46 protein-coding genes, 1 tRNA gene and 1 pseudogene (2 of these 48 cut by a window edge) are annotated in these 57,671 nt (G+C 41.2%); 11 read left to right on the top strand and 37 right to left on the bottom strand.

Annotated elements, in window-relative coordinates:
- Positions 1-1,904: the 5' portion of a ribonucleoside triphosphate reductase gene (locus H589_RS0108490; RefSeq protein ID WP_027721632.1), read on the bottom strand. Its footprint begins 148 nt before the window's first position; the window shows 1,904 of its 2,052 coding nt (coding positions 1-1,904); its start codon is at positions 1,902-1,904; the stop codon falls past the left edge of the window.
- Positions 1,852-2,532, bottom strand: a complete 681-nt coding sequence (locus H589_RS0108485; protein ID WP_027721631.1) for an anaerobic ribonucleoside-triphosphate reductase activating protein — start codon at positions 2,530-2,532, stop codon at positions 1,852-1,854. Before H589_RS0108485 ends, H589_RS0108490 begins: the two co-directional genes overlap by 53 nt.
- A 532-nt stretch (positions 2,533-3,064) precedes the next feature.
- On the opposite strand from H589_RS0108485, the gene H589_RS0108480 reads away from it, so the two are divergent.
- Positions 3,065-3,589, top strand: a complete 525-nt coding sequence (locus H589_RS0108480; protein ID WP_245577078.1) for a hypothetical protein — start codon at positions 3,065-3,067, stop codon at positions 3,587-3,589.
- On the opposite strand, the gene H589_RS0108475 is transcribed toward H589_RS0108480, so the two are convergent.
- Positions 3,561-3,863, bottom strand: coding sequence for a zinc ribbon domain-containing protein (locus H589_RS0108475; RefSeq protein ID WP_027721629.1), 303 nt, complete (start codon positions 3,861-3,863; stop codon positions 3,561-3,563). The two genes, H589_RS0108480 and H589_RS0108475, sit on opposite strands and share 29 nt — an antisense overlap.
- 338 nt (positions 3,864-4,201) lie before the next feature.
- Here H589_RS0108475 and H589_RS0108470 point away from each other — a divergent pair, with 338 nt between their 5' ends.
- A complete protein-coding gene (locus H589_RS0108470; RefSeq protein ID WP_027721628.1) occupies positions 4,202-5,782 on the top strand; it encodes a hypothetical protein in 1,581 nt (526 codons plus the stop codon).
- A 90-nt stretch (positions 5,783-5,872) separates the two neighbouring features.
- Here H589_RS0108470 and purU read toward each other — a convergent pair whose 3' ends face one another.
- On the bottom strand, positions 5,873-6,742 hold the full coding sequence (gene purU / locus H589_RS0108465) for a formyltetrahydrofolate deformylase (RefSeq protein ID WP_027721627.1): 870 nt from the start codon (positions 6,740-6,742) through the stop codon (positions 5,873-5,875).
- A 247-nt stretch (positions 6,743-6,989) separates the two neighbouring features.
- Between purU and H589_RS0108460 the strand changes: the two genes are divergently transcribed.
- Positions 6,990-7,673 (top strand): trimeric intracellular cation channel family protein, encoded by a 684-nt coding sequence (locus H589_RS0108460; RefSeq protein WP_027721626.1) that lies wholly within the window; start codon positions 6,990-6,992, stop codon positions 7,671-7,673.
- A 121-nt stretch (positions 7,674-7,794) separates the two neighbouring features.
- On the opposite strand, the gene H589_RS0108455 is transcribed toward H589_RS0108460, so the two are convergent.
- The 8 genes from H589_RS0108455 to H589_RS0108420 form a co-directional block, all read right to left on the bottom strand.
- On the bottom strand, positions 7,795-8,529 hold the full coding sequence (locus H589_RS0108455) for an ABC transporter ATP-binding protein (RefSeq protein ID WP_027721625.1): 735 nt from the start codon (positions 8,527-8,529) through the stop codon (positions 7,795-7,797).
- Entirely contained in the window at positions 8,526-9,293 is a 768-nt protein-coding gene (locus H589_RS0108450; RefSeq protein WP_027721624.1) for an ABC transporter ATP-binding protein, read from the bottom strand. The genes H589_RS0108455 and H589_RS0108450 overlap by 4 nt, the downstream gene beginning before the upstream one ends.
- 27 nt (positions 9,294-9,320) lie before the next feature.
- A complete protein-coding gene (locus H589_RS0108445) occupies positions 9,321-10,397 on the bottom strand; it encodes a branched-chain amino acid ABC transporter permease (RefSeq protein ID WP_027721623.1) in 1,077 nt (358 codons plus the stop codon).
- A gap of 18 nt (positions 10,398-10,415) precedes the next feature.
- On the bottom strand, positions 10,416-11,324 hold the full coding sequence (locus H589_RS0108440) for a branched-chain amino acid ABC transporter permease (RefSeq protein ID WP_027721622.1): 909 nt from the start codon (positions 11,322-11,324) through the stop codon (positions 10,416-10,418).
- 155 nt (positions 11,325-11,479) lie between these two features.
- Entirely contained in the window at positions 11,480-12,661 is a 1,182-nt protein-coding gene (locus tag H589_RS0108435) for an ABC transporter substrate-binding protein (RefSeq protein ID WP_027721621.1), read from the bottom strand.
- 565 nt (positions 12,662-13,226) lie between these two features.
- A complete protein-coding gene (locus H589_RS0108430) occupies positions 13,227-15,296 on the bottom strand; it encodes a methyl-accepting chemotaxis protein (RefSeq protein ID WP_027721620.1) in 2,070 nt (689 codons plus the stop codon).
- Positions 15,297-15,428: 132 nt separating this feature from the next.
- Positions 15,429-15,743: a hypothetical protein gene (locus H589_RS0108425; RefSeq protein ID WP_027721619.1), complete on the bottom strand. Its 315-nt coding sequence runs from the start codon at positions 15,741-15,743 to the stop codon at positions 15,429-15,431.
- A 16-nt stretch (positions 15,744-15,759) separates the two neighbouring features.
- Positions 15,760-17,364: an aminotransferase class I/II-fold pyridoxal phosphate-dependent enzyme gene (locus tag H589_RS0108420; RefSeq protein ID WP_027721618.1), complete on the bottom strand. Its 1,605-nt coding sequence runs from the start codon at positions 17,362-17,364 to the stop codon at positions 15,760-15,762.
- A 327-nt stretch (positions 17,365-17,691) separates the two neighbouring features.
- Here H589_RS0108420 and H589_RS0108415 point away from each other — a divergent pair, with 327 nt between their 5' ends.
- On the top strand, positions 17,692-18,168 hold the full coding sequence (locus H589_RS0108415) for a ferritin-like domain-containing protein (RefSeq protein ID WP_027721617.1): 477 nt from the start codon (positions 17,692-17,694) through the stop codon (positions 18,166-18,168).
- Between the two features lie 80 nt (positions 18,169-18,248).
- Here H589_RS0108415 and H589_RS0108410 read toward each other — a convergent pair whose 3' ends face one another.
- The 4 genes from H589_RS0108410 to hslV all read right to left on the bottom strand — a co-directional run bounded on the left by H589_RS0108410 (position 18,249) and on the right by hslV (position 22,902).
- The gene (locus H589_RS0108410) at positions 18,249-19,835 is read right to left on the bottom strand and encodes a flagellar hook protein FlgE (protein ID WP_027721616.1); all 1,587 of its coding nucleotides are present in this window, start codon (positions 19,833-19,835) and stop codon (positions 18,249-18,251) included.
- A gap of 220 nt (positions 19,836-20,055) precedes the next feature.
- Positions 20,056-20,808, bottom strand: a complete 753-nt coding sequence (locus tag H589_RS19410) for a tetratricopeptide repeat protein (RefSeq protein WP_035075498.1) — start codon at positions 20,806-20,808, stop codon at positions 20,056-20,058.
- 159 nt (positions 20,809-20,967) lie between these two features.
- Positions 20,968-22,344: an ATP-dependent protease ATPase subunit HslU gene (gene hslU, locus H589_RS0108400; protein WP_027721615.1), complete on the bottom strand. Its 1,377-nt coding sequence runs from the start codon at positions 22,342-22,344 to the stop codon at positions 20,968-20,970.
- 18 nt (positions 22,345-22,362) lie between these two features.
- On the bottom strand, positions 22,363-22,902 hold the full coding sequence (hslV, locus tag H589_RS0108395) for an ATP-dependent protease subunit HslV (RefSeq protein WP_027721614.1): 540 nt from the start codon (positions 22,900-22,902) through the stop codon (positions 22,363-22,365).
- A 329-nt stretch (positions 22,903-23,231) separates the two neighbouring features.
- Here hslV and H589_RS0108390 point away from each other — a divergent pair, with 329 nt between their 5' ends.
- Positions 23,232-24,059: a hypothetical protein gene (locus H589_RS0108390; RefSeq protein WP_027721613.1), complete on the top strand. Its 828-nt coding sequence runs from the start codon at positions 23,232-23,234 to the stop codon at positions 24,057-24,059.
- 87 nt (positions 24,060-24,146) lie between these two features.
- Here the strand turns inward: H589_RS0108390 and H589_RS0108385 are convergent, their stop codons facing one another.
- The 18 genes and pseudogenes from H589_RS0108385 to H589_RS0108300 all read right to left on the bottom strand — a co-directional run bounded on the left by H589_RS0108385 (position 24,147) and on the right by H589_RS0108300 (position 45,402).
- Positions 24,147-25,961 carry a chloride channel protein gene (locus tag H589_RS0108385; protein ID WP_027721612.1) on the bottom strand — a complete coding sequence of 605 codons (1,815 nt, stop codon included), beginning with the start codon at positions 25,959-25,961 and terminating at the stop codon, positions 24,147-24,149.
- Positions 25,961-26,944 carry a bifunctional riboflavin kinase/FAD synthetase gene (locus H589_RS0108380; RefSeq protein ID WP_027721611.1) on the bottom strand — a complete coding sequence of 328 codons (984 nt, stop codon included), beginning with the start codon at positions 26,942-26,944 and terminating at the stop codon, positions 25,961-25,963. The genes H589_RS0108385 and H589_RS0108380 overlap by 1 nt, the downstream gene beginning before the upstream one ends.
- Before the next feature lie 180 nt (positions 26,945-27,124).
- The gene (locus tag H589_RS0108375; protein ID WP_027721610.1) at positions 27,125-28,576 is read right to left on the bottom strand and encodes a beta-barrel assembly-enhancing protease; all 1,452 of its coding nucleotides are present in this window, start codon (positions 28,574-28,576) and stop codon (positions 27,125-27,127) included.
- A gap of 218 nt (positions 28,577-28,794) precedes the next feature.
- Complete coding sequence (rho, locus tag H589_RS0108370) at positions 28,795-30,069, bottom strand: transcription termination factor Rho (RefSeq protein ID WP_027721609.1); 1,275 nt, start codon at positions 30,067-30,069, stop codon at positions 28,795-28,797.
- 338 nt (positions 30,070-30,407) lie between these two features.
- Positions 30,408-30,923, bottom strand: coding sequence for a CarD family transcriptional regulator (locus tag H589_RS0108365; RefSeq protein ID WP_027721608.1), 516 nt, complete (start codon positions 30,921-30,923; stop codon positions 30,408-30,410).
- Positions 30,924-31,143: 220 nt separating this feature from the next.
- Positions 31,144-31,761, bottom strand: coding sequence for an aminoacyl-tRNA hydrolase (pth, locus tag H589_RS0108360; protein WP_027721607.1), 618 nt, complete (start codon positions 31,759-31,761; stop codon positions 31,144-31,146).
- Between the two features lie 104 nt (positions 31,762-31,865).
- Complete coding sequence (locus H589_RS0108355) at positions 31,866-32,459, bottom strand: 50S ribosomal protein L25 (protein WP_027721606.1); 594 nt, start codon at positions 32,457-32,459, stop codon at positions 31,866-31,868.
- 68 nt (positions 32,460-32,527) lie between these two features.
- The gene (locus tag H589_RS0108350) at positions 32,528-33,469 is read right to left on the bottom strand and encodes a ribose-phosphate diphosphokinase (RefSeq protein ID WP_027721605.1); all 942 of its coding nucleotides are present in this window, start codon (positions 33,467-33,469) and stop codon (positions 32,528-32,530) included.
- Between the two features lie 40 nt (positions 33,470-33,509).
- Positions 33,510-33,584, bottom strand: a tRNA-Gln gene (locus tag H589_RS0108345).
- Between the two features lie 31 nt (positions 33,585-33,615).
- Complete coding sequence (gene ispE, locus H589_RS0108340) at positions 33,616-34,491, bottom strand: 4-(cytidine 5'-diphospho)-2-C-methyl-D-erythritol kinase (RefSeq protein ID WP_027721604.1); 876 nt, start codon at positions 34,489-34,491, stop codon at positions 33,616-33,618.
- A gap of 181 nt (positions 34,492-34,672) precedes the next feature.
- Entirely contained in the window at positions 34,673-36,127 is a 1,455-nt protein-coding gene (locus tag H589_RS0108335) for a Do family serine endopeptidase (protein ID WP_027721603.1), read from the bottom strand.
- Positions 36,128-36,371: 244 nt separating this feature from the next.
- Positions 36,372-37,430 (bottom strand): magnesium/cobalt transporter CorA, encoded by a 1,059-nt coding sequence (gene corA, locus H589_RS0108325; RefSeq protein ID WP_027721602.1) that lies wholly within the window; start codon positions 37,428-37,430, stop codon positions 36,372-36,374.
- A 19-nt stretch (positions 37,431-37,449) separates the two neighbouring features.
- Positions 37,450-38,475, bottom strand: coding sequence for a TIGR00341 family protein (locus H589_RS0108320; RefSeq protein ID WP_027721601.1), 1,026 nt, complete (start codon positions 38,473-38,475; stop codon positions 37,450-37,452).
- A gap of 36 nt (positions 38,476-38,511) precedes the next feature.
- Complete coding sequence (locus H589_RS21190) at positions 38,512-38,886, bottom strand: mechanosensitive ion channel domain-containing protein (protein WP_051249675.1); 375 nt, start codon at positions 38,884-38,886, stop codon at positions 38,512-38,514.
- A 9-nt stretch (positions 38,887-38,895) separates the two neighbouring features.
- A pseudogene (locus tag H589_RS21240) lies at positions 38,896-39,170 on the bottom strand (mechanosensitive ion channel domain-containing protein); the annotation flags it as partial.
- A 2,026-nt stretch (positions 39,171-41,196) separates the two neighbouring features.
- Complete coding sequence (nhaB, locus tag H589_RS0108310) at positions 41,197-42,819, bottom strand: sodium/proton antiporter NhaB (protein ID WP_027721600.1); 1,623 nt, start codon at positions 42,817-42,819, stop codon at positions 41,197-41,199.
- A gap of 128 nt (positions 42,820-42,947) precedes the next feature.
- Positions 42,948-44,747 carry an SLC13 family permease gene (locus H589_RS0108305; protein ID WP_027721599.1) on the bottom strand — a complete coding sequence of 600 codons (1,800 nt, stop codon included), beginning with the start codon at positions 44,745-44,747 and terminating at the stop codon, positions 42,948-42,950.
- Positions 44,748-44,790: 43 nt separating this feature from the next.
- Positions 44,791-45,402 (bottom strand): hypothetical protein, encoded by a 612-nt coding sequence (locus H589_RS0108300; RefSeq protein WP_027721598.1) that lies wholly within the window; start codon positions 45,400-45,402, stop codon positions 44,791-44,793.
- A gap of 502 nt (positions 45,403-45,904) precedes the next feature.
- On the opposite strand from H589_RS0108300, the gene H589_RS0108295 reads away from it, so the two are divergent.
- Positions 45,905-47,956 carry a S16 family serine protease gene (locus tag H589_RS0108295; RefSeq protein WP_084146918.1) on the top strand — a complete coding sequence of 684 codons (2,052 nt, stop codon included), beginning with the start codon at positions 45,905-45,907 and terminating at the stop codon, positions 47,954-47,956.
- On the opposite strand, the gene H589_RS0108290 is transcribed toward H589_RS0108295, so the two are convergent.
- Both H589_RS0108290 and H589_RS0108285 read right to left on the bottom strand, forming a co-directional pair.
- Complete coding sequence (locus tag H589_RS0108290; protein WP_027721596.1) at positions 47,949-49,298, bottom strand: sigma-54-dependent transcriptional regulator; 1,350 nt, start codon at positions 49,296-49,298, stop codon at positions 47,949-47,951. The genes H589_RS0108295 and H589_RS0108290 overlap by 8 nt on opposite strands.
- Entirely contained in the window at positions 49,295-50,710 is a 1,416-nt protein-coding gene (locus H589_RS0108285) for a sensor histidine kinase (RefSeq protein WP_027721595.1), read from the bottom strand. The genes H589_RS0108290 and H589_RS0108285 overlap by 4 nt, the downstream gene beginning before the upstream one ends.
- A gap of 274 nt (positions 50,711-50,984) precedes the next feature.
- Here H589_RS0108285 and H589_RS0108280 point away from each other — a divergent pair, with 274 nt between their 5' ends.
- The 3 genes from H589_RS0108280 (at position 50,985) to H589_RS0108270 (ending at position 53,098) form a co-directional block, all read left to right on the top strand.
- Positions 50,985-51,677, top strand: coding sequence for a Crp/Fnr family transcriptional regulator (locus tag H589_RS0108280; RefSeq protein ID WP_027721594.1), 693 nt, complete (start codon positions 50,985-50,987; stop codon positions 51,675-51,677).
- 247 nt (positions 51,678-51,924) lie between these two features.
- On the top strand, positions 51,925-52,242 hold the full coding sequence (locus H589_RS0108275) for a DUF190 domain-containing protein (protein WP_027721593.1): 318 nt from the start codon (positions 51,925-51,927) through the stop codon (positions 52,240-52,242).
- A gap of 142 nt (positions 52,243-52,384) precedes the next feature.
- Positions 52,385-53,098: a DUF554 domain-containing protein gene (locus H589_RS0108270; protein WP_211225337.1), complete on the top strand. Its 714-nt coding sequence runs from the start codon at positions 52,385-52,387 to the stop codon at positions 53,096-53,098.
- A 346-nt stretch (positions 53,099-53,444) separates the two neighbouring features.
- Here H589_RS0108270 and H589_RS0108265 read toward each other — a convergent pair whose 3' ends face one another.
- Positions 53,445-53,966, bottom strand: a complete 522-nt coding sequence (locus H589_RS0108265) for a type 1 glutamine amidotransferase domain-containing protein (RefSeq protein ID WP_156891689.1) — start codon at positions 53,964-53,966, stop codon at positions 53,445-53,447.
- A gap of 380 nt (positions 53,967-54,346) precedes the next feature.
- Between H589_RS0108265 and H589_RS0108260 the strand changes: the two genes are divergently transcribed.
- Together H589_RS0108260 and speA are read left to right on the top strand one after the other, a co-directional pair.
- Positions 54,347-56,155, top strand: coding sequence for an SLC13 family permease (locus tag H589_RS0108260; protein ID WP_035075490.1), 1,809 nt, complete (start codon positions 54,347-54,349; stop codon positions 56,153-56,155).
- A 219-nt stretch (positions 56,156-56,374) separates the two neighbouring features.
- A protein-coding gene (gene speA, locus H589_RS0108255) for a biosynthetic arginine decarboxylase (protein ID WP_027721589.1) crosses the window boundary here: on the top strand, positions 56,375-57,671 show its 5' portion. It continues 617 nt past the right edge of the window; the window shows 1,297 of its 1,914 coding nt (coding positions 1-1,297); the start codon lies at positions 56,375-56,377; its stop codon lies beyond the right edge, outside the window.

Here is a 57,671-nt window from a genome sequence, read left to right as displayed (position 1 = left end):
TGGATATACCCATGCTCTTTGCAGATGGAAAAGGTCGGAGTAATCGAAAGGTAGGGGATCTTAGTGTTCTTAAACGCTTTGATTATAAAGCTTTTAAGGGCATCAAGGTCTGATATGGACTCACCCAGGAAGGTATGGAAAACCGATCCTCCCGTATATAAAGGCTGCAGTTTATTCTGATGCGAAAGTGCAAGCAGTACATCATTAGATACGCCGACCGGCAGAGTGGTTGAGTTTGTATAATAAGGTGTTTCATTGCCTGAGGTTTTGATATCAGCGTATAAGGATTTATCAATTTTGGCTAGCCGGTAACTGGTTCCTTCAGCTGGCGTAGCTTCAAGATTATACAGGTTTCCTGTTTCTTCTTGAAAACGGGAAGTCAGGTCTCTAAGGTGATTAAGGACTCTGGTCATAAGTCTGACACCTGATGGTGTTTCAATCCCTTTACCAAGAAGATTCAGACATGCTTCATGTCCGCCAAGTATACCGATTGTAGAGAAATGGCCTTTATAGCCATTTTTAAGATAACGGCGTGACCATGGAAACATTCCGTTATCAAGATTCGTTTGAATTAGTTTACGCTTGAATTCAAGAGAGTCTTTAGCCTGTTCTGCATACTCTTCGATGAGATCAAGGAAATCTTCCTCTCCTTGCGCAAGGTAAGCAAGTTTAGGGAGATTAAGTGTAACAACTCCTATTGATCCGGTAAGATCTCCAGCTCCGAAAAGCCCACCGACTTTTTTGCGCAGTTCACGAAGATCCATTTGCAGACGGCAGCACATTGATCGGACGTCTTCAGGATTTAAGTCAGAACTTATAAAGTTTTGAAAGTAAGGGACTCCGTACTTGGCAGTAAGTTCAAGCAGGGTATGCCCGATTTGAGAGTCCCATGGAAATTCTTCGGTCACATTATAGGTTGGAATTGGGAATGAAAAGATTCTGTTCTGATAGTCACCTTTAAGCATGACATCCAAGAAGGAGCGGTTAATCATTTCCATTTCTTCAAGATAATCACCATAAGTGGAATCCTGAAGTTCTCCGCCGATAATAATAGCCTCTTTAGCTATGTGTTTGGGGGGAACCAGATCAAATGAAAGGTTGGTGAATGGACTCTGACCTCCCCATCTGGATGTGGTATTCAGGTTGAACACAAATTTTTGCATAGCTTGACGGACTTCGTCATAGGTAAGTCCGTCATGGCGTATAAACGGGGCAAGATATGTATCAACATTATTGAAAGCCTGAGCCCCTGCCCATTCATTTTGAAGTGTGCCTAGAAAGTTTACCATCTGTCCAAGTGCAGCATCAAAATGTCTGGCAGGTCCGGCACACGAACGACCATCTAAGTTAAAACCTTCAAGGAGTAAATCACGCAGTGACCACCCTGCGCAGTATCCTGCAAGTCCGTAGGAAAGATCATGAACATGAAAATAGCCGTGCTCATGGGACTGACGTATTTCTTCAGGGTATTTTTCAAGTGCGTAGCGAGCCTGAACCGTGCCGGACAGATGAAGCATCAGTCCTTGAAAAGAATGAGTCATGTTGGCATTTTCAGCAACACGCCAGTCACTTTTCTCAAGGTAATCATCAATAGTTTCCTTGATATCCAGATAAGTGTCTTTGTGGTTTCTTAGTCTGCGTCGGCTGTCACGGTATAGAATAAATTTTTTGGCTACGCTGTGCAGGCGTGAATCCATAAGGACTTCTTCAACCATATTTTGAACATGTTCCTGTTCAGGGATGGAAATACCTTCGAGCTTTTTTTCAACTTGTCTGGCCATTCGTCTAGCCATAAGGGGGTCTTTGATTCCACTTGCATTAAGTGCTTTGAAAATAGCCTGTGAAATTCGTTCAGTCGACCATGTCTCCAACCGGCCGTCTCGCTTCATTATCTGAGTGGGCATGATTTCTCCTTGGAGGAATGTATTTCTGAATAGTCAGATCAAATCCATCCGGAAGGTAGCTTCTGGCAATTTCTACATCTTCGTCTGTCAAGATAGGAACTTTAGTCAGTCGAAAGTAGAAGGCCTTGGGGTTAGCTTCAGCCAGGGCAAAGACCTTTTCGAGGTTTATTTGCGCTGTTTCAGCAGTGACAGCCTGCCCTGTGAGAGCAGGGTATTTTTTGTACGGTCCTTTAACGTCAATGGCGAATACGTTCACCAATTCCTGCTGGAGAATGTCTTCAAGAACTTCAGGCAACATTCCGTTACTGTCCATTTTAATTGGCAGTTTTGAAACTTGCTTTATTTCGTAAAGAATTTCTCCAAGGCCCGGCACTGTTGTTGGCTCTCCACCTGTGATAGTGACCCCGTCAAGCCAATGTGCTCTATTCCTCAGGAAAATTATCATGTCATTTCTGGATAAAACCGAAAGTCTCTCCATGTTCCACGCCATATCGAAGTTATGGCAGGTGGGGCAATTCAAATTGCATCCACCAAGAAAGAATACACAGCTGGTTTTACCCGGCCAGTCGCAGAGGCTCAGCGGCTCTAAACCGCGAAGGTGGTTCCATCCAGAAGTTTTGTCAGTCATACTTATATTTTGATTTTCGATCAGTTTTTTAAATTGGGAAATGTGGCAGTGCCATCATGCTTTGGGCAGACCAGATACGACAAGGCCTGAAGCGATTACGGAGTTGATATTAACTTAGCATATATGTTTTGTACAGGGTGTTAGGTGTAAATTTGTTCTAACATGTCTGAAAAATATAGATATAAGTAGTTATAGGAATATATTGTGATTCTTAAAAAGTTTTCCACAAGTTCATAACGTTGAAATAGATCGTAAAAACAGAACTTTTTCTAAATAAAGTTTAGAAAATAAAATTATTTTTGTGAATTTGAATGAGTTTTATACAAGGGAAAAAATGGATGAAAGGACGCAGTGTTGCGATAAACGGATACTCTAGCTATCATGACAAAGATTAGTTAGGGAAGTTTTTTGTCATATGATACTGAATTAAAATGGGATCACTACACTTGCCTGTAACTCGGTGCTGGAGTAACCTCTATGATCATTAAAAATGACAAAATATCTTTGATCAATGATTCTATAGCGGGGTTTTATGCGAAGATTAACTTTTATTGTTTTGGTTTTTGTCTGTACATTTGCTACCTCTGCGTATGCCAGAAGTATGGAAGAGGAGCGGTTTATGTGTCTGGCCCTTAATGCTCTTGCCCGTACTCAGTGTAAAACACCATTAGATTATAGTTATATAGGTAAACAGCGTGCCGATATCTATATTTTTAATAGTTTTTATGGTGCAAAATATACTGATTTTTATTGTAAGATTGGGCAGGGTGAAATTCAGATAATGTCTAAAAATAAATTATTTCGGCGTAGTGTACCATATTACATTGATGATAAAGAATGTGGAGTGATAGAATATTTTCCTGCCTCGTGTACAAACAAGCATGTTATCCGCTGTTGTTTCCCTAAATCTGAGAAAGAGTTGAAAGCCGATAAGGAAGCAGAATTTTGGGAAAGACCTATCCCTGATTTATTGAAGGAAGATCAGAAAGAGGCATTAGAGAAGCTGCATGAATCTCAAAACAAAACAGTTAAATCTTCCGAAACCATGCAAGAATAGCAACCAGAGGAGTTATAGCGTATAAGGGCCAGTATATTTTATTGTATGTAAAAAAAATGACAGCCCCTAGTAGAAAAATAGCGTAAACCCACGCTTCGCCGTGTTTGGCATACATGCTTGTTCTTTCCAGAGAGATGCGAAAAAGATCCTCACTTCCACCAGAGGTGGATATGTTCTGATCTCGTGTTTTTCCCGATTGGAGTTTGTGACCACAGCCGAGGCATGTTTTGGCTGCATCATTATTCTTCTTTCCGCATTTATTGCATGTGATCATTGTTTAGATGTCCGTAAATATTCTATTTGTTTTTATTTGATAAAAATTCTGTTATAAACTTTGCGCCAATAAAATAGTATGTATGTGTTTCAATAGCAAAAAGAATACCATTGTGTAGTGGGTACTTATTTACTATATTTCCGTTAACTATGTATCCTTGCTATAGAATTTGTTTTAGTTCGGAAAGCTATCTTTAATGCTATCGCTTTTTTAATCAGGGTGACATTATTTCTTTATCTTTGTATGATTGAATGTTCAGAAACGGTAAACTTCTTGACTATTGTGATTGAATTGAGACATTTTCAAGTAAATTATTTGAAATTACTGATGGAGTCTTCATGAGTGAAGCGTTGAATGAAAACGCACAGGTTCCTGATAAAGGAAACCGTATAGATTTTTACCTGAGTATTCTTGCCAGGCTTAAAGAACGCAACACTTTGCGCGAAGTACTAGAGCGTGAAGTGTTTCTGGAATTTATCAAGTATAATAATAGCAGAATTAATGAGTTTCCTCTGCTTGAAAAACAGCAGAGCGGGATTATAGCTTTATTATGCCATAGAGCTAATGACCTTCCTGCTCATGAGTTTATTAAAAAGATTCTTGGTGAATTTATTTTAATGCTTGGCCGATATAGCAAGTTAAAGGATGGCAAAGATCAGGACATGAAGGATAACATCATGTCCCGGATTATAAATTCAGAAACTCTGCTTATCAAGACTGTACAGGGTGTTGTATATGCTTCTTGTCTGATCTCAGATAATTTTGAAGAGGTGGCACTACGTCATTTCGGAGAGCCTGCTCTTAAAAAATATAATTCTCTTTTGGAGCAGTACGAGCTGGATCGTAATTTCTGGCAGGCATTAATTGAACAGTTTATTACAAGTGAGGTTAAATCTTCACTGAGCGATATTATTTCAAACGATGCATACACGTTGACCAGAGATAAAAGTTATCTGATTTTAAGATTTCCATTCGACGAGGTAACGGGGAGCTTTTCATCAGATCTTCCAGCTATTGATAAAACCAGAATTCAGACTTCTTTTGAGCAAGTCGGCGCTGATGAAGAATCAGAAGCCACTCTGAAGCTTATAAACAAAACAATTCTGGACGGTGGAGTTTTTATTCGCAGCGAAGGCATGACAAATGAGAATATTGAGCGGATAGCCCGTATTGTCTGTATTGATCCCGCTACCAGTATATTCTGCGATGAATATAATAAAGTTATGGAGGTCATGCGTGAGACTTCTTACGAGACTGATGCTGCCGAAAATGAGGCGGAACTAGCAAGAAAACTTCAGTTCTTACAGGATCAGATCGGTGCATGTGCTATAGGAGTCAGCTTAACTCTTGATATTGTAGTCAGAGATTTTATGCTTGGACTTAAAAACTATACTCCACGTGACGAGAAGATTCTTTCAATATATATCAGGCAGTTCGGGGTAGATTCGCTAGATAAGCTGTTTTTCTATTTGACTGAGGTTAAATTTTCTAACCTGCTTAAGGAAAAGATGCGCGGCGAAGAAAGTAAACTTTTATTACGTGTTCTAAAACGTCGGCGTGCTCCAATAAGTGTCGTGAAAGAGCTTAATAAAATAGGTCTGACACGTATCAGAATGGCACGGTTTTGGACTAAAGATTCAAATAATAAAGATTGGTTGATTTTTAAGCATAATACAGGAAAAGAGTTGATAAAAGAAGTTCAGCTCATGTCTTTAGAGAAAGAGTTAGCTACAGCAATCCTTAAATTATTTGAAAAGGGTGACTTTAAGGTTGAATTTCTTGTTTTTATCAGTTTGCAGGCTGTGTCTAAAGCCACAAAGGATATCCGTGGTAAACTAAATGAGTTGCTTATGCGTTTTGGCATTGGAGAGCAGACTGATGAGCAAATGGCCCAAAAGCTGCAAGCGGAAAGTCGATAGTTGCCATAATTTATACAAAATTAAAAAACTCTCTCTGCAAATTTGCAGAGAGAGTTTTTTAGTATTCTCTATAATGATTAAGAATATTTTTTAAACAAATACTACTGTTTTGTTGCCGTCAACAAGGACGCGTTCAGTAAGATGCCACTTAACAGCGCGGCTGAGAACCTGGCGTTCAATATCACGGCCTAAAATCTTGAGTTCCTCAATATCATGGCGATGAGATACACGGATAACATCCTGTTCGATAATTGGACCTTGATCCAGCTCTTCGGTAACATAATGGGCAGTAGCACCGATAAGTTTTACGCCTCTTTCTCCTGCTCTGCGGTATGGATCTGCTCCAACAAAAGCCGGCAGAAAAGAGTGGTGGATATTAATAATTTTATTGGGATATGCGTTAATGAGTTTGGGGGTAAGAATCTGCATATACCGAGCAAGAATAACAAGATCCGTATCATTGCCCATTAGATTAATGATTTTCTCTTCTGATTCTTCTTTTTTATTTTTATCTACAGGAACGTGGTGAAATTTTACGCCAAATGATTCTACTGCTTCACGTAGGTCTGGATGGTTGCTGATAACCATTGTGATATCTGTGAAGAGTTCATCCCGTTTTGCTCTCCATAATAAATCCATCAGTGCATGATCGAATTTTGAAACCAGTATAGCAGTTCTTTTTCTGATCCACGCTGGATTAAGCGACCAGTCCATTACAAATTTTGCTGCAACCGTATTAGCAAATTCTTGCTTAAAATCATCAATTGTTTCTTCAATGCCGTTTAGATGAAATTTCATCCTAAGAAAAAAGCGCCCTCCTACAGGGTCACTTGAGTGCTGATCAGAATGAATGATGTTGGCTTTTTTAGAAAATAGGAAACCTGAAACTGCTGCTACAATTCCGGGTTGATCTTTACAGGTAACAGTCAGGTACGCTGTAGATTGTCGTGATGATGTCATATTTTAACTCGATATAGTAAAATTAATTTTGAAAAAGGAAAACTAATTAACAGTTCATACATGGACAGGCAAGCATGATTATTGTTTAAAAATTAAAGCTGTTTATAAAATAATAAACCTTTTTTTAGGTAATAGTAAAAAATACTCTTTACTTTGTTAATATGAGAATTTAGTGGGTGCTTTTTTAAATAATTAATAAAAAAATCTTTGTGAAAATAAATAAACTAATCAGAGAGAGGTAAGTATATTGTTTGTAGTTAACGGTGAAGTTGTGCAAAACGCAATACATGCTTTTATGTATTTTGGTGATATAGTTTTTGCAGTGAGTGGAGCGCTTGTTGCCGGAAAGCAGCGTATGGATATTGTAGGGTATGTTCTGGTTGGTAGTATTACCGGGCTTGGAGGAGGGTCATTGCGAGATGTATTGCTTGATCGCCCTGTATGGTGGACACGTCAGCCCGTGGAGCTTTACTTATGCATTGTGGCAGCTCTATTAACGTATTTTTGGAGATTTAAAATAAATGACCGGTATAAGGCCACGGCATGGTTTGATGCTCTTGGCCTGAGTGCTTTTACAATAACCGGAAGTACTGTTGCTTTTCAATCTCTGGTACCATGGCCTATTGCCGTGTTCATGGGCGTGATGACTGCAACTGGAGGAGGGGTTATTCGAGATGTCCTTACTGACACCCGACCGATGATTCTTTGCGGTGAACTTTATGCCGTAGCAGCGTTAGCCGGAGCTCTGGTAAATATATGTTTTTTAAAAATGCTTATACTGCCAGAATTTGCAATGGCGTCCGGGTTTATCACCACTCTAATGCTGCGCGGGGCAGCTATTGTATATGATATTCGCTTAGGCCCTCCAGGAGAATTTGTGCGGGTCGGCAGAGGCAGACATCTTCATTTAGAAAGCAAAGACAACGTGTGATAGCACTCCGGCCATATGAAAAATTAAAGTACAGAAAAGGTGGATTCGGTTTTTACCAAATCCACCTTTTTTATATTTTAAAGTAATAAGTTAAGTGCGCTTCATCTAATAAAATAAATGCTTATCCACCAAGGTAAGCCTTTTTCACTTCTGGATTCTCCAATAGTTCAGCGGAGGTGCCTTTTGCAACAATCTCCCCTGTATCGAGCACGTAACCGCGGTGTGCGAACTTAAGAGCAAGATTTGCATTCTGCTCAATCAGCAAGATGGATAGACCTTCCTTGTTCAGCTGTTTAAGGGTGCGGAACATGTCATACATAAGCAGTGGGGCAAGTCCCATAGAAGGCTCATCAAGCATAATGAAATTACACTTGGACATGATTGCACGTCCTACTGCCAGCATCTGCTGCTCGCCGCCGGACAGGGATTCACTGCGCTGTTTTTTGCGTTCAGCAAGGCGTGGAAAAAGGGTGAAAACCCGCTCATAGTCGCCGTTAATGTCATTAACAGAGTCCTTACGGGCATAAGTTGCAATTTTAAGGTTTTCTTCCACAGTAAGGTTGCCGAAAATATGGCGTCCTTCAGGTACTAGCGCAAGATGAAGGTCGGAAATGACCTTGTGCGGAGCCATGTCGAGAATGGAATTACCTTTCCAGGTAATATCACCTTCGATAACTTTCGGTGCTTCCGGCGGTGGTAGTCTGCTTATTGATAATAACGTAGTGGTTTTTCCTGCACCGTTTGCACCGATGAGGGTAACAATTTCACCTTCGTTAACGTGAAACGAGATGCCGTGAAGCGCCTCGATATTACCATATTTAACACGGAGATCTTTGACTTCAAGTAAGGTATTCAAATTGAATCATCTCCCAAGTAAGCTTTGATAACAGTCTCACTGGACTGAATATCTTCAGGTGTTCCTTCGGCAATTGTTGCACCGAAATCAATGCATTTAATCCACGAACATAGACTCATGACAACCTTCATCTGGTGTTCAATCATCAGAATTGTGATGTCAAATTCATCGTGAATCCACTTAATCAGTTTAATGAGTCCTTCAACATCTGCTGAGTTAAGCCCGGCTGCAGGCTCATCAAGAAGCAGCAGGTGGGGTTGAATGGACATCGCGCGAGCTATTTCAACGCGCCGCTGCAAACCGTAAGGCAGGTTTGTGGGCAGTTCTTCTGCATATTGCTTGAGGTCCATGAATTCGAGGAGCTCTGTTGAAATACGCTCGATTTCTTTTTCCCTAAGGTAGTAGTTTTTAGAACGCATGATGGCGTCAAAAAAACCATATCCCATACGGTAATGCTGCGCGATTCGGATATTATCCATAACGGTCATATCATGCCAGAGACGGATGTTCTGGAAAGTTCGCGCAACTCCTAGTGCTGTAACCTGATGCGGTTTGAGCCCTTTTGTGGGAGTACCGTTTAAAGTAATGGCCCCCTCAGAAGGCTGATAAAAGCCTGAAATGAGGTTGAAGATGGTCGTTTTACCTGCTCCGTTAGGGCCGATAAGTCCGGTAAGAGATCCTTCTTCAAGCTCGATATTAAAATCGGATACGGCTTGCAGCCCTCCGAATCTTTGCGTGAGTTTGTCTATATGTAGTAGTGACATTTTTTCTCCTTATCTCGCGGATTTAATCTACTTGAATTTGTAGAATTTTTTCAGCCGCGGGAACAGGTCGGGCAATTCTTTGTTACCCATGATTCCTTCGGGCCTGAATTGCATCAGCAAAATCAGGGTCAGCGGGATAAGTACCCATTTCCATACCTGACTCAGGTGGTAAGTCGCCGGGAGGATGTTCGCCAGATGCAGTCCTGTGTCGATTGCAGGGATAATAAATCTGAGCAGTTCGAGCATAACGGTAAAGAAAATAGCTGAGAGGATAGAACCTCCGAGTGATCCCATTCCGCCAAGGTAAACCATAACAAGACATTCAGTGGATTTCATTATGTTGAATGACTGCGGATTAACATATCCCAGAACATGAGCAAAAAGAGCGCCTGCTACTCCTGCAAGTCCGGATGAAAGCATGAATGCTGCCATTTTCATTTTGTTAGTATTAACGCTCATGATTTCTGCTGCAACCTCATCCTGACAAATAGACATAATGCCTTTACCGTATGTTGAGGAGACAAAGCGACGGATCATCCAGATACTCATAAATGTTCCGAGTACAACCCAGATCATCATCCAGGGAATATCAGCTACGTCGGTCATGGCATTAACCACACGCTTCATTCCCATAAAGCCTCTTGGACCGCCTACCATATCCATGTTCTCAATTGCAGATATTACCATGTAGTTGGCTGCAATTGTGATAATGGCAAGGTAGTCACCCCTAGTTTTAAATGAGGGTATGGCTACAATGAGGCCTGTTACAGCCGCAACCAGTCCTGAGAAAATAACAATAATAGGAAATCCCAGCGGTGCCAGTTCCGGGGGCAGAAGTGGTGCTCCGAATATTTTATCTTGAGCGAAGAAGAGCACGCTGAGCACTGATGAAACGTAAGCTCCGACGCACATGAACCCTGCATGACCGCAGGAGAATTCACCCATGTAGCCATTAACCACGTTCAGGCTGGCAGACAATATGATATTGATACCGATGAACATAATCACCGACTGAATATATAAGTCTAAAGCTCCGAACTGGGACATAGCTATGACAATACCTGCCATGGCCCAAATTCCAATGTTGAAACTGTACTTTTGCATTATGTTGATTCCGATACCTTAAATCTTTGTTGTCTTGGCAACACCGAATATTCCCGTCGGCTTAATCCAGAGAATCATCAGCAGAATTGAAAATGCGAAAAGGTCTCTGTATGTGGATGGGAATACTGCAACAACGCCGACTTCGATGAAGCCGAGCAGAAAACCGCCCAGAAAAGCGCCGCGAATATCACCTATACCACCGACTACCGCTGCAATAAATGCTTTCCACCCGATGAGTGCCCCCATGTAAGGTTCAAGAACCGGATAAGACATGGCGAAAAGTAGGCCTGCAAGTCCGGCCATACCTGAACCGAGTACAAAGGTGAAAACAATTACGCTGTCAATGGGAATGCCCATGAGCGGAATGGCGAATTTGTCATATGAAATCCCACGCATTGCCATACCTATTCTAGTACGGGTGACAATGAACTCAAGAAGTAGGAAAACCGCGATAGCTGCAAAAATAACAATAATTTTCAGGTTGGTAACTGAAACATTGCCCCATGTGTAGATTACTTTATCTAGTAGTTCGGGAAATTTTTTACGGCTTGCTCCCAGCAGGGCAAGGTTTCCGTTTTCAAGAATCAGACCGCACATAAGAGCAGTAATAACAACGTAGAGTCTATGGGCTCCTTTTCGTCTAAGAGGACGGTAGGCAATTCTTTCAAGTGTTACCCCGACTCCGGCTGTTAGTATCATGGTGAGCGGAACAGTCAGAGCAAGCACCATCCAGGGTGCAAAGTCAAAAAGTCCAAGGAGAAAAGTCGCAACAAAAAAAGCGATGTATGCCCCGACCATAAAAATATCGCCATGAGCGAAGTTGATCAGGAGCAGTACTCCGTAAACAAGTGTGTAACCGAGTGCAATGAGAGCGTAAAAGCTACCCCATTGCAGCGCGTTAAGCAGGTTCTGGATGAGGATATCCACTTTTGGTCATTCCTCTACTTCTTTAAAACCCATCATAGGGTTTGTATTAAAATAAAAAGCCTTTCAGACCTACTCCGAACGGCAGCATCTATTGGGAATTTAATAAATCAGACGACGGAGTTGTAAAAAACCGCCGCCTGAATATTATTCAATAACTAGGGGCAGACTGATTCTGCGAAAACAAAGTTGCCGTTGTCATCAATACGTACAACAACAGCACATTTGATGGGGTCACCCTGGCTGTCAAATTTCATGGAGCCGGTGATTCCTGCGAATTCTTTGATAGAACTCAGCGCATCACGGATAGCTTTGCGTTCGTCTTTAACATTTGGATTATATGATCCTGCATCCTGAATAGCCTGAAGTACAAGGCGGGCAGCATCCCATGTGAGGGCTGCAACATCGTCAGGAGTTTCGCCGTATTTTGCTTCGTAACGGTCGATGAATTCCTTTGTTGCGCCTTTCGCGCCTGCAGCAGCATAGTGTGTGGAGAAAAACTGTCCTTTGCAGTCATCGCCGCAAAGTTTCATCAGCTCAGCGGAACCCCATGCATCAGAACCCATGAATGGTCCTGTCCAACCGAGGTCGCGGGCCTGTTTAACAATAAGTGCAACCTGATTGTAGTTGTCAGGTACAAAAATGAAATCAGGTTTGGAATTGATGATTTTTGTGAGCTGTGCTGAGAAATCCTGATCTTTGGTTCCATGTGATTCGAAAGCAACAACGGATTCTCCGCCGTTTTTCTTTTCAAATACATCTTTGAATATTTCAGCAAGACCTTTTGAGTAGTCGTTGGAAACATCAAAAAGAACTGCAGCCTTGGTAGCTTTAAACTGCTTTGTTGCGAAGTTCACGGCAACAGGTCCCTGGAATGGGTCTAGGAAAGCTGCACGGAAAACCCAAGGGCGGTTTTTGGTGGTGTCTGGGTTGGTAGACCATGGGGATACCATAGGAGTGCGGTTGTCGTTACAGGTTCCACCTGCAGGAACAGCCTGTTTTGAAGAGTTGGGGCCTATAATAGCGACAACTCCGTTCTGTTCAATAAGTTTCAGCGCAACGTTAACTGCAGATTCTGCTTTTGATTCATTATCTTCGTAAAAAAACTGGAGAGGAATCTTTTTGCCGCCAACTTCAAGACCGCCCTGTGCGTTGATATCTGCCAGAAGCATTTCAGCTGCATTTTTAGAAGCTTCACCCACTTTTGGGATATCGCCAGTAAGTGGGATGTTGAATCCGATTTTGATTTTCTCTTCTTCTTTTGAGCAGCCGGCTATCATGGCAATAGCAAAACTCATAACCATGAGAACCATAAGTGACTTGATAATAACCTTCTTCATTCTTTACCTCCTGAAATGTTCATTAAGAAATTCCGATTTCGTCATTGTTTGATGAAAATTATATCAAAAAACAAAAATAAAAAAGACATTTTTGCAAAAATACTCAAAAAACAATAAATTATCTATAATTTTAAGTGTTTATATATTGAGATTGTTTTTAATCCTAACTGATTGATTTATTTAAGGAATAACTCAAAAAATGGTAGTTTTTATAATAAAGTTAATTAAATAAGGGTGTTATGTGTGTGAAAAGAAGATTTAAACGTCAATTCATCACGTTGAGATGTAAAATATAGTTGTTTGATTGGTTTTAAATTGTAAAAATTGTAAATTTAAGCAGAATTTTTCGTTTTTATTTAAAAAGAAGAGTGTGATTTCGTAAAACGGCATGGATAGATTAAGAAATTGCTGTTTTTGTGGGGAGGAGAGTTTTAAAAGTTTATAAAAAAGGCCAGTTTTGCCCTGAAAAATAGGCAAAACTGGCTGATTTTTACAGGCCATAGTGCGAGTTTAAATTTTAAATTAACACAACTTGTTAAGTTAAATTATATAGTTAAGTGCGGGGTTATGATAATTTGAATCGTTCCATCATGTCTTTAAGTGAATGTGCTTGTTGGTCAAGGTCTTTAACCGCTTCTTCCAATTGTCTAGAGCTTTCGAGGTTCTGTTCTCCTGCCTGTTTAATCGAGCCTAGTGCAACTGCAACCTGATCCATTCCTGCAAGTTGTTCCTGGCTGGAGGCTGCAATTTGAGCAGATGATTGGGCTGACTGATTAATTACAGTGCTGAGGTTAAGGATAACATCACCAGTCTGGGAAGACAGGTTTGCCCCTGTCTCTACGGCTTTTCCGCCTTCTTCGGTAATCATAACCGCAGAACTTGTGGCTTTTTGAATGTCAGCTAGGATTGATTGGATCTGTGACACTGAGTGCTTTGATTGATCAGAAAGATTACGGATTTCCCTGGCTACAACTGTAAAACCACGTCCTTCCTCCCCTGCTTTAGAAGCCTCGATGGAGGCATTTACAGCCAGAATATTAGACTGATCAGCAATATCGTTTACAACAAATATGATGTCGCCGATATGCTGTGACTGCTCAGACAACTTTACAATAGACTGAGCAATAGTATCCATCTGCATACGGATATTTTTCATACCTGAAGCAGCCTCTTCAGCTGCATGCTTACCCTGCTGAGAGGTAGCCACAGCCTTACGGGCAACTTCAGCTACTTGACGTGATTTCTCATTTGAAAGATGTGCAGTCTGTTTTACTTCTTCAACAGTAGCATTAGTTTCAGCTACAGCACTAGCAGTTTCAGCAGCGCTGGCAGTAAGCTCTGCGGATGCTGCTGAAATTTGGGAAAGAGATGATGAAAGGGTTCGCACTGTTTCTTGAATTTTCTGGCTATCACTTTTCAGGTTTTCAACCATAATAGCTAAAGCTTTACCAATAGTGTCATTTTCAGATCTTGGCAGGATCGTAACTGTAAGATCTGAATCAGCCACTCGTTCCATTGCTTCTGCCATTTCGTTAAGTGAGCCTGTCATTCGGTTAAAGGCTCTGGCAAGGGCCCCTAATTCATCCTTACGGTCAGTTTCAGATATAGTCTGACTCATGTCACCTTCAGCAATACGGTAAGCAGCTTCGACAACTTTACGTAAAGGCAGGGTGATATCGCGCCCGATTATGAAAACAGCTCCAAGCCCGAGTATAACAACGCATAGACCTATAATATAAACATTCATGATAGCCAGATCATTATTTTTCTGTAAAGAAGGACCTAAAATGCTCTGGTCAGCTATAACGGATTGTTTTGCTTTTTCAATAATTTCTGCTATTTTAGGGCCTAAAACGTCTAATTCTGTATTGATAAGTCTGTCGCGTTCTTCAGTCGCTGTTATAAGTTCATGTACTTCTTTAACATAAATATCATATGATTTTGTAATTGCTTTAAGATGCCTAGAGTTTTGCTTATTAAGAATTGCTGAAAGATTATTCAAGACAATTTTCAGATGTTGCATCTCATCTAAAGATTTCCGTGAATGAGATTTTAGGCTTACTTCAAGGTACTTAGCAGTATATAATCTGCCGAGTATAAGGTTTCGCACACCTTTGGCACACCAGTATAAGGCTTCACTGTTATTTTTAGTTTTGCCTAAATTGTCGATAATCTTTTCAAAAGTTTGCTCCATGGCTATGCCTGCAGGAACCAAAAAATCGGTAGTTATTTTATCTCTTTTCACCTGAGATTTGGCAACCTCAACAAAGCTCTTGTCATAATTTTCAAGAAGATTTTTAACCTCAAGCAGCAGTTCTTTTCTTGTGTCAGATGTCAGAATTTTTTCAGCTGAAGCAATAAGTGGATAAAGTTTCTTCACGTTATCCGAATATTTTAATCGGTACTTATTGTCTCCTGTAATAATGTAGTCTTTGACATCTGTAGTGCCTTCAAGAACTTTAGCCTGTATATCACCGAGCAAGTTGGAGTCTTTTGCATATTCCCTGTAGCCGGTAAATCCTTTGGATGAGTCTTTTAACGCTTTCAGCGATTGCAGACCAACAGCGCCGAAAAGGATAAAAACTATTAGAAAGCTGCAGAATATTTTTTGCCCGACAGTAAACCGTTTAAGCATGATCAAAGGTTCCTTTTAATAAAATATGTTAGCTGTTACCAAGTAGTGGTAGAGCCCGTACCGTAAATAAAATAGTCAGTAATTATTTCCAAGCTCATACGTCAGAGCTTATGCTCTTGCAACTTTTAGAGTCTATTTATAGCTGGCGTCACAGAACTCATTACATTTGTCTTCAATGGCTTCAAATAGCTTGTTGCAGCTACCAAGATCCCTTTGTTCCCATGAATTAGCTTTGACCTGTTCACAACTTTGGCGGCAATCTTTAACTGACTTATAGGGATGCAGCATGATTTCAGAGTATTTAGCACAGATTGTGTTTTGTGAGTCACATAGATCATTAGTTGTATATGAGCGACAATAAGCTGTTACGTCCTGCATTGATGTCTGGTTGCCTGCACATCCAGCAAGGGTGAATAATATTGCCATGATAAAGATATTTTTTATCATATTAATAGTCTCCTGTTTATAAAACATTTCTCATCGCAGCTAGAAACATTCTGTTTTGTGAGTTGTTTCCAATTGAAACTGTAAGCAGATCAGGAAGACCGTACTCGTCTAGCTTTTTCAATTTAAAACCGTATTCAAGCATCTTATTATAAAGATCTTCAGCAGGTATGGCAGCATTGAACATTACAAAACTGCTTTGGCTGGGGTAAACTGTGCAGCCAAGCTCTTTCAGTCCGTTTTGCACCCGCTCACGTCCACGGATAATCAGGGCAATTGTCGAGTAGTAAAATTCGTTGTGATTAAGAGCGGCCAGACCTGCACTCAGATTAAGCGGATTGATCGGAATAGGCAGTCTTGATTCTTCAAACTGTATAGCACGTTCAGGATTCATAATTGCATATCCCAGGCGCACGCCGTGCAGGCCGAATGACCATGAAAAACTTCTTAAAATAACAAGATTAGGGGCCTTTTCAATAAAGTTGAGCATAGAGTAATCATCTTCCGGCCATGCAAATTCAACAGAACGTTCGTCAACAATTAGTAAAGTCCGGTCAGGAAGCAGGTTAGCCATTGTAGCTAATTCTTCAGCGGGTAGACCGTAACCTGATGGTATATCGGGGTTCGTGATAAGTACTGCAGCAGTGTTTTCGTTAGCGGTTGTAACCATCTGATCAAGAGGAGGTGAGAAATTTCTGCCCCGCTGCAAACGCATAAGTTCGACTCCGCATAGCGCAGCCACTCTGCTGTAATCAGGCATTCCGTGTTCATAACTTAAAATATGGTCAATACCGGGAATAACAGATAATCGCAGAGTTAAATCGAGAAGTTCAATAGCACTGTTGGCTACAATAATTGATTGTTCCGGAACATCATAACGTTTGGCTAATCCGAATTTAAGACTGTCTGAGTTATTGTTTTCAAATGCAAAGCAATTTTCTGCCATACTAATGATTGTGTTGGAAACAGCCTTTGAAACACCGAGCGGATTTGAATTACTGGCAAGATCAATTTCTTTTGTTATTCCATAATTTTTACGGAACTTAGTTGCTGAAATACTGCGGACAACTGGTTTTGCAACAGGCTCAAGGTTTGTTTCCTCCTCAAATGTTGCAGATGGTGATGTTTCAACAACAGGGTCAGGAGTAACTTCCGGTTTATGCTCTGGGGCTCGAATGACCTGTCTTTGGGGTGCAGGTCTCTTTTTCTCTTGTTCCAATTCTTCTAGCACAATCTCTGTTTTAGCAAGTTCTTCAAGAGGAAGAGTAACGATGCGAATATCATAATCTTCACTGAGGGTTGCATTACTTACCATTTCATTCAATTTATCAAATGAATCAATAATAATGTTTAATAGATCCGGGCTCAGTTCAACCTCGTTTTTATATACTTTATCCAGTACCTGCCCTATGGCACTTGAAACAGAACTTATTTTGCGCAACTCCAAAAGGGCAGCACTTTCTTTAAGCGAAGTAAGTATCCCGTATACTTGAAGGACGGATACAGCTGATGGAGATTTACTTTTTTCAAGTTGCATCAATGCATTTTCAATCTGGTTTAATTTGTCCAGTGATTGTTCCACGAAATGTTGTAAAGCAATGTCTTCTTGTACTTCTGTTGTCATTTTTCCCCCTGCTTAGTTGCTTGAAAATATATTATCAGTTTTGGTTCTTATTTGATATGACTTTAAAAAGGCTGATCGGAATTGAAAAGCACTTTTTTCTTTTTGCATTTTTTCATGCAATAAATCCATTATCTTTTTATACATTGAATTAGAAAAATTCGAAAGACAACTTTTATGATAATTTAGTCGATTCCAGTTGCGCTTTTGCCTTCTGTGTTTAATATTATCGTTAATGACCATCTGTTTGCAGAGATTCGTCTGATTTTATTTCATTAAAGCAGGCAAAATGATCACGATAAATAGATTTAAAATCCATGAGGAGTTGAAATGGTAACTTTTTTTAGTGCTAACGAAGTTGTTGAATTGGCCATGCGAATTGAGCAGAAAGGTCAAGCCTTTTATCTGCTGGCAGCTGATGAAGCAAAAGATCCTGCCGCTAAGGAATTTTTTGATTTTTTTGCTGAGGAAGAGTCAAAACACGAAATGTTTTTCCGTGGTATGCGTGACCGTCTCGGAAATATAGAAGTTCCTCCGGGAAGCGACTACGAAGAATATACCCAGTATGTTATGGCGCTGGTTGATTCTCATGACGTATTTAATTTTGACTACACTAAAGCTTTCAAGGATGCTGATTTCTCTTTTGAAGATGCAGTGCGAGCGGCAATGCGCTTTGAAAAGGACACGATACTTCTTTTCACTGAGTTGAAAAGAATGGTTCCTGAATCAGAGCAGAAGTTTGTGGAAGAGTGTATTGACGAAGAGCGCGGCCATTTGCGTTTGCTGGCCCAGAAGATAAGAGATTAGTTTTATACTGGATTGATTCTGGCTGTCGCCAATCAAAGACCCCCATCAGATGTTCTGATGGGGGTTAATTTTTATGAGTCTTATCTCTTAACACCAAGGGCTATGTTTATTAGTTGATCAGATGTTGTTATGGTTTTCGAGTTGGCCTGATATCCACGCTGGCTCAAAATCATATGGGCAAATTCTTCCGCCAGATCAACGTTAGAGCTTTCAAGGTTGCTCCCGGCTACTGATCCCAGCCCTTCTTTACGAGCCACGCCCTCAATAGCATCTCCGGATCCCTCTGTGGCAGTAAAATAGTTTGAACCTTCTCTTCGGAGACCGAATTCATTTTTGAAATTGTACATGTTGACCTGGTATAGCTCTGTGCTGAGTCCGTTGGAGAAGTGCGCTATCATGATACCGTCAGAGTTAAAATCAACGTTTTGCAAATATCCTTCCCCAAATCCATTCTGAGACTGACTTATAGTTGATGATGATCCATAGTAGGCAGTTGTAGCCATTGCATCTATTTTTCCGTTAGTCATACCCGGAAGGTTGGAAGCATTACTTCCAACACTGGCTGCAGTTACACCTGATTGGTTCCACGAATCTGAAGATGAAGATATTCCCATATTAAGTGAAACTGTCTGGGAACTGGTGCTTCCGTCAGCTCCTTTAAATGATAAATCAAAATTTGGGATGCCGTTGCTGTTAATATTTGCTAGACTCCAGTTACTCAGGGACTTTGCGTCAGCGCCATCCTGCAAAGTATATGCACTCTGGTTCAAAAGGGTTCCGTCTCCTGTAAAAGTCAAAGTTCCGGTCATGAGCAGTCCTGCTGATGATGTGCCGCCTAGAGCACTGGCATCACTTCCCGGAGGAACAGTCACAATATATTCCCAGTGCATCTTATCTGAAGAATCACCGTCATTGGTTACTTTATCGAAATATACAACCAGATCTTGCTTGTTACCGTTTTTGTCGTAAACCTGAAGTGCTGAGTTATATTCATATTTGTCTGCTGCAAGTGGTGGGTCATTTGTCCCGTTCCATTCTTCAAGCAAAGAGAAAAATGGATTGGTTTCGGATTCACTGTTATCAGTAGCATTAGAATCTAAGTTAGTACGCATTGAGACTTCAGTAGTTGCTTTCGGGTCGGATTTCACAGTCATGATTTCGTTACCGTTGGCATCAAGCTCGGGTTTCATGGGAAGTACTATATTTTGTGAAGTCGTTCCTATGACGCCGTTTTCATCTATTTTATAGCCTTGCAAAATATTAGAATGATTATCGACAAGCTGCCCGTTTTTATCAAAGTGGAAGCTTCCAGCACGTGTATAAAAACTTTCATTTTTAGCAGGATTTGCCACACGGAAAAATCCCTGCCCACCGATAGCAAGGTCCGTACTGTTATTGGTTCTTTCAAATGAACCTTCTGCAAAATTTATTCGGGTAGTCGAAACTCTGGTTCCCATTCCAATCTGCCCAACTGTATTGGAGCCTCCGCCTGCTACAACACCTGAAATTGAACCGGAAAGGCTTTGGCTGGCAAGAGTTTCAAGGAAAGTATCGCCGCTCTTGTAGGCAGTCGTATTTACGTTGGCGAGGTTTGCGCCAATCTGCTGCATAAGTATCCCATGTGATTTGAGACCTGTTGCACCTGTATACATTGAGCTGAAAGCCATGAGAAAACTCCTTGATAGGTTCGGGACTGAATTTGTTGATCTTCCGAATCCTGTTAAACCATAGAAAGCCGGAATATAAATCCGGTCACTTTGTTATAAGCAAAGGCCGTGCCTAAAGTTTAGGTTAAGTAATATCAAGGCGTTGTGTGGATATATAAAGAAAATGTAAGGAAAAAAAGTCCATTTATACTGGAAGAGATTAAGAAGGGACTACGTAAGGTTATGTTTTGAGCATTTTATGAAGATGACGGATTAATTTATTTGCCGCAGTCGATTCAGGATTCAAAAGCAGGCATTTTTCAAGATATTGTAATGACTCCGTTTTCTTCCCTTTTTCATATAAACTGCGGGCAATATTGAAATAAATATTCTCGTCATCGTCAGTCAGGCCGATAGCTCTGGTATAAAATTCAACAGCTTCATCAAACATGGCATTTTTGCGTAGAGAGATGCCAAACTCATTGAAAAGATGCTTATGTTCCTTCTCAAATGCTGCATCTAAATTTACGAGCCGTTTAAATATGTCTGCAGCTTTTTCATCATCGCAGCGGTCAAGGTAACAAAGACCTATGCCGAAATTAGCCCGGATATTATCTTCATCAATGTTAAGGGCTTTGTCATATTCCATTTCAGCGGTAAAAGTATTTCCAGACTGACGCTGGCGGTCTCCCTTAGCGAGAGCTTTGTTAAGTTCTTTTATGGCAGGAAAAACTGTTGAAGTGTAGAGTTCCAGCTCTGGTGTGAAGGATTCTAGTAATTCTTCCTTACTGATGTACTGTTCTTCACCGCTTGGAACACTTTTATCATTTAAGGGACGTATAGCAATTTCGCCACTATCTTTTTCTTCTACATAGTAAATGAATGTCTGAACAATCTTACGCTTAGTTGTTCCCGTACCTATTTCTTGTACAGCTTTTGTTGAAAAAGCTCCCCTGATTTTAGGTGGATTAGTTATTGTGCTCATTTTATTCATACTATTTCCGGTAATCTGATAATACAACTGTCCTCAATTGGCTATACATTCAGAAGTAGCATATTTTGTAGTATCCTACAATTTTAAAAAGATAATAAGAAACGGGAACCTTGCGATAAGATTCCCGTTTTATTGTGTTTTATATTATGTGACTAATTGTTACAAAATATAACGAGATAAATCTCTGTCTTCAATAACATCTACTAGCTGTTTCTGAACATATTCTCTATCAATTATGATGTTATCTCCAGGTCTATCAGGTGCTTCAAAAGAAAGATCAGACAGTATCCTCTCCATGATTGTATAGAGTCTTCTCGCCCCGATATTTTCAGTCTCTTCATTGATTTTCTGAGCGTTTCCGGCAATTTCTTCCAAAGCTTCCTTGCTGAAATCAATGGTAACTTTTTCAGTTTCAAGGAGGGCTTTGTACTGAACAGTCAGAGCATTCTGAGGTTCGGTGAGGATTCTGTAGAACTCATCTTTGCCGAGTGCAGAAAGTTCAACTCGCAGAGGGAAGCGACCCTGAAGCTCTGGAATAAGATCCGAAGGTTTGGCATAGTGGAATGCTCCGGCTGAAATAAACAGAATATGGTCAGTCTTAACCATGCCGTACTTTGTATTAACAACACACCCTTCCACTATGGGGAGCAGATCTCGTTGAACTCCTTCACGAGAAACATCTGCAGAACTGCTGCCTGCTTCATGTTTACCTGCTATTTTATCTATTTCATCAATGAACAGAATTCCAGTCTGCTCAACGCGTTCACGGGCCAGCTCGGCTACATTGTCCATGTCGATCAGTTTATCTGATTCCTGCTGGATCAAAATTTCATATGCTTCTCGAACATTAACTTTGCGGGTCTTTTTTTTGCTTGGAAACATTTTACCAATCATGTCGTTGACCTGCATGCCCATATCTTCCATGCCCGGCATGGACATAATTTCAACTCCGGTTCCGCCCTGAATGGTTACTTCTATCTCCACTTCACGGTCATCAAGTTTACCGGAACGCCACATCTGGCGGAACTTTTCACGGGTTGAAGAGTTGTCAATTGCAGGTTTTTCTTCCTGCTGCGGTTCTTCATTATTAAAAAATCCCATTCCTGATTGTGCAGGCTTAGATGATGGAAGCAAAATGTCGAGCAGGTGTTCTTCAGCATTTTTTTCCGCTTTGACTTTGACCTTTTCCATTTCTTCTTTGCGGACAAGGTTTATGCCTATTTCCATCAGGTCGCGGATCATGGATTCAACGTCACGCCCAACGTAGCCTACTTCTGTAAATTTAGTTGCTTCAACTTTAAAGAAAGGGCAGCCGGAAAGCTTAGCCAGTCTACGGGCGATTTCTGTTTTACCGACCCCGGTCGGGCCCATCATTATGATATTTTTAGGTGCTATTTCATCACGCAATTCTGCAGGGAGCTGCTGTCTGCGCCAGCGGTTACGCATGGCAATTGCGACCATACGTTTTGCATCAGCCTGACCGATGACGAATTTATCCAATTCAGATACGATTTCTCTAGGTGTAAGATTACTCATTGTGCGGCCTTTGCAAGATTATTTTTCTAGTGTTTTAAGAACAACGTTGCCGTTGGTGTAGACGCAGATTTCGCCAGCTATTTCCATAGCTTTCTTAGCAATTTCTGCGGCGGGCATGTCAGTATTACGCAGGAGCGCACGGGCAGCAGAAAGAGCATAAGCTCCTCCTGAACCGATTGCAGCAACTCCATCATCTGGTTCAATTACGTCGCCATTGCCGCTGATGATCAGAATATGTTCACCATCTGCAACCATAATCATGGCTTCGAGCTTACGTAGGTATTTATCCGTGCGCCAGTCAGTAGCCATTTCTACGGCTGAGCGAACAAGGTTGCCTGCATATGTCTGAAGTTTTTTTTCGAATCTTTCAAAAAGAGTGAAAGCATCGGCCGTTGCCCCTGCAAATCCGGCCATGACTTTATCATTATAAAGAGTTCTGACTTTGACAGCAGAGTGCTTCATGACAATAGCCTGCCCCATAGTAACCTGTCCGTCACCTATCATGGCAGTTCCTTTGTCGTCTCTGACTGCCAGAATGGTAGTACCTCTGAGTTCCATTTTTATCTCCTGATTCATCTATTTATCTTCGGTTCATAATGAAGACGTATATTCAGTAAGTTTCTTAAAAAAAGATTCTACGTGCTTATTTTTCATGAAATGAATCTGCACAAAATTTTGATTACAAAAGGATAAGACCTGTGGAAAGGATGGCAAGAGGGGGAAGGATATTTCCATATGATATAATGAAGTTTATTTAATCCTTGGGGGCCTAAACTTAAAATATTTTTTCTTTTTCAACCTAAAGAAATGTTAAGTTTATCCGATTATAATAAGTGTGCTTTGTTTTTAATAGGTCAATAATATAATCGTTTTTGAGAGGTCGTTTTATGCTTATCGACGGTATCTCAGGTTTCAAACTAAATGTTGCTTCACCCGCGAATGAAGAAAATGAAACCCAAAAAGAAGGTCAAGCTGATTCAGAAAATGAAAATAAAGCTGTTGTTATTCATCTTAGTAGTAAAGATGAATATGTTGCGGCTTTGCGAAATATGCTAAAGCCAGCTGAAGAAAAATTACCAAGTTCTTCGCACAATATGTTAGAAGGGAGTTTTGTTAATGATACTCCTGAACCATCCAGATATATCACAGGATTGATGACTGGTTATAAAGTGCAAAATGAATTAATGGATAAATTTCAAGGTGTTGTCTCCAAGTACAAACTTGAACTTGATCTTCTGGGAGAAGATCCTACTTTAGTGGGTTTGAAAGCTGAGCATGAGGCTGAACAGAAGGCAAAGGATTATACTCTGGAAGAGGGTGAAGAATCTCTTGAAGAGACACGTAAAGAAGAAAAGCAGAAAGAAGAGGAAGAGGCACAATCTAAAATTGAAGAGAAATTGATGCCGGATGGCTATGTTGACATTTCAAATCCAGATCCTTCCAAGCTGTCAGAAGATATAGAGGATAAAGCTGAAGAAGTTATATCCGTAAAAACAAATGAAATTGAATCTGTTTTAGGCGAAGAAATAAAAGAGAAAGATCCTATAACTGGTAGTGATGAAGTTTCTCGTGCTGCAGCTGTAGGTGCTGTTAGCAAGAGTGAAAATGTTAATACTGAAATTAGTCAAAATCATGAGCCATTGCCACCTGATCTAGCCTCTTCATCTGGAAATAAAAAAACTCCTCCGGGAACATATGTAGATGAGATTGTTTAGAATCCAGGAAGTGATTATAAAAAAACTCCTCCTGCAGGAATACTGCAGAAGGAGTTTTTGATATTAGTATGACTTTGAGAATAAGTCTTATATTGTATCTTCTCTAAGTTCTTTAATAGCTTTTGCATAAGCTCGGAATACGTTTTCTCTGTTGATTATCCCGATAATATGGTTGGGGTCTTCTTCAGTAACAACCGGAATTTGTCCATAGTCTGTATCAACGAATTTGAGCAGAGCTGTATAGAGATCATCATCTTCCATCAGAGTAGCAGGTTTGGTTGCCAGATCTTTGGTAAGAATGAGATCGAAAAGGTCAGGATTGAAGAGATGGTTACGCACATTCTGAATAGTCAGAATACCTGTGATGACACCTTCATCATTTTTGACCGGAAAGTATAGTTCGTTTGTATTGGCAATAATATCTGTAAGTGCCTTTAGAGTGGTCCCCTCTTCAAGAGTTGTCACCCTGCCTGGTTTGTAATGAGTATTTACATGTAATCCTTCAAGGATATTAATTGTTTTATCCTCAATGTGCGCAGGCGAATCAAACTTACTTTCAACCTGATGTTCATACAGAGAGAAGCTGCGGCCAAGTACAATACATAGTGCAGATGCGAGCATCAGCGGTGCAAGCAGTCCATAACCTTGTGTAAGTTCGCAAACCATGATCAGCGGACCTATAGGGGCTTTAGCCACTCCTGCAAAGAAAGCAGCCATGCCTACAAGTACGTATCCACCGGGCTGCGTTACGATATCCGGATAATATTTTCCGGCAACCTGACCAACAATACCTCCGGTCATACCTCCCACGAAAAGCGCAGGGGCAAACATACCACCGGACATACCAGATCCGATAGTCATGGAAGTCGCGATGCTTTTTCCTACGACGATGACAAGCATCATCATTAGTGGAATTTCTCCCATGATTGCCATTTCCAGCCAGCCGTATCCACCGGAAAGTACTTGCGGGAAAAACATACCCATGACTCCCATGAGGAGTCCACCAAGTCCGGTAGCCCACATGAGACCAAGGCGGTCTTTAATCTGGAAAAATACAGAATATTTTATGAACCTGAAGGTGCGGATATACATCCAGCCTGCAAGTGTACACGCTAGGGCAAGTATTGTGTAGAAAATCAGTTCCTTCGGGTCATGAAAAACAAACCGGGGAATACCAAATATAGGTTCGGTTCCATAGAAAAGAGTGAATAAAGAATATGATACGACAGAAGATATTACTGATGGCAGGATTGCTTCTGATTCAAAGTCTTCCCGATAGATAACTTCAATAGCTGTCAGTGCGCCTCCAAGCGGAGCTCTAAAAATTGCTCCCAGCCCTCCTGCTGCACCGGCCAGCAAAAGAATTCTGCGTTCTTTAGCTGACATTTTGAGTTTCTGGGCAATCCATGAGCCAATACCGGCACCCATTTGAGTGATCGGACCCTCACGGCCAGCGCTACCACCTGTAGCAATAGTGAATATGGAAGTAATCCCTTTAATGAATGGGACGATGGGGCGCATAAGCCCGCCACCCTGATGAAAACATTTAATAGTAGCATCAGTTCCGTCAGTCCCGCCGCCGATAGTTTCAGGGATATATTTATTAACCAGCCAGCCCGTAGTAAGACCAACAATCGTGGTACAAATAGGAATAGTCCATGTGCGAAGAATTCCGGGTACACCGTGAAAAAGTTCTTCCCCTTCAGGAGCAGGCAGGGCAAGTCCTGCTAGTTGATTTAGAAATATAAACTTTCCGTATTCAACCGCTGCAAAAAAAACTACTGCCAAAATGCCGGAGACAATGCCTATCAGAATTCCAAGAAGAAGCCATCTGAAGGCGCTTATATTACGATATGTGCGGGCAAGTTCTGTCCACATCTTTAATTTTAAGAGAGGACTCATTAACAGGCTCCAGTTTCTGACTCGGTTAAGTGTAGACCCGGCCGCACTTGAGATTCAGGGTATGATAGAATAGATTTGGCAAGTTCAATATCGATAGCTATACGTTCCTTTAATTCGTCAAGTCCGTTGAATTTGCGTTCGGAGCGGATTCTCTGAATAAAATGGACTCTAATATTCTTGCCGTATATATTCTCAGAAAAATCGAAAATATGTGCTTCTACAGAAAGAGCATCATTACCGAATGTCGGATTCTTGCCGATGTTCGCAACCCCGGGGCGAACATCACCGTCAACTTCAACCCTGATTGCGTAGACTCCCTTTTTAGGGAAAAGCTCATCTTCTAGTTTGATGTTGGCTGTAGGAAATCCGAGTAGCCTTCCGCCGCGATTCATACCATGTACGACTTCTCCGCGTACCTGATAGAAACGTCCCAGTAACGGGCGAACATCCCAAACATTGCCTTCTGTCACGAGGTCGCGGATGCGTGACGAGCTGACCACTGCATCATCTATAATGACAGGTTCAAGACGCTCAATACCATAACCGTATTTGCCGCCAAGCTTTGCCAGAATTTCATAGTTGCCGCTTCTTGCTTTACCTAATGCATAGTCGTAGCCAACGACCATTTCTTTCATCCCGAAAGGATCAATGAGAAATTCTTTAATAAATTCCTCAGGTGACAGTGCAGCAATTTCCTTTGTAAAATTCAGAGCAAGAATAATATCAGGATTATGTTGCGCAATCAGTTCCAGCTTCTGGGAAGTCAAGGTAATGAAAGGAGGGGTTTTACTGTTTACAAGGACCCTTAGCGGGTGTGGATCGAAGGTTACAACAACGCTGGCAAGGCCGAGTTCTTTTGCTTTTTGGCAGGTGCTGCAAATCAGCTTCTGGTGTCCTTTATGGACTCCATCGAAGTTTCCTATAGTAACACAAGCCCCGTTATGAGGCTTTATAATTTTGTCAATTGCTTTTGCGATGATCATTTTCGCTTCACTTTATTTAGCGCAAGTTAGTAGAAACGAAAGCAGTTACATTAAATGGCAGTATCATTCAAGCGCTTCTCGTTCACAAAAAATAAAATCATAATATTTTATATATAATTAAAACAGTTATTTATAAAGCAGTCTAGTGTATGTGGTTAATTGCCGATAAACAACTTTTCATTATTTTTGTTTTTTCTCTTCAGGAGGTTTGGGGGTTATGGTCTCTTGAAGTTTACTTAGTTCAGTTCTTTGTGTGGCTGTTTTGGCTAAACCTTCAGCTTTTTTGAGATGAAACTTGGCTTGTTTGCCATTATGTCCGTAAAGAGCTGCGTATGCGAGTTGAACATGTGCTTCAAAGTAATTTCCGGATTCGCCAAGCATACGTCCAAGATGATAATGGATTTCCTGATCCTCAGGCACCATTTCAGCTACACGACGCATAGTCAGAATGGCCTGTTTATAGTCCTTCCGTGCTGCTTCAACTCTGGCAATAAAAAACAAAGTCATAGCGTCCTTTGAATCACGGATGTATGCTTCATGTAGTAATGGGCTGGCTTTATCCATTTTGCCTATAGTAAAGTAAAAGCGTCCTTCTTCGCGCAGAATTAAAGTCTCACCGGGACATTCGTTATGTGCTTTAGTAAATGCAACTTCTGCTTCCTGATATTTTTTCATTCTGGAAAGAATTATTCCCTGCCCAAGATGATCAAGGCACGTACGTTTTTCGACAGGAATATTGTTGTAATGTGCAAGTGCAATTTTGGGGTCAGTCATTCGCGCCCTGATGAGTGTTTGAATTTTGAAAAAATCTGCATCATCATTTTGGCGTTTGAAATATTCTGGCGGCATTCTGAGAAAGCGTTCTTTAAGGTAATCAATACGTGTATCCAGCCCCGGGTGAGTGGACAGATAGGTAGGGATATTAACGTTGCTGACATACCACTGACGCTGCTTCATGGTTTTAAAACTGTTGACCATGCCTTCTGGATTAAATCCGGCAGAAATCATGTAATTCATACCCAGATGGTCAGCCTCACGCTCATTAGACTGGGTATATGAAAGATATGCGCTCTGTCCGCCTGCCATGGACCCGACGGCAAGAGCCTGCCCTATATTTGCCGAATTGCTTCCACCTGACATTCCGATGAGCATACCTGCTAAGGTTCCAAGGACGCTTGCCATATTTACAAGTTTCATTTTTTCCATTCGCCGTGCAACGTGTCGTAACGATACGTGTGCAAGTTCATGGCCGATAACCGCGGCAAGCTCAGATTCATGTTTCATATTTAGAATCAGGCCAGTATAAATATAAATATATCCGCCAGGAACTGCAAACGCATTCATCGCATTATTTTGTATAACGGAAGCGGTAATTGGAAACGGTTGAGGAGGCATCTGGCTGGCAATACGTGCGACAAGATGTTTGATATAGTCAGTAACCTGCGGATCAAGAACAATAGGTAGTTTGCTGTGAACCATTTTATCAAATTCTTTACCTAGTTTGATCTCGTCGCGCACCGTAAATTCCCCGAAAATTGATGAAGCTGTTGCTTGCGGGGTAATCGAAAAAAATAAAAAAAACAGCATAATAATTGCTGTCAGATGCGTATAAGTTTTGTGTGTGAGATGCATTTTTTATCCCGTTTAAGAAGATGCTTATTGCCTAACTTGGCAGCGATGCTTCTAAAAAAATATAAAGCAAGAATTTAAAAACTATTATCTGTTAGTAAAAATACTAAGTTTTAGAAGGCGAGTTGTAAAGCCTACTATTTCAGGACGGGACATACCATAAGAAAAGGCCCCATGATTATTCATGAGGCCTTAATATCAAAATGACTTTGTAGGGTGGACTATTTGCCCATCATTTCAAAGAATAAGTCGTTGTTTTTTGTCCCTTTCATCTTATCGAGTAGGAATTCCATTGAATCAATAGAGTTCATTGGGGCAAGAAGTTTTCTGAGAATCCAGACTTTATTCAAGACATCAGAATCAAGTAGGAGTTCTTCTTTACGGGTACCGGAGCGGTTAATATCGATGGCAGGGAATACGCGTTTTTCAGAAAGTTTGCGATCAAGGTAGAGGTCCATATTACCAGTACCTTTGAATTCTTCAAAAATAACCTCATCCATGCGTGAGCCAGTATCAATAAGAGCAGTAGCAATTATTGTCAGACTGCCGCCTTCTTCAATATTACGCGCAGCACCGAAGAAACGTTTTGGACGCTGCATTGCATTAGCATCCAGACCACCGGACAGTACTCGTCCTGAAGATGGGGTCACCGCATTATATGCACGGCCTAGGCGGGTGATAGAGTCCAGCAGAATAACAACATCACGTTTACGCTCAACCAGACGTTTTGCCTTTTCAAGAACCATTTCAGTTACCTGAACATGACGCTGTGGTGGTTCATCAAAAGTGGAGCTGACAACCTCTGCTTTTACAGTTCGGGCCATGTCAGTTACTTCTTCCGGCCGTTCATCGATGAGCAGAACTATGAGATCTACGTCAGGGTGATTGGCATTGATGGAATTGGCAATATTTTGGAGCATCATAGTCTTCCCTGTGCGGGGTGGGGCAACAAGCAAAGCACGCTGTCCGCGCCCGATTGGGGAAAGAATATCTATTACTCTGGAGCTGAAATTCTTAGGGCCGTTTTCCATTTTGAAACGACTGTCAGGATAGATAGGAGTCAGGTTGTCGAAAAGAACTAAGTTGCGGGAATGCTCCGGTGGCTCCATGCCTATTTCGTTAACACGCAGAAGTGCGAAATATCTTTCGCCCTCTTTAGGTGGGCGAATCTGACCAGAAATAATGTCACCTTTTCTCAGACCGAATCTTCTGATCTGCGAAGGAGAAACATATATATCGTCAGGGCCGGGCATATAACTGTACGTAGGAGAGCGGAGAAAACCGAATCCGTCAGGAAGAACTTCAAGAACGCCTTCTCCATAAATTTGCCCGTTCTGCAACGCGCAACCTTGAAGCAGTGCGAAAATAAGTTCCTGCTTCCGCATTCCACTTGGGTTTTCAACTTTGAACTTAGCTGCCAGTTCCATGAGATCTGACATGTTTTTCAGTTTAAGTTCTGTCAGATTCAGGTTGTTTGTCTTTTTATCTTGGCCCATACTTATATAACCAGAGTTAAAAGTTTAAAAAAGTATAATATCGCTAATATAAAACAGTAGTCATGCTGGTCATAATAAAGACTGCACATAACAGTTTGCTTTAGCGTAGATTAGATGAATAAAATTGTATTGGATTTACCCTTTATCAGGAGTGGGGCTGCACCTTTGGTGCTGATGCTACAAATTAAAATTTGTTCTCACCCTGCCCGTTTGCAGTCATTTTTATGTGCTTTGCTTTATTTCAACTTTAGGTGTTGAGTAAAGAGAGCTAGTGCGACTGCAACTTATAGGGCATTAACTGAAAGAATCATTTATGACAAGACGTTTGAGTCAGTTTTTTATGATTCTTCTTCAGGTTTTTCAAGAACATCACTGAACAGTTCATTGATCATTTCTTTAATTTCTTCTTGATCAAGGTCCAGTGCAAATGAAAGTTCCATTGATACCAGTCCCATAGCTTGTTCAAGAAGCCTACGTTCTCCAAAAGACAGCTCTTTATCTTTACCAATCAGAAACAGCTCTTTTAAGACATACGCTACGTCCTGAAGATCTCCACTTTTAAGCTTTTCTGAATACTCGCGGTAACGTCTATTCCAGTTCTGACCAGTATAGCCTGTGAAGTCTGATCTATCTTTGAGGCATTCAAAAATTGTGAGCCCTGCTTCTTTGTCACAAACAGCCCGAAGTCCAACGTTATGCGCATTCATGACTGGGACCATGAGTGTAACATTGTTACTTAAAATACGGACTATATAGAATTCAGCAACAGATCCGCCGATTTCTTGACTTTCAATACGTTCTACTTTGCCTACACCCTGAGAAGGGTATACAACAAGCTGTTCTAACTCAAACACTCGTGGCTCCTTGGATTTAAAAAAGAAATGGTTCAGGAAAAGGCTTTTCAGCATCCCGGTTAAATTATTCCTTTACAATGTGGCGCTATTGTGGACATCGGGATTAATTTGATCTAGGCAGTAGATTCCTTTTCATTTCTCTTGAACTCCCGCTTTTTGTAAAATTTATTATAGGGGAGTTGTTGCGAAAAGATACTGTAACTCAATTGTAAAAAATAGTCTATGGCTCGCTTTTAACTGCGTCAGGTATAAAGCTGTTCATGAATTGAGTAGCTGGTCCTTGACCTCTTCTGAAATATAGGTTCAGCCCTTTAATTGCCGCAATAGACATTTCTGCTGCAATATTTAAATCAGTGGAATCGAACTCTTCGAGTACGTAGTCTTTCACCTGTGATGAAAATTCGGGTCTACCTATACCAATTCTGATTCTGTAAAAATCAGCTGAATTCATTTTATCCTGAATAGATTCAAGTCCTCTATGACCGTTGTTACCGCCGCCTTTCTTAAATTTCATTCTTCCAGTAGGCAAATCCAGTTCATCATGGATAACAACTACATTCTGAATTGGAATTGAATATCTACCACATATACTTGAAACGGCTTTGCCGCTCAGATTCATATAGGTAAGAGGCTTGGTTACGAGTACATTGATTCCGGATATACAAATGCTGAAAAGCTCATAGTCACCGGATATTTCTATTTTTTTAAAACGCATGCTTTTACGGGAAATAGCCATTTCTGCCAAAGCATCAACCGTCATGAACCCTATATTATGCCTGGTCTTGACGTACTCGGGGCCTGGGTTGCCCAGTCCTGTAATAAGTGCTTTGTATTCCATAGATGAGCCCTGCCCCAAAAGCGTATAGAAAATTGTTAACCTGTTTAAAAAACAAGAAAAGCCCCGGAATTTCCGGGGCCTTACAAATATTATGAATCAGTAGGCTAATTTTCGCCTTCTGCTTCCTCTTCTTCTGTTGAGCTGCCGCGACCTGCTGCACAACGAACGAGTGCAAAGTTGCTGTCTGCCATAACAGATGCACCTTCACCGAGGTCAATTTCGTTTACGAATACAGTGTCGCCAACATTCATTTCAGCAATGTCAACTACGATTGCAGCCGGGATGGTTTCTGCTGTACATGCGACGGTGAGAACATTGCGATAAATCGCCATACGTCCACCGAGTTTAACACCTGGAGCAGTTCCTGCAGTGGTAACGGGTACATCAATTTTGAGAGGCTTACCTGCTACAACACCAAGAAAATCGATGTGGTTAGGACGAGGACGAACAGGGTCCATCTGTACTTTCCAGATCAGGGAGTCATAGGTTTTACCATCTACTTCGAGACTGAAAAGGCGTGTAGTTCCAACAGAACGGTACATCTTAACAAATTCAATTTCGTTTACAGCAAGAATCAGGTTTTCGCCGGTCTGTGAATAGAAAACAGCGGGAACCTTTCCTTCGTTACGAAGCTGACGGTTAGCAGACTTACCAGTTTTGGTACGCAGTTCAGCTTTAAAAGTTACTTTTTCAGACATTTTAATCTCCTTATGGTTAACCTGCTACCGCTCACTTAAGACCGGCAGAGGGTGGGAATAGGCGTATTTTATACGAAGAGAACGCTTACAGATGATTCTGTGTGTACATTGTGTATGCACTTGGCAAGTATGCCTGCCACAGATTTAACTTTAATCTTGCTGCATTTTGCAAGTTTCTCTTCAGAGACAGGCAGAGTATTAGTAACAATCACCTCGGAAAAAGGTGCTGCTTGCAGCCTGTCGAGAGCTGGTCCGGAAAGAACAGGGTGTGTAGCGCAGGCAATAACATTCTTAGCACCATGTTCCATGAGAACTCTAGCTGCCTGACACATTGTTCCGGCTGTATCAATCATGTCATCCATAACGATACAGGTTTTATCTTTAACTTCACCGATAACATGCATGGCTCTGGCCTGGTTTGGGGCATCACGGCGTTTATCCACAATGGCCAATCCTGCATGAAGGCGTTTCGCGTAAGCTCTGGCACGTTCAGTTCCACCTGCGTCAGGAGAAACCATGACCATGTCTTCGTAACGGGTGCGCAGTTCATCTAATAAAACCGGTGCAGCATAAATATTATCTACGGGAAGATTAAAAAATCCCTGAATCTGGCCAGCGTGAAGGTCAATAGTTACCAGACGCTGCATACCTGCTACAGTAAGACAGTCGGCGCAAAGCTTTGCACTGATAGGAGCACGGGGGGATACTTTACGGTCCTGACGGGCATAGCCATAATAAGGAACAACAGCTGTTACACGACGGGCGCTTGCTCTTTTGAGGGCGTCCAGCATGAGACACAGCTCCATAAAATGAAAATTTACGGGATCGCAGGTTGACTGGACTATAAATACGTCACAGCCGCGGACATTGTCCTGAATCTCAATGCGGATTTCGCCATCACTGAATTTTTCGCGCAGACATGGAGTAAGCTTGCTGCCGAGATGGTCACAGATTGCTTCTGAAAGCGCCAGATTTGACGAGCCGCTGATAATCTTGAGTTCACCGTTCATGTCGGTCTCCAACTTGACCTCTCGGTACGAGAAATGAATTTGGCAGGGATGGCAGGATTCGAACCTGCGAATGCGTGGACCAAAACCACGTGCCTTGCCGCTTGGCGACATCCCTGCACTGATTATGTAGAAAAAATGCAATAATATTAAAAAGTGTGAATAACAGAGTCGACTTTAGTTGATTTCAAGTCGGTTGCAACTTTTTCAGCTTCATTTCTGTCTCTGAAAAAAGATATTACACTCGCGCCGCTTCCGCTCATGACAGCTCCGCAGGCTCCGTTTTTCAGCAGATATTCCTTCGTTTCCCTAATTTTAGAAAACTCAGGCAGGACAACTTTTTCAAAGTCATTGAATAAAGTAACCCTCGTTTGGGAGGCCGTCTTGTTATTACCACTGGCATAAGTTGTCAAGTGAAAGGAGTCTTTTTTTTCAAAATTTTGGGAATTGTCCCGGTTGCTCCACTCTTTATATGCCCATGCAGTATTAACATGCACGTCCGGGCACGCTAATAAGGCTGTTAGGCCCAAAAGGTCAACCTCACAAGGCGATAAAATTTCACCAATCCCTTTAGCCCATGCCGGACCGTCAAGAAGAAAGAAAGGAACGTCGGCCCCAAGCCCTGCTGCGAGAGCGGTAAGCTTATCGTGTTCCATACCGGGGCTGTCAGGATGAGTGTCAAGATAACGCAGCATTGCCGCAGCATCTGAACTACCTCCACCGAGACCTGCACCTGTAGGAGTGCGTTTTATGAGTTTTATATGTAACCCGGGTCTAAAGCCTGTAGCGGCAGCATATTTATCCCATGCTTTGTAAATCAGATTATCTTCGGCCGGCAAGTCAAAATCTTCACAATGGATAGTGCATCCCTCAGTCTTTTCTGAAACTTCAAGAGTATCAGCTAAAGCCGGGAAGGGATGAAAGAGAGTATCCAGTTCATGATAGCCGTCTTCTCTTTTCCTCACAATTTTAAGGTAGAGATTAACTTTTGCCGGAGCAGTAAGGATAGTCGTACTGTTGTTCATGACGAGCTTATTAACCTAAAGGTAAGCAGTAAGGAAGAGGTTAATTTATGATTTTTTATTAAAATAAAGTGAATAGGTGATTAGAATTAATTTTAAACTTACTCCAAAAGATTAAAAAAGCCTGTTCTGACCATGGTCAGAACAGGCTTAACTTATCAGATAGTGATCATTCTGATGTAGATTATTTATTTTTCAGTTCGATTGTCCGGAATATATTTTTTCCCTGACGTTTTAAAAGAAGCATTATCAGGCCGCGTTTTTTTCCTTCAGAGTTGATGATGTTTTTAAGTGATTTACTTGAGTCAACTTTATGCTGGTTGGCTTCAAGAATAACATCACCGACTGCGATAGCAGCGTCTTCAGCAGGAGAATCTGGCGTAACTTCTATGACCATGAGTCCTTCTGGTTTATCAAGTCCCAGAGAGTTCGCTTCAGCTTCACGGTTAACCTTGCGGACAACAAGTCCTAGATCATCGAGGTTTTCGTTTGCGGCTTTGGGCGATGCCTCTTCAGCCTGAGCTACAACAGTTTTGCCGTTGCGGTCGCCGAGGATGATATAGAGTTGTTTACTTTTTCCCTGACGCCATACATTAACGCTTATTCTTTTGCCTGGAGGCAAAGCTGCGATGGTTCGCAACAGATCATTGGTATCGTCAATTTTTTCACCGTTGACTTTAAGGATAACATCGCCAACTTTCATACCGCCTTTAGCAGCAGGGTCCTTGGGATTCACTGAATTGACCAGAGCACCTGTCTTTTCTTTGAGGCCCAGAGCCTTGGCTGTTTTGGCATCAGCATCCTGAATGGTTACGCCGAGCCAGCCGCGACTAACTTTGTGATCAGTTTTTAGCTGGTCAATGACGCTTTTGGCCATGTTGCTGGGAATGGCAAAGCCTATTCCCTGACCGCTTGCAATAATAGCTGTGTTAATACCTATTACTCGGCCATCAAGGTCTATGAGCGGGCCGCCGCTGTTGCCGGGATTGATACTGGCATCAGTCTGGATAAAGTTGTCAAAAGGTCCGGCACCGATGATACGGCCTTTTGCACTGATAATGCCTTTGGTAACAGTATGTCCCAGACCAAAGGGATTGCCGATTGCAAGAACCCAAGCACCTACTTCGGCTTTCGCAGAGTTTGCGAATTCTAGGTAGGGCAGTTTCTTTCCTGTATCAATTTTTAAGAGAGCCAGATCAGTTTCTTTGTCACGGCCGATTATCTTTGCAGGGTAGTCTTTGCCATCATTTTGCAGTTTGACTGTGATTTCATCTGCAGAAGCAACAACATGGTTATTGGTTACAACATAACCGTCTTCAGAAATTATGAAACCTGAGCCCAGAGATCCTGTTTTTCGTTTCTGTTTAGGATGATTATTGTTACCACGGCCATTCCCGTTAAACTGTTTGAAAAATTCTTCAAAGGGATTTACGCCCCCCCGACCGTTTCCATGAAACTTGAAAAAGTCTTCCATGGGGTTTCCCACTTCGACCATTTTCACAGTATTAATGTTAACAACCGCAGGACCGCATTTTTTCGCCAGTTCAACAAAGGATGGAAGTCCATTTGCATTCGCATACGCGGGCAATACTAGTAAGGTAACAAGTGTCAGTAATCCTAAATAACGTTTTAATTTCATGTATCCTCCTCAATGCGTCGCTTGGAAAACGGGATAAGCGACAATAGGAAGAGTATAGTATTCTTTTCTAAAATGTAAATAGGGTAGGGAGTATTGTCATGGAGTTGTTAATTCCAATGTCAGTAATTTTGCCTAAAAAGATCTTTTACAGGCGTTTATTAAAAATTGGAGATAGCTTAAGGAAATACTTTAGCTTAGAAATATGGTTCTGTGGGCAGGTATATCCAAAAACATTTTATCCCTTTTAAATCCATTTCTTTCTTTTAAAATATGCCAGCATAGCAAATGCAATCAGCAGCATTAATCCGAGAAGGATGTAGTAGCTGTATTTATAGTGCAGCTCTGGTATGACATCGAAATTCATGCCGTATATTCCGGCAAGAAAGGTTAGCGGAATAAAAATTGTTGCAAAGACAGTTAAAAATTTCATTGTTTCGTTCAAACGGCTGTTGATAGACATATTGTATGTACTAAACAAATCACTGAGAATTTCCTTATAGATTTCTAAAGAATCTAATGCCTGTTCAAGCATACTTACTAAATCTTTTAAGTATGGAGCAGTGTTGTCAGATATAAATTCCGAGTCCATCTTGTTTGTTTTGGATATTATTTCACGGGCCGGTCTGATTGATTTTCGTATATACGCTATTTCACGGCGGTAAAAATTAATTTCTTCCAACTGTTCCGGTATTGGATTTTCCAAAACTTCTTCTTCTATTTCTTCTATCCGTTCGCCTATTCCTTCGATTACTTTCAAATAGTTTTCCAACAGACAGTCAATAAGTGTATAAAAAAGGTAGTCTGGTCCATTTTGCCTGAATTTATTTTTTGGCTTGGAAAGACGCTTGCGTACCGGATCAAAAATCATACTTGGCTGTTCCTGAAATGTAATAAGATAATTATTACCTAAAACGAAACTTATTTGATCTGCTTTAATTCTATCTTCATCATTATCCGTGTTTAAAAATTTCATGGTAGCGAAGAGGTAGTCCTGATACTCATCAATGCAGGGACGCTGTCCTGTATCTTGGATGTCTTCAAGATTCATAATGGATATGTTAAAATTATCCCCGATATTTTTGATTAGGTCAGAATCATGAACACCGTCGATATTTATCCAACAGATTGAATCTGTATCATTAGTAATGGATTTATATTCATCCATATCAATGTCAGTTAATGAAGAATCATTATAAGTTGTAACTCGAATCTGTGGCTTGGAAATTTTTTGCTGACCGGTGAAAATAAGTGATCCCGGGGGCATCCCTGCTTTACGGTCATTTTTTCTTAAGAATCTTGCCATAATTACACCTTATAAATTGTCAGTTTACGAATTTAAAATAAAGAAGAGCTATGAGCATTATCAGCAGAAATGACCATACAGCTATAATTCTGAGAGCCGTAATTTTTACTTTATCTCTTTTCCACCACGCCAGAGGCAGTACTCCCTGGAGCAGGAAGGTGACAACACCTGCCAGATTAAGGCAGATAACGTTGGCTAAAAAGAGAACTCCAGCTCCTAAAGAATACTCGATATGTCCTGTGCCTAAAAAAATACCGCACGCACTGAGCGGCGGGAGCAGGGACAGGGCAACCATGACTCCTACCAGCGAGGTAGGGACTCCAAGTGTAAAAGAAATAATTCCGGCTGTACCGGAGACAATCGCTAAAATAATATCAGAAAAATCTGTAGTTGTCCGGGCCAGCAGTTCTGGCGAGAACTCGTTAATATTTAAGAAAAATCCAGCTCCGATAGAGATCAGTATCGCCAGCAAAACTCCTGTAATAAGTGTTTTAGAAGATGCTGCGGCAAGTTTTTCATCGCCAAGGGTTGTCGCCAGTGAAAGGCCAACATTCGGGCCTAATAATGGAGCCAGGACCATGGCCCCGATAAGAACGGCAACATTGCCTCTCATCAGACCTATAACAGCGACTATAGAGGAAAGTATCACAAGCATTACGTAGCTTTTTGAGAGTACACAAGTGTCAAGGACATCGGCATAAAGTTCTTCTCTGCTTAGCCTGTTTTTTCTTTTTTCAGTTTCAGGAGCAGGCTCTGTTTCAGTCGTAGGAACTTCATCAAGATTTTCCAGACGAGGAATAGTGGCCTCAGCTGGAAATACTATTATACGGTACTTTTCTTTCCATGAAAAAAGATTTTCAAGCTTATCAAGTACATTTTCGGAATCCTGTACGTCCAGAATAACTCTGAAAACAAGTGAAGTGTCGGCTTCCAAAGGAGAAGCCCAGAAAACATAACCTTCATTCGGGCGATGTTCTTCAAGCGTTGCTATGACTTCTTCCTTGTCTTCGCGTGGAGTGATTATCTCAATTACCCGTAATGGCATATATTCTCACTTTTATAATATACGTTATCAACCAAGCTATTTCTTGCTGCCTGTATTTTTTTTGATGTGAATATCCATTTGTGGAAAGGCAATTTCAATCTTTTCCTTTCTAAAGCGGTTATCAATTTCAAAACGTAATTCCGACATTGTCTTAAGGGCATAGTCAATATCGTCTATCCAGACACGCAAAATAAAGTCCAGACTGCTTGAACCAAAGTTATTGAAGTGTACATACGGTTCAGGGGTATCAAGTATGTGTGAGCTGTTAAACGCTATATCTAGAAGGGTTTGTTTTACTTTTTCCGTGTCAGACCCATAAGCAACTCCAACGATTATATCCCGACGCAGGGAAGAGTTGTTTTTTGTCCAGTTTGTTACCTGGGTGGTTACAAGATCCGAGTTAGGAATCATAATTACAGCGCCTTCAAATGTTTCGACAAGGGTTGTTCGGATATTATTTTTTGTACTGTGCACCACAGAGCTGCAAGTTCAACCACATCACCCTGTTGAATAGACCTGCCAAACAGGAGAATCAGGCCGCTGATAAAGTTGTTTACAATATTTTGCAGTCCAAACCCGATTCCAACACTCAAACCACCGGCAATGACAGCGATGCTTGTCAGATTAAATTCCATCATACGCATTGCAGCCAATACAAACAGCGACCAGACTCCATATGTAAATAAAGTCTGCATTGACGGGACAGCGCCGCGTTTGCCCCTCGGCCATCTGCTGCCGACATGCTCAATTGATACATTGAAGGCTGCAACACAACTTTTAGTTATAAAGAAAAGTATCGCTAATGAGACAATGCTGCCGATTGATATGGAATAAGACTGTATGGTAATTTGTTTTGTAAGTGTATCCGTAATTGTGCTTTCACCCAAAAAGCTGCTCAACCAATAATATACAATACTAAAAGCAATACCCCACCCGAGAGGAACAGCTAAACTTCTTATTAAACCTTTTAAAAGCTTTTCTCCTTTTTCTGCACTTACGAAAAGGATTTGGCCCCAGAGCCGTCCAAAAGAGCGTATAAAAATGCCTAGACTCCAAAGGATTGCCAGCAGGCATGCCAGTCTGCCAAATCCAAGAAATGCAACAGCCAGTAGCGGGCTTAAGAAACTGCTTCTTTTGGTTGAGTCAATAAGGCCTTTAAATCTGTTCTTACGCCATGCACTCAATGAGCTGATGAGCCATGAAAAAAATAGGAAACCGATAAATATTACAGTAACCCATTTGCTTGGAACATGCAGTATTATCAATAGAACACTGACAGTATAAATTGTTGTTGTTCTTAATATTCCGCTGGTGATGAAAAATCTGTCACGACTGATGAGTTTTGAAAGTTTGAGAATGCAGAAAAAGAAAATGCAAAATGATAAATATGCTAGTGATTCAAGCGTAGCAGGGAAAACAAGTATTGTTGCTAGATAAAATGAGAAGCTAAAAAGTGAAGCTGTAGATAACACCTTTATTTTGAATTTATTGCTGACGATGGAGTATCTCCAGATTATTTTTCTTTTTAAAATACTCTTTAGTGTCATTCCTAAAAAAAGCACAATAGCAAAAATCGTTAAATGCTTTAATGCATCATGCTTATATGTAGTCAGTGCAGTGTTAAATTCAGATTTTCTAAGTTTCAGCCAGTTTTTCGTAACAAAAGGTTTGTTCCAGAATTCAGTGCTGAATACCGGGTCCTTTCCTATCAGAAGATAATTTTTCCATAGCTGTAGAAGGTTATGCTTTTCTCCAAGCTCAAGTTTATCTAAGCGATTCAGAATCCTTCTACCTTCGGTCTCCAGAATATTCATTCTATCCAGCTGTTTAGTCGATTTTACCAACAATGAAGAAACAGATCGCATGCTTTCCATATATAATTTTGTAAGATCGGCAGGTGTTTCTTTTGGTATTGTTGTTGAGAGCTGTTTAAATGATTTTAAAACTTCAATTCTTGAAACACATTCTTCTCTTGCTGTATGAAGTTTATCAGAAATATCAAGAACATCTTCTCTGAAGTCATTAAGGTTGATTTTGGCTTGCTTTCTATCAATTGGCGAACTGATAGATGATCGTTCTGAAAAAAGAATATATTGAAATTGGTGCAACAGATCAGAATATTTTTTTTGTGTTTGAACAATGAAAGATTCAATTATTGAATATGTCGCAAGTTCTTCTGCTTCGAAAGCTTGATAATTTTGGATTCGATTTTTCAGAAATTCATAGTCTTGATTTGCATTAGCTAAGGAATTACCGCTCAAGAAAAAAATAAAATTATTAGCAGCAGTGTTCTAAATGGATATAAATTCGTTTTACATTTATTTTTCATGTTTTCTCTTTTTAAAACAAATTTCTATTTGTAATTATTAAACTCACACTAATCTATATTGTTGAAGTTAACCATGGCAATTAAAAAAGAGTGGTTTCTTGTTTGATGGCTAAAATCTATTAACAAAATTTTTATGCTGGTCTTAAAGGTACATTTCAATTTTTTAAAGAAAGGGTAGAAAACGATGTATTCGTTAAGGCTATGAAGGCTGATTTTGGACCAGGAATACATGACTTTGAATTAAAGTAATTGGGGCCTTGCGGTGTGGATTTGATAAAGTGAAATTTGGGGAATTTAGTTTTGTAAAAGCGGGAAAAAGCTGTCCCCGATCTTCCGGGAGTGGCAACCCAGCCGGAAGATCGGGGATGCCGCTTAAAAAGCGGCGCTGTTAATTACAAAAAGTAGTTAACAGCTAAAAGGCCCGTAATAGACATGGTAATGGTGTACGGTAATGCAAGCACTACCATCCGGCCGTAAGAAAGCCTTATGACCGGAGCAAGGGCCGATGTCAGTAGGAAAAGGAATGCTGCCTGACCATTAGGGGTCGCAACACTTGGAATGTTTGTTCCTGTATTGATTGCAACTGCCAGTTTGTCAAAGTTACGCATTACATCAAGAACTTTGGCAGCTGTTGCCTGAGGCATCCCGGCAACGACATCAAGACGTGCTAGATGCGGATCAGTAAGTTTATCCATCAGAGCCGCTCCGGTTGTTCCTACGTCAGGGATATTTCCAAGCAGGTTAATGAAATGGAGTTTTGTTTCTGAAATATAAACTGTGGCCACAAAAACGTTATCGGATATTGCGGATAGTATACCGTTGGCAATGTAGTATGCCACAAGCTGGGTCTGTCCCTTCAAGCTGAGAACATATTCAATAATGGGATGGAATATGCCCTGATCATGAATAACAGCGACAACAGAGAAGAATACAACCAGAAGTGCGGTGAAGGGGAGTGCTTCTTCAAATGCTTTTCCCAACTGATGCTCTTCAACAACTCCGTTCATGGCGGTAAGAAGAATAATCACAGACAGGCCGACAATTCCGACAGCAGCCAGATGGAATGCCAGCGCAGCAATAAGCCACAGACCAGTCAGAGTCTGGACAATCAGTTTTGTTTTTCCTTTCTGTCCCTGTTTTTCTTCAAGTTCTATAGCTGTTTCAAGCAGGTGTGAGCGAATGTTGCCGGGAAGTTTTGCTCCGTATCCGAAAAGGTGAAACTGCTCGACAGTAATGCAGGTCAATAGACCAACTGCAAAGACGGGCATTGATACTGGCATTACTTCAAGGAAAAATTCAACAAAATGCCAGCCCATTTCTCCGCCGATAAGTAGATTCTGAGGTTCTCCGACCAGAGTACACACTCCGCCAAGTGCGGTTCCAACTGCTCCGTGCATCATCAAATTACGCAGGAAGGCTCTGAATTCTTTAAGATCCTGACGATTTTTTTCTACTACAGTCTGATCGCTGCACAGGTCATGAGCACATTGCAGTGTCTTTCCAGATGCGAATCTGTGGTAGATATTGTAAAAGCTGTAGGCAACAGCAATTATGACAGCTGTTACTGTCAGTGCATCCAAAAATGCTGATAAAAATGCACCAGCTATGCAAAAAAGAAGTGAAATTAAAGTCTTAGACTGAACTCTAACGAGAATACGCGTGAAGGTGAATTGTAGAAAATCTTTCATGAAATAGATACCTGCGACCATAAAGATCAGCAGTAATATAACCTCAAAGTTGTTGAGGGCTTCATGATAGATTGTTTCTGGTGAGGTCAACCCCATAATAACAGCTTCAAATGCGAGTAAACCTCCAGCTGGAAGAGGGTAACATTTTAAAGCCATAGCCAGAGTAAAAATAAATTCAGCAATTAATGCCCAGCCAGCTACAATGGGACCGACGGTGAACATTAAACAGGGATTTAGGATTAAAAAAGCGATAATAACCGCTTTATACCATTTCGGCGCACTGCCAAGAAAGTTGCTCCCAAGTGATTGCAGAAAAGATTGCTGCATCAGTTTCTCCTTATGATTTTGATAGCTGAAAATTGTAGATGATGCCTGTTATCAGGCTTGTCTTGTATTGTATTGAATCAGAAAAGATGAAAAGCCGGAGAAATGTTCTCCGGCTTTTTAAAAACAGCTTAGTAAAGAGATATTAATGCGAATATCATGACTGCCATGTACAGGATGGTCATACCAAATCCTGCTCTGACATAATCTATGGTTTTGTACCCACCTGGTCTCATGATGAGGGCATTAACCTGATGAGTCGGCAATACAAACGTGTTGGAGGCTGCCACCGCTACTGTCAGTGCCGCGATGCGAGGGTCTACGCCTGCATTCAGGGCCATGTTCATAGATAGTGGAACCAGCAGAACTGTTGCGCCAACATTGGAGGCTACTAATGTAAAGAAGGATGTCAGGGCACCGATGACTGTAAGCAGTATAAGTGCCGATGGATGTCCAAGAGCGGCCATGATCGTGTCAGCGATGAATTTTGCAGCGCCTGTATTTTCAAATGCCATTCCCAGAGGGATGAGTCCTCCCAGGAGGAACACAGTCATCCAGTCCACGGACTGGTATGCTTCATCAATGCTGAGGACCTTGGTCAGTATCATACCCAGTGCTCCTGTGAGCAGTGCAATTGAAAGCTGGATATGAAATCCTAAAATCATGGTCAGAGAGATAGCAAGCCACATTAAAGCAAATTTAGCTTTCTCTGTGCGGAGGATTTCACCTTTGACTTCTTCCGTGAAAACAAAGTCAGGTCTATCCTTGAGTAAGTGGAACATTTCCCAGCGGCCATGGAGCAGTATCGCATCCCCTGATTCAAGTTTCATCTCACTTAATCCGCTGATAAACAGTTTTTCACCGCGGAAAATTGCAAGTGGAGAAACCTGAAAACGGTCACGTATTCTTAGTTCCATAAGAGTCTGGCCGACAAGTTCAGAACGTGGAGTGATAAGTCCTTCCATGATTCCTGCATTGTTCGGTGAAAGTTCTTCTGCAAAAGAGCTTAGCTCCTCCTGAAGTTCCCATCCGAAATCTTCAGCCATATGCTGAACGAATTCATGGTGTCCGACAACTGCCAGATGATCACCTGGTCTGATGATTTCATGAGCGTCAGGGGCTATTTTGTGAGCTTTTCCATTGTCACGGGCAATCGCAACTACTGTTGAAAAGTAGATTGGGCGAAGTTCTAAGGCCTGTAGGTTTTTATCACACTTCCATGTTTCAGGGATATGCAGTTCAAACAGAGAACCGATGCCACCGTAAGTGCCATTCAAAAGATCAGACATCGGGCCTGAATTTTCGCTGACATTTTTACTTGGAAGGATAAATCTGCCAAAAATCATAAAATAAACGAGAGCTGCTATTAGAAGTAGAATCCCTATAGGAGTTACGCCGAACATCCCGAAAGGTTCATAGTGCTTACCCCCGACAATCATCAAGTCGTTGAGAAGAATCAAAGGGCTGGAGCCGACCAGAGTCAGGCAGCCCCCGATAATAGCACAGAACCCCATAGGCATGAGCAGCCTTCCAACAGGTACTCCTGTCTGGTTACCGATGCGTTTAGCTGCAGGCAGGAACAGAGCTGCGGCTCCGATATTCTGCATGAATCCCGATATGATAGCCACTGTTCCGGCGATCAGTGTCATAATCCTGGTTTCACTTTTTCCGGCAAACCTGAGTATCACTCTGGCTAAAGTATTCATGACACCGGTCTTATCAAGTCCGGCTCCAATGATGATAACAGCGATGATAGACACGACAGCATTACTGCTTAATCCACTGATTGCCTGTTTAGGTGTAACCAGTCCTAGTAGTGGTAGAAGTACCATCATAATGATACCGACAACGTCTACCCGCACCCATTCGAATATGAAGAGCAGTACCGCAAAAGCCAGTACTGCCATTACTAGAAGAATTTCTGGAGTCATAAGTGTACCTTTTTAATCTAAAGCGCAATGCCGGTCTGCAGGTCTATTTAACCCGCAGCATCGCTCGAGTGTATACCGGTATAGCTTTGTTTGATGATTTCTGAGTGGGGACATCTTCCATAACGTAGCGGTATGCACAGTCATCGCAATGAAGCTGTGCTACAACTGCATCTTCTGAGCCGCTCTTAACAACGTGGGCAAATAAGAGACCTGCTTCTTCTGCCTTAGCAGAGAAACTGGAAATGTTTTCTTCTGATTTGGAACGAAAATTGTTGAAATCTGATCCCTGTTCATCAAGGTTCAATGCCACCAGACTGCTATGTGTCTTTGCGGCCATTTCTACTGCGTAGCTGACTACGTTTCCGGAGAAAGCTGCTCCCTTGCTGACCACAAGAATTTTTCCACCAACTCTTGTGGTCTTTGAAAGATTCTTAACCAGTTTATCATTTTCCTTTTGTGAAGTCGGTGCTTTCTGGCTGCTGAGCCGAAAACGGTTTAACAATGATTTCAAGAAAAGCCCCCTTTCTTTTTGGTCAGTTAATAACTGATCCCGATTAATGGCCCATTTGCCAACGTTACAGGTATTGCATTGGTTTTCAGCCTTAGTTGCATACTGACGGTCTAAGAAACGGATGATACTCTGTACGGTAGCCATGGTGCCTCCTCGTTATTGTTTCCCTTCATGCCCCTCTAAGATCAATAAACATGCCAAGTGTAAATGTCTCGTTAACTGCTTGTAATGTTAAGCTTTAATTAAAATATTAAGATTGGAATAAAAATATGATGTTGCATTATGCAACTAAAAAATATTGAAATTAAAAGTTTTGTTCTTAAAGACCGTTAAATAAGGCTTTTCACAAGTGTTTCATTATGCAACGACAGCGCGGTGTAATATAAAATTTGCTCAGATTTAGATGGTGCAAGAAATTTTCTGAGGAGACGTTATAACGCCTACAGACGGCGATAACGATAGGTTGTGCCTTTCCTCACAAGGTTTTTATTGCTTATTTTGCAGCATGAAATAACGAAAAAATGGTCTTTTGTTTCAAAATGCAACATTAACACCTCGGCATAATGATGATAATGTTTTAGGAATTGTGGTGTTTCAAGCTTATTTAGGCTGAATTTCAATGGTTTTCAGTGATAGTGGAGCGCAGATGATAAAATGGTTTAATAAAAACGGTAATGACGGTTCCAATCAAGAATCAAAGTCAGCTGATACTAATGATAATAATGTCTTACAGCCTGATAATGCAGCAGATGAAATGCTTCGGCGTATAGAATCTGCTAGTCTTCCTGACTATATATATGATGTTGCTCGGGATGAGTGTGAAAGGCTTCACAAGGCTGATGGGGCTTCTCCTGAGTTTGCACTTGGACATAATTACCTAGAATTTTTACTTTCTCTGCCATGGAATACTACCACAAAAGATGACCTTGATCTGGAACGAGCAAAAGAAGTACTTGATGCCCGGCATTATGGGTTGAACAATGTAAAAGAGCGCATTTTAGAATTTTTGGCTGTTAAGAGTCTTCGCAGCCGTATCAGCCCAAATCTGATAATTGCCGATGATGAAGTTATAGCGCGTGAAAACTTGGCTATAATTTTTGAGCATGAGGGGTTTGCTGTAAGAACTGTTGCAAATGGACTGGAAGCTATTGCAGCTATGGAAGAAGATCCTGCTGATATTGTAATAACGGATCTTAAAATGGATGGTATGGACGGGTTGGAGCTTCTGGGTGAAATGAGAAGCCGCTGGCCTGATACCGGAGTGATCATGCTGACTGGATATGCCACTGTAAAAACGGCAGTAACTGCTATGAAGAAAGGTGCGGATCAGTACATGGGAAAACCGGTTAACCTGACAAAGTTACGTGATTATGTTCAGGAGCTGCTTGGTAAAAATCAGCGCATACAGGGATTACGTGGACCTGTCCTTTGTTTCAGCGGCCCTCCAGGTACGGGGAAAACTTCTATAGGAAAGGCTATAGCTGAGGCAATGGGGCGTAAATTTATATGTATGTCCCTTGCCGGACTGAGGGATGAAGCGGAACTTCGCGGGCACAGACGTACTTATGTCGGAGCTATGGCTGGAAGACTCTTACAGAATATTCAGAAATCAGGCGTACGTAATCCTGTCATTATGCTTGATGAAATGGATAAGATTATCCAAAGTTTTGAGGGAGATGCAACTTCCGTTCTGCTTGAAATTCTTGATCCTCAGCAAAATTCAACTTTTGTAGACCAGTATTTGGGACAGGCTTTTGACCTTTCAGGGGTGCTGTTCATTGCTACAGCAAATATTATGGATCGTATTTCGGCTCCTTTGAGAGATCGTATGGAAGTGATTGAATTTTCAAGTTACACACTTAGCGAGAAATTGAAAATTGCAACTAATTATCTTGTTCCCGAACAGTTACAACAGCATGGTCTGAGAATTAACACAATTGATATTCAGCCTGAAGCATTAAAGAGCCTGATCATAGATTACACGCGTGAACCAGGATTGCGAGGTCTTGAAAAACAGATTGCTTCACTGTGCCGTAAACTGGCCAGGAGAGTTTTAGATGAAAGTGGCAGTAGCAGTGTAGTTGCTGTCGGCGTTAAAGAACTTCTTTCCTTGATGGGGCCTCCTCCTCATTTTACTGCAACGGCAAGGAAGGAACCGGGCGTTGGACTGGCTACTGGATTGGTATGGTCGGAAAATGGAGGTGAGATCATTTTTGTAGAAGCGGCTAAAATGTATGGAAACAAAAATTTGATCCTTACGGGGTCGCTAGGAGATGTTCTGCAAGAATCGGCGCAAACTGCTCTTAGTTTCATACGTGCTAATGTTGACAATTTTGGACTTTCACCTGATTTTTTTGAATCATCAGATATCCATGTTCATATCCCTGCCGGGTCGGTGACAAAAGAGGGACCTTCTGCGGGGGTAACCATTGCCGTTGCGATTCTTTCACAATTGACAGGTCGTTATGTCCCTCAGGATATGGCTTTCAGCGGTGAAATTTCACTGCATGGAGATGTCTTGCCTGTAGGTGGTGTGCGCGAAAAGATAATGGCCGCATCAAGAGCTGGAATTCGTACAGTTGTTCTTCCCGAACAATGCTCCCATGCAGTGCAGCGCATTGAGCAGGAGGTTCTCGATGGTATTGATATCCGTCTTGTAAGCAGTTTGAGTCAGGTGATGGAGCTGGCTTTTATTTAGCTTTGTCTTTGGCTAATCCTAAGCGTTTCATCTTTCTCCACAACGAAACTCTGTCTATGCCCAGTATTTTAGAGGCTTGTGTTTTGTTACCATCAGTAGCCAGCAGAACTTTTTCAATGTGATGACGCTCAATTTCTTCAAGTGTCTGCAAAGGATTTTCACGGGATATAGTGCGAATTTCCCTAGGCAGAAGGTCTGGTGTAAAAGCAGTGCCTTTTGTCAGTGCTAGAGCTCGTTGAGCTATATTTTCCAGTTCTCTTACATTTCCCGGAAATGAATAATTCATTAGAATATCGAGAGTATCTTGAGATATCGTATCGATTCCAAGTTCTGGCGTTCTGTGTTTTTCAAGGAAGTGGCCGATGAGAACAGGTATATCTTCTCTGTGTTCACGTAGTGGAGGGGCTGAAAGAGTAACAACGTTGAGCCGGTAGAAAAGGTCCTGACGAAATGATCCGTTTTCTACATTCTGTTTCAGGTCACAGTTTGTTGCTGCTATTACTCTGATATCGACAGGTATTTCTTGGGTTCCACCTACTCGCAAAAAAGTGCGCTCCTGAAGAACTCTTAAGAGTTTTACCTGCATATTCAGTGGTAGTTCACTCATTTCATCGAAGAAAACTGTCCCTCCATTTGCGACTTCAAGTATGCCTTTCTGACCTCTCTGTGCTCCGGTAAATGCTTCTCTTTCGTGCCCAAACAGTTCTTTGTCCATCAGTTCAGCAGTGAATGTACCGCAGTTTATAGCCATAAATCTTTCTTCAGAGCGCGAACTTAGCATATGTATTCCGCGGGCAATTAGCTCTTTACCTGTACCCGTTTCCCCCTGAATAAGAACATTACAGTTCATATGGGCAAGCTGTTTTATTGTTTTTTTCAGCTTAAGGATTTCGTCACTTTGCCCCACAAGTGGGAAGTCCTGTTTACCCTGTGCAAGGACTTGTCTAAGACGCAAAACTTCCACTGACAATGCTCTGCATTCAAGAGCCTTAAGAACCTGTGCACGCAATTCATCAAGATTGAATGGTTTTGCAATATAGGAATGAGCTCCACTCTGCATTGCCAACACAGCCGTAGATACTGTTGCGTGTCCTGTTATTACAATTACTTGTGTGGAAGGTTGTCTTTCTTTGATATGTTCAAGCAATTCAATGCCATTCATGCCCGGGAGCATAAGGTCAGTGAGTACAAGTTCAAACTCAGCTTTTTCTATCTGTTGCAGGGCTTCCGATCCAGAGCCGACTGCCGTGGTTGTATATCCTTCCTGAGTAAGCACATGGGTCAGATTTTCTCTTGCGATGGTTTCATCATCAACTATAAGGATATTGGCATGACTGATCATATATTATTCTCTTTTTCCAGAGGAATGGTAATAAAAAAGGTTGTTCCTTTTCCCTGAATGCTTTCGACCCTGATATGGCCATGATGTTTTTCTATAATTCCATATACTATATACAGTCCCAGACCAGTCCCTTGTCCTACTTCTTTTGTGGAAAAGAACGGATCAAAAATTCGTTCAAGAGTTTTCGGAGGGATTCCTTCACCTGTATCTTTTACACTTATCGTTGCATTCTCGTCTTTCTGAAATGCGGCAATACTTATAGATCCTTGTGCAGAACCAATTGCCTGAATTGCATTTATAAGAAGATTAATAAAAGCTTCCTGCATTTTACGTCGATCAACCCTGACTATGATATGTTCAGGAATTTCCATAGTGAGCGAAATATTAGACGGTACCTGACTTGAGACAAGGCTCATTGCTGATTGCATAATGTTGTCCAGCTCAATCGGACCTGGGGAATACTCACGTTCTCTGGAAAATTCAAGCAGTCCTTTGACTATATCCCTTGATCGTAGAGTCTCCTGCATAATATTTTTCATCATTTTGCCTGAAAGTTCATCTACATTGCTTTCGCGTTCCATCAGAATTTGGCAGGACGTTGAAATGTTGTTCAACGGATTATTTAACTGATGAGCGATACCTGAGGCAAGTGTCCCTATTGATGATAGTTTTTGGGCTTGCACTAATTGTCGTCTTCTTTTCTTTAATTGTTCAACCATTGAGTTGAGTGCAGCAAAAACCTGTTGGACTTCGTCGTGTGAGTTTTTGATAGGCAATTCCTGAAAAGTTCCAAGTGAAATTTGTTTTGTAGCCTCCTGAACCTGACTGAGGGGCTTTAAAATGCTTGATGAAACAAAAACAACGAGAATAAATACAACTGCTGCAATTCCGACCATGGAGAAAGCCAGGTTAGAGCGCAGTTTTTCATTAATATTGAGAATGTTTTTTCGTTCGAAACTAGAGATTGCCTTAGAGTATTCAACCAAAGCCTGGCCGGCTTCTCGAATATTACTATTGTGATTTACAGTTGATAGCTTGGATTCCTTGTCGTTAATTTCAAGATTTTTGAGTAATTGTCGGTAATTATTAATGTTATTTTTAAGATTGCTTCCTGTTTGCTTCACTTCTTTATTGATAAATTCCTGCATCAGTGTGCGCAGCAGATTGTCGGCCTGATTTAAGTATTTAAATCCTTGTTCCAGTAAATCTGGATCATGATAGAGAAGATAATTTTTTTCAGTGCGTCTGATTTCAAGAATAATATTGCTTAAATCGTCAACTCTTTCAACAAGAAGGACTTGTCTCTCTAGTTGCAGCGTGTTCATGTATGATAGCATTCCAATGCATCCGAAGCAGATAGAAAAAATAAAAATTCCTAGAATAATTTTTTGGCGAATATTTAATTTGGGCATGAATATAACCTATTGTACTATAGATGGTTTTGATTGCGTTGATGAATTTTTAAATATTATCACTGTAAACTACGACTAGAATAACTAAAATGCAATCCGAAGCTACCTGTGAGAGACTATAGAGTCTTTTGACTACTTGTTTGCGTATGGTAGGTCTTTAATGAGTTGCTGATATACTTAAAATAATTTATTAATCTTTAAAAATTGTACATTCTCTGTTTCACTTTTTGATATAGTAGCAATCAGATTTATTCACATATTAAAGCGGGTGTATATGCAAGAAGAGAATATCCAACAAATAATAGAAACTTTGCAAGCAGATATAAATTTGAATCTTGCCACTCCTGCAGCTCTTGAGGAGCTTGCACGCAAAACTCAGCGAATCCATTTTGATAAAGGTGAATATATATTTCGAACAGGTGATGAATTAAACAGTTTCTTTCTCGTTGAAAACGGCCTTGTGATTTTATCAAAAGAAGCTCCTTCTGGAAAATCTTTTACATATTTAGTTGCAGTGAGGGGAGTGCCTCTGAATGCAATTGCCTGTTTTGGGTCACAACTGCGTTTTTTCTCGGCCCGTGTAGTTAAACCGGCTGATATAATAACAATGCCTAGCTCAGAATTTAAAAAATGGGTGCTTAAGAACCCGAACGTTGCCGCCGGTATTTTAAATTCCATGAGTGATCTTATTGAAGGTGCGTATACCCGTATACTCGATTTAATTGATGAGAGTGCTGAAAAACGGATTTTAAATGCGTTAAGTATGCTTTCATCGCGAATAGGTCTTGATCTCCCTCTTACAAATGGTGATGTCGCGGAAATGGTAGGAACCTCAAGGGAAACTGCGGCGCGTATTGTTTCCCGGTTACAGGATTCAGGGTTAATTTCCAAGTCACGGGGTATCGTAAGAATTTTAGATAAATCACAACTTGATCAATTCTCTTCGAGTCCTTTTTTCATTCTTTAAAATTTTGTCAGTTTATCAGTGACCCGCGTCATTGTTTTCATGCCCACTCCGATGTAGCTTTGAATCAGCAGATAAATCTACTATTGCTAATACTAATATGCATATTGACCTTTTGGGGTAGTATGTAAGTTATATTATTTTTTTGTTTCAATGTGGCTGTGCAATTTAATATAAAATGAAGCGATTGTTTCTGTAACAGCATATGCGCACTAGCTGATAACATCCTAAATTATAAGGGAAGAGTTTTATGGAAGGATATTTAGTTACTTTTTTTACACAGCAGAATCGAGAGCATGAAGGCGTTTCCGTTGCCAACTGGCTCATTGATAAAGCACAAAAACTAGGGGTCAGCGGGGCTACTCTTTTTTCTGGCAAAGAAGGATTCGGGCATGATGGGCGTTTTCATTCTGATGGATATTTTGATCTGCAAGATCCACCGCTTCAGGTAGCAATGGCTCTTTCAGTTGAAGAATGTGACAGACTTATGTCCTGCCTTGAAAAAAAGAAACTGCGCGTATTCTACACAAAGTCAAAAGTTGAGTTCGGTTTTACATCTGAAAGCTAACACTTCGTTTTTCTCAGATTATTTTCAAGTCACACAAGACTACGGGCTGTCTATCTGACAGTCCTGTTAGTCATTTTGTATTCTACATTGTCTCTCTTAAAAGAGTAGCACGACGATTTTTCGTGTCAAAAAAGGAATTATTATGATCGGTCCTTATATTAATGGGGCGGCGTTATTCGTAGGTAGTATTGCGGGTGCCCTCGTTGGTCCCAAGCTCAATTCAAATTTACGGCTAAGGATGCCCATGGTATTCGGTTGTGCTTCGATGGGGCTTGGCGTAGCCATGATCGTTAAGGTTAAATTTCTTGCAGCTGTAGTTCTGGCTCTTGTTGTAGGATCTTTTCTTGGCGAAATTATTGAATTGGAAAATTTGATTCAAAAGGCAGCTTCAAGCGCAAGAAAATGGATAGAAGTAATAACACGACCTTCCGGGGATTTGAGTCAGGAGGAGTTTTTAGATAAATTTGTTGTTCTTCTGGTTCTTTTTTGTGTGAGCGGTACAGGTGTATATGGTGCAATGAATGAAGGTATGACCGGTGACCCCACCCTGCTGATAGTAAAATCAATTTTAGATATATTTACAGCTGCAATTTTTGCGTCAACTCTGGGGTATTCTGTTGCTCTTCTGGTTATTCCTCAATTTACAGTTCAAGCTTTACTTTATTTAGGATCTGCCCAGATAATGCCTTTAACAACCCCTGACATGCTGGGTGATTTTTCAGCATGCGGTGGTTTGATCATGCTGGCAACTGGTTTTCGCATCTGCGGAATAAAGCAGTTTGCCGTAGCTAACATGATTCCGGCTCTGCTTATAGTCATGCCTTTGTCACATCTTTGGTGTCTATACGTAGGTTAATAATGTTTTTCATGTTGAAATGAATAATGGCATATGGCATATGCCATATGCCATTATTCTATAATTACAGACCAGCATGGAAGCATCATGAGTGTTGGTTCTGAAGTAGGTAAATACACACTGTTTACGATTAAAATTCCTATCAAAAATAGAAATTTTAAAGAAATATAAAAATATCCTCTAGAATTTCAAGGCATCTTTATCTGAGTATGAACATGCAGGACTAACTATATCCACTCATAATGATTGGAATTTATTTTGATAAGATCAAATTTAAAAGCCACTGATGCTGTTATATCAGTGGCTTTTAAATTTATGATTGTTATCGCAGGCCTGACTTGAAAAATTATTTTGTTGCCAGATTAATTATAGCGCGACAAAAAGCAGGCAGATCATCCGGTTTACGGGAAGAAACCTGATTTCTGTCCACAACCACTTCGTCATCAACCCATTTAGCCCCTGCGTTTACAAGATCATCTTTAATTCCGGGCGTTGAAGTGCAGGTGAAGCCTTGCATAATTCCAGCAGAAATTGGAATCCATCCACCGTGGCAAATATGTGCTACTACTTTTCCTGCATCATGTATCTCACGGGTAAGCTGCAGCACTTTGGGATCGCGCCTTAGTTTATCTGGAGCAAAACCTCCAGCAACTACAAGAAGATCGAAATCTGAGGACTGCTGATCCTTAATGGCCGCTGTAGATATGAAAGGATAACCGTTTTTTCCTGTGTAAACAGTTCCTGATTCTGGTCCGGCAACAACGACTCCTGCGCCTTCCTCAATTAAGCGATAGTATGGATAAAGAAGTTCCATATCCTCGAATACATGATCCACGAACATTAAAACACGCATACCTTTCATTTTCATCAGAACCTCCAGTTGTTTCAGTCTTGTTGGATCAAAGTAGTATTGATCACTGCGGTTAAATTTTCAACATTTCAATGAAAAGTGAAAATTATCTAAAAAGTTCTTTTGAATAGTATCATTAATCTTTTATAGAAAGTGTTTTTATAAGATACGTATTTAAATATTTATTAGGCTTAGTCTATGTTATAGAGGTGAATGTCGTATTTTTTTTCTCTAAATCTAATATTTCACCATAATGTTTAAATTGCCATTATCATATCATATTCGGAAAATGTTATACGTGTTTTTGTTAGTGTTTGCATTCTTATGGTAAAATACCGTATGATTTATCAATATTCAGAAGTGTTTTTATTAATTTAAAAGGAGATTTCGTATCTATCATGGTTATCACTCCTGATATCATAGTTGTGCTTTGTGTACTCGTAGTTGTTATCTTATTGTTCGTTTTTGACTGGGTTCGTGTTGATGTTGTGGGTATCATGGTACTGGTAGGACTGCCTCTTCTGGGGCTTGTTACACCTCAGCAGGCCGTCAGCGGATTAAGCAGTAATGCTGTAGTGTCTATTATCGCTGTCATAATCATTGGTGCAGGGCTTGATAAGACCGGAGTCATGAATCATCTGGCCCGGATAATTCTCAGAATTGCCGGAAAGCGGGAGAAACGCATAACCGCGATGATATCCGGTACGGTCGCTTTGATCTCAGGTTTCATGCAGAATATCGGAGCAGCGGCTTTGTTCATGCCTGCTGCAAGGCGAATTGCGGTGCATACTGGAATTCCGGCTGGACGTATCTTATTGCCTATGGCCTTTTGCGCAATTATTGGTGGTACGCTGACACTGGTCGGTTCCAGTCCGCTTATCATGCTTAATGATCTGCTGGTGATTGGGGGTATAAAAAATAAGCCTTTTGGCATATTCAGTATGACTCCAATAGGGATCATGCTGGTTGTTGCAGCCATGCTTTATTTTGCTGTTTTAGGTAAGAAAATTTTACCAGACGGTAAACAGCAGGATGTCGGTGGCCCTCTTTCTCCTCTATTAGATAAGACATATCACAATGTCGGAGATATTTATGAGATGTATATTCCTGCAGAAGGCTTCAAGGAAAATACGCTGATAGGACTACAGATTCGTGCCAATTATGCCTGCACAGTGGTCGCCTCATATAACCATATCACTCATAAGCGGATTGTAGCCCCGTTACCCGAGGATCTGCTTTGCCCTGGAGACAGTCTGGCTGTAGTCGGGGATGAAGTGTATGTTAAAAAGATGGCGGCAGATCTAGGGTGGAGTTATTCAGATGAGTTGAAAGTTTTTGCAGATGATCTGTCGCAAAGCAATGCAGGTATCATGGAAGGGATAGTTACTCCACGTTCCCGCCTTGTCGGTAAAACTTTAGGCTCCTTCCAGTTTAGACATAAATACGGTGTTACTCCGCTGGCGATATTTGTTGGCCACGAAATGATAATCAGTGATCTATCCAACCAGACGGTTGCTGAGGGAAATGCTTTATTGCTGCACGGGAAATGGAGTTCTTTTCATCGATTAAAAGAGCAGAATGATCTTGTTTTTACCGAGCCTGTTAGAGGTGAAGTTGTAAGGGAAGACAAAGCATTGTGGGCTCTTGGATGTCTTGCCATTTCTTTATTTATGATTCTGGTTTTGAATATCCAACTTTCCATAGCCTTATTTTTTGGCGCACTAGGCATGATTCTAGGGCAGGTCCTATCTATAGACGAAGCATACCAGTCAGTTGACTGGATGACTGTATTCTTACTTGCCGGGTTAATACCTCTTGGTATTGCCTTTGAAAATACCGGAGCGGCAAAATTAATTGCGGTTACTCTGATGAACGTGCTCGGTGTGCCTTCTCCTACTTTACTTTTGTTTGGTATTGCTATTCTGACTTCTTTTTTTACCCTCTTTACGTCAAATGTTGGAGCAACTGTACTGCTGGTACCGTTAGGGATAAATCTGGCTTTGTCCTGCGGATGTGATCCCAGAGCTGCGGCTTTGACTGTCGCTTTGGCAGCTTCAAATACTTTCATTCTGCCTACCCATCAGGTTAATGCATTGATAATGCGTCCTGCCGGGCTTAAATCTGTTGATTATCTCAGAGCAGGTATAGGAATGACTGTGCTTTTTTTATTGGTTTTAGTAGGGGGAATGCGGCTTCTGTTCTTGTGATTTTAAATAAATATCTCAGCATTAAGGCTGCATTGCAACTTCAGAGGAATGATAATTGTCTTGAATTTGGAGAACAGGAAATCATCTAAGTGATGCTGATAGTTCTTGACATTTTTGTCCTCTCTTTCTAAATCCCGCTTTTATTAGTGGTAGCTATTTTTTAAAGCTTCTTCTGCCATTCGGGATTCTTCCCAGATTATTTTCACGGAGGGTTTATGAGTGACCCCAATACTAGAAAGATGGACGGCTGAGCGGTCCACAGAACTTTACAGCGTCCGTGAATGGGGCGCTGGTTTTTTCGGTGTTTCCGAAGATGGTAATCTTCAGGTTACAGCCAATCCCGGCTGTTTTGATAATGCTGTCAGCATTCCTGAAATTATTGCCGGTGTTCAGGAGCGAGGGCTCGATATGCCGGTTCTTCTTCGCATTGAGAATATCCTCGATACACAAATCTCACTACTTAACGAAAGTTTTTTAACAGCAATTAAAGAGCTTGATTACCGGGGAGCATACTCCGGAGCCTATCCTATCAAGGTTAATCAGCAGCAACAGGTCGTTGAGGCTGTTACACGGCATGGCGAAAAGTACCACCACGGTCTTGAGGCCGGCAGTAAAGCCGAACTCATCGCTGCTATGGGAATGTTTCGTGACACAGAGGCCGTGATGGTCTGTAACGGGTATAAGGACGAGGAGTTTATTGACCTCGGACTTCATGCCACACAGCTTGGCTTTAAATGCGTCCTTGTTATCGAAATGCCGGGTGAACTGCCGCTTATTATTGAGCGGTCCAAGGCTAAAGGGATCAGACCTATTCTGGGTGTTAGAGTAAAACTCTCCGCTCATGCTAACGGTTTGTGGGCTGAATCAGGCGGAGATAGATCCATTTTCGGTCTGAATGCTACTCAGATAATAGACGTTATAGATCAGCTTGAAAAGGCTGATATGCTGGATTGTCTGCAACTTCTGCATTATCATTTAGGATCACAGATACCAAATATCCGTGAAATTCGTGGTGCAGTTGCCGAGGCAAGTCGTGTCTATGCCGGACTCGTTGCTGAGGGTGCAAACATGCACTATCTTGACCTCGGTGGTGGTCTTGCTGTCGACTATGATGGAACACAGACCAACTTCATGAGCAGTCGTAACTATTCTTTGGATGAATACTGCATTGATGTCGTGGAAGGTGTAATGACCGTGCTTGATGAGCAAGGAGTAGAACATCCTACCATCATCACAGAGTCAGGCCGTGCGCTTGTCGCATATTATTCTATGCTTCTGTTTAATGTTTTGGACGCAGCATGCTTTGCTCCGGACCCTCTTCCGGAGGTTCTGCCCGAAAACACTAACATTCATATTCAGCACTTATTTGATACTCTTAAAGCGCTCAACCTGCGTAATGTGCAGGAATGTTTTAATGATACATTGTATTATCGCGATGAAGTCAGACAGGCTTTCAGCGGCGGTAAAATCTCTTTCAGGGAAAGGGCTATGGGGGAAAACGTTTTTTGGGAGACTA

It is taken from the genome of Maridesulfovibrio zosterae DSM 11974 (assembly GCF_000425265.1).
Classification (GTDB): domain Bacteria; phylum Desulfobacterota; class Desulfovibrionia; order Desulfovibrionales; family Desulfovibrionaceae; genus Maridesulfovibrio; species Maridesulfovibrio zosterae.
The sequence above is the reverse complement of the archived record's forward strand: the minus strand, read 5'-3'. Positions and strand labels throughout refer to the sequence as shown.

Excerpts from the sequence above, each read along its gene's own strand:
- H589_RS19410 (WP_035075498.1), bottom strand. The coding sequence starts at position 20,808 with ATGAATAAAATGAGCACAATAACTAATCCACCTAAAATCAGGGGAGCT.
- H589_RS0108380 (WP_027721611.1), bottom strand. The coding sequence starts at position 26,944 with ATGATCATCGCAAAAGCAATTGACAAAATTATAAAGCCTCATAACGGG.
- H589_RS0108290 (WP_027721596.1), bottom strand. The coding sequence starts at position 49,298 with ATGATCAGTCATGCCAATATCCTTATAGTTGATGATGAAACCATCGCA.
- purU (WP_027721627.1), bottom strand. The coding sequence starts at position 6,742 with ATGACATCATCACGACAATCTACAGCGTACCTGACTGTTACCTGTAAA.
- hslV (WP_027721614.1), bottom strand. The coding sequence starts at position 22,902 with ATGGAACTCAGAGGTACTACCATTCTGGCAGTCAGAGACGACAAAGGA.
- nhaB (WP_027721600.1), bottom strand. The coding sequence starts at position 42,819 with ATGCAGCAATCTTTTCTGCAATCACTTGGGAGCAACTTTCTTGGCAGT.
- H589_RS0108280 (WP_027721594.1), top strand. The coding sequence starts at position 50,985 with ATGCAAGAAGAGAATATCCAACAAATAATAGAAACTTTGCAAGCAGAT.
- H589_RS0108375 (WP_027721610.1), bottom strand. The coding sequence starts at position 28,576 with ATGCATCTCACACACAAAACTTATACGCATCTGACAGCAATTATTATG.
- H589_RS0108430 (WP_027721620.1), bottom strand. The coding sequence starts at position 15,296 with ATGCTTAAACGGTTTACTGTCGGGCAAAAAATATTCTGCAGCTTTCTA.
- H589_RS0108350 (WP_027721605.1), bottom strand. The coding sequence starts at position 33,469 with ATGAACGGTGAACTCAAGATTATCAGCGGCTCGTCAAATCTGGCGCTT.
- H589_RS0108285 (WP_027721595.1), bottom strand. The coding sequence starts at position 50,710 with ATGCCCAAATTAAATATTCGCCAAAAAATTATTCTAGGAATTTTTATT.
- corA (WP_027721602.1), bottom strand. The coding sequence starts at position 37,430 with ATGGCAAGATTCTTAAGAAAAAATGACCGTAAAGCAGGGATGCCCCCG.
- H589_RS0108435 (WP_027721621.1), bottom strand. The coding sequence starts at position 12,661 with ATGAAGAAGGTTATTATCAAGTCACTTATGGTTCTCATGGTTATGAGT.
- H589_RS0108260 (WP_035075490.1), top strand. The coding sequence starts at position 54,347 with ATGGTTATCACTCCTGATATCATAGTTGTGCTTTGTGTACTCGTAGTT.
- H589_RS0108300 (WP_027721598.1), bottom strand. The coding sequence starts at position 45,402 with ATGGCTACCGTACAGAGTATCATCCGTTTCTTAGACCGTCAGTATGCA.
- H589_RS0108265 (WP_156891689.1), bottom strand. The coding sequence starts at position 53,966 with ATGAAAATGAAAGGTATGCGTGTTTTAATGTTCGTGGATCATGTATTC.
- H589_RS0108295 (WP_084146918.1), top strand. The coding sequence starts at position 45,905 with ATGATAAAATGGTTTAATAAAAACGGTAATGACGGTTCCAATCAAGAA.
- H589_RS0108485 (WP_027721631.1), bottom strand. The coding sequence starts at position 2,532 with ATGACTGACAAAACTTCTGGATGGAACCACCTTCGCGGTTTAGAGCCG.
- H589_RS0108385 (WP_027721612.1), bottom strand. The coding sequence starts at position 25,961 with ATGAGTCCTCTCTTAAAATTAAAGATGTGGACAGAACTTGCCCGCACA.
- H589_RS0108270 (WP_211225337.1), top strand. The coding sequence starts at position 52,385 with ATGATCGGTCCTTATATTAATGGGGCGGCGTTATTCGTAGGTAGTATT.
- H589_RS0108480 (WP_245577078.1), top strand. The coding sequence starts at position 3,065 with ATGCGAAGATTAACTTTTATTGTTTTGGTTTTTGTCTGTACATTTGCT.
- rho (WP_027721609.1), bottom strand. The coding sequence starts at position 30,069 with ATGGGCCAAGATAAAAAGACAAACAACCTGAATCTGACAGAACTTAAA.
- H589_RS0108415 (WP_027721617.1), top strand. The coding sequence starts at position 17,692 with ATGGTAACTTTTTTTAGTGCTAACGAAGTTGTTGAATTGGCCATGCGA.
- pth (WP_027721607.1), bottom strand. The coding sequence starts at position 31,761 with ATGGAATACAAAGCACTTATTACAGGACTGGGCAACCCAGGCCCCGAG.
- H589_RS0108470 (WP_027721628.1), top strand. The coding sequence starts at position 4,202 with ATGAGTGAAGCGTTGAATGAAAACGCACAGGTTCCTGATAAAGGAAAC.
- H589_RS0108420 (WP_027721618.1), bottom strand. The coding sequence starts at position 17,364 with ATGACAACAGAAGTACAAGAAGACATTGCTTTACAACATTTCGTGGAA.
- H589_RS0108320 (WP_027721601.1), bottom strand. The coding sequence starts at position 38,475 with ATGCCATTACGGGTAATTGAGATAATCACTCCACGCGAAGACAAGGAA.
- H589_RS0108355 (WP_027721606.1), bottom strand. The coding sequence starts at position 32,459 with ATGTCTGAAAAAGTAACTTTTAAAGCTGAACTGCGTACCAAAACTGGT.
- H589_RS0108450 (WP_027721624.1), bottom strand. The coding sequence starts at position 9,293 with ATGTCACTACTACATATAGACAAACTCACGCAAAGATTCGGAGGGCTG.
- H589_RS0108305 (WP_027721599.1), bottom strand. The coding sequence starts at position 44,747 with ATGACTCCAGAAATTCTTCTAGTAATGGCAGTACTGGCTTTTGCGGTA.
- H589_RS21190 (WP_051249675.1), bottom strand. The coding sequence starts at position 38,886 with ATGATTCCTAACTCGGATCTTGTAACCACCCAGGTAACAAACTGGACA.
- H589_RS0108275 (WP_027721593.1), top strand. The coding sequence starts at position 51,925 with ATGGAAGGATATTTAGTTACTTTTTTTACACAGCAGAATCGAGAGCAT.
- H589_RS0108335 (WP_027721603.1), bottom strand. The coding sequence starts at position 36,127 with ATGAAATTAAAACGTTATTTAGGATTACTGACACTTGTTACCTTACTA.
- H589_RS0108425 (WP_027721619.1), bottom strand. The coding sequence starts at position 15,743 with ATGATAAAAAATATCTTTATCATGGCAATATTATTCACCCTTGCTGGA.
- H589_RS0108445 (WP_027721623.1), bottom strand. The coding sequence starts at position 10,397 with ATGCAAAAGTACAGTTTCAACATTGGAATTTGGGCCATGGCAGGTATT.
- ispE (WP_027721604.1), bottom strand. The coding sequence starts at position 34,491 with ATGAACAACAGTACGACTATCCTTACTGCTCCGGCAAAAGTTAATCTC.
- hslU (WP_027721615.1), bottom strand. The coding sequence starts at position 22,344 with ATGAGTAATCTTACACCTAGAGAAATCGTATCTGAATTGGATAAATTC.
- H589_RS0108475 (WP_027721629.1), bottom strand. The coding sequence starts at position 3,863 with ATGATCACATGCAATAAATGCGGAAAGAAGAATAATGATGCAGCCAAA.
- H589_RS0108410 (WP_027721616.1), bottom strand. The coding sequence starts at position 19,835 with ATGGCTTTCAGCTCAATGTATACAGGTGCAACAGGTCTCAAATCACAT.
- H589_RS0108390 (WP_027721613.1), top strand. The coding sequence starts at position 23,232 with ATGCTTATCGACGGTATCTCAGGTTTCAAACTAAATGTTGCTTCACCC.